Raw genomic sequence first — 55,690 nt, forward strand, 5'->3', positions numbered from 1 at the left:
TCACCTATAACTTCACCAAGCATTGGTTCGGCGGACTGTCGCTGTCGTACATCCCGGTTAGCGTGAAGGCGACGCTGACGACCCAACGCCCGACGCCGATCGGCACGCTCACGCAAACGTCGCAGGCAAAGATCAATCTGAATCCGATCGTCACCTATCTGCAGCTCGGCTACCGCTTCTAAGCGTAGTCGAATATTTGGGGAATGGTTAATTCCGCTGCAATTTGTAGCGGAATTTTTCCACCGTGATCGGGAGCTATCTTCTCTTGCTCCGGTAGTTCGCTCCCGGAGCGTTTTTGTTCGTCCGCGCGGGCAATCGCCTATTTCATCCGTCAGCCGCCGAATCTGGTCAGACCGGCAAGACCGGGACGGATCAGCTCGATTCGGTCCGTGCAGATGAGATCCACGTCCCATTCAGCCAGCTCGCGCGCCCGCTCAAGGTCATTGACCGTATACGCGAGCAGGCGCAGCCCCGCCGCTTTCACGTCGCGCACGATCTCCCGCGTCAATTGCAAGTGATGCGCGTGTAATGACACGCAAGCCAATCGGCGCGTCTCGTCACGCCAATCGGCAGGAATCGCGTCGTACAACATGCCGCGCGGCAGATCGGGAGCCGTGGCGCGCGCCGCATCGAGCGCATCGGCCGAAAACGACGACAGCAGCGGCGGCACCGTCGCACCGCGCCAGTACGCAGCCGCTTCGCGCGCGACAACGCGCCCCGTCTCGACGTCGCGCCCCGCGCAAGGCTTGATCTCGATGTTCACGGCCAGTCTCAGCTCGATGCAGCGGGCGGCCGCCTCGGCAAGCGTCGGCATTCGCTCGCCCGTGAAACGGGCATCGAACCACGCTCCCGCATCGAGCGCGGCCAGCGCGGCGTAGCGCAGATCCGCCGCCCGCCCCGTGCCGTTCGACGTGCGCTCGACCGTGTCATCGTGCAACAGGAATGCCACGCCGTCGGCGCACAGCTTCGCATCGAATTCGACCATCGTGTGGCCGTAGCGCGCGCCCGTGTCGAGCGCGGCCAACGTATTCTCCGGCGCGAGCGCGCCGCCGCCGCGATGCGCGAGCACGCGCGGATAAGGCCACGATTGCAGGACGGTCATCGGACATACCCCGTTGGAAGCGCTCAGCCGGCCCGCTTGCCGGTTGCCGGATCGAAGAAATGCAGATGCTGCGCGGGCAATGCGACGGGCAGCGTCTCGCCGCGCGCCACGCGCGCCGTATGCGGCAAGCGTACCGCAACATCGTGCGGGCCCCAGCGGCCGTGCGCCAAATTGTCCGCGCCGAGCAACTCGCACGAATCGACGCTCAGTGTGGCGTGCGCGACGCCTTCCGACACCGCCATATGCTCCGGCCGCACGCCGAGAATCCATTCACGCCCTGGCGCGATCGCCACACCGGCGCCTGCCGTGCCCGTGCCCGTGCCGGCTGCCGCCCGGCCGCTGCCGGTCGCGCCGAGCGCGTCGGCCACAATCGGCAGGCTCGGGCCGCCGCCCGCGACGTCGAATTTCGTGCCGTCCTCCGACAGCCGCCCGTTCAACAGATTCATCGCCGGCGAGCCGATGAAACTCGCGACGAATGTGGTCGCCGGCTTGTCGTAGACGTCGATGGGTGAGCCGATTTGCTCCGCATGGCCTCGATTCATCACGATCACGCGCTGCGCGAGCGTCATCGCCTCGATCTGGTCGTGCGTCACATAGACGCTCGTCGTCGCGAGCCGCGCGTGCAGCCGCTGGATTTCGAGGCGCATCTGCACGCGCAGCTTCGCGTCGAGATTCGACAGCGGCTCGTCGAACAGAAACACCGCCGGCTCGCGGACGATCGCCCGCCCCATCGCGACGCGCTGCCGCTGCCCGCCCGACAACTCGCGCGGGCGCCTCGCCAGCAGCGGCTCGAGTTCGAGAATCCGCGCGGCGGCCAACACGCGCGCGTCGATCTGCGCACGCGCGACGCCGCGGATCTTCAGCCCGTAGCCCATGTTTTGCGCAACCGTCATGTGCGGATACAGCGCGTAATTCTGAAACACCATCGCGATATCGCGATCCTTCGGCTCGAGCGCGTTCACCACGCGGCCCCCGATCGCGATTTCGCCGTCCGACACCGTCTCCAGACCCGCGATCATCCGCAGCAGCGTCGATTTCCCGCAGCCGGACGGCCCGACGAGCACGACGAATTCGCCGTCGCCGATCTCCACGTCGATGCCGTGCAGCACGTATTGCGCGCCGTCGTAAGTTTTCCTGACGCCCTTCAAGCTCAGCGCGGCCATGCGTTCACACCCTCCAGGTTGCGTGTCACTTTTCCGAATCGACGAGCCCGCGCACGAACCAGCGCTGCATCGCGAGCACGACGGCGAGCGGCGGCAGCATCGCCACGAGCGTCGCGGCCATCACGAGATGCCATTCGGTCGCGGCGTCGCCGCTCGCGATCATCGATTTGATGCCGACGACGGCCGTTGCGAGCGACGCGTCGGTCGTGATCAGGATCGGCCATAGATACTGGTTCCAGCCGTAGATGAACGTGATCACGAAAAGCGCCGCGATGCTCGTTCTCGACAACGGCAGCACGACGTCCCAGAAAAACCGCAGCGGCCCCGCGCCGTCGATCCGGGCGGCATCGACAAGCTCGTCGGGCAGCGTCAGAAAGAACTGGCGGAACAGGAACGTCGCGGTTGCCGACGCGATCAGCGGCAGCGCGAGCCCCGCGTAGCTGTTCGTCAAATGCAGCGTCGAGACGACCTGCACGGTCGGAAAGATGCGCACCTCGACGGGCAGCATCAGCGTGACGAAGATCAGCCAGAACGCCGCATTGCGCAACGGGAAGCGGAAATAGACGATCGCGTAAGCGGACAGGATCGACACCGCGATCTTGCCCGCCGCGATCGCGAGCGCCATCACCACGCTGTTGGCGAGCGCGACGCCGAACGGCGTCGTCATCGCGCCGCTGCCGTGGCGCCAAACGGCCGCGACGTTCTCGAAGAGATGCGTGCTCGGCACCAGCGACAGCGGCACAGTGAACACCTCGCGCGCGCTCATCGTCGCGGCGCAAAAGCCGACGTACACGGGAAACACGATCACCACGACGCCCGCGAGCAGCACCGCATGGCAGAACAGGTCGAAGCCCTTGCGATTCTCGATCATGCGTATTGCACCCTGCGCTCGACGAAACGGAACTGGATCACCGTCAGCACGACGACGATCGCCATCAGCACGACCGACTGCGCGCCGGAGCTGCCGATATCGAGCCCCTGAAACCCTTCCGCGTAGATCTTGTAGATCAGCGTCTTCGTGCTTTGCGCGGGACCGCCCGCGGTGGCGGCGTCGATCACCGGGAACGTATCGAAGAACGCGTAGACGAGATTGACGACGAGCAGAAAGAAGCTCGTCGGCGACAACAGCGGCAGCGCGATATCGAAGAAACGCCGTACCGGGCCCGCGCCGTCGATCGCCGCCGCCTCGATCAGCGAACGCGGCATCGCCTGCAGGCCCGCATAGAAAAACAGAAAGTTGTAGCTCAACTGCTTCCACACCGACGCGATCACGACGAGCAGCATCGCCTGTTCGCCGTTCAACGCATGATTCCAGACGATGCCGGCTCGCGCGAGCGCGTAGGTGAGCACGCCGATGCTCGGATTGAACAGGAACGCCCACAATACGGCGGCGATCGTCGGCGCGACGGCATACGGCCAGATCAGCAGCGTGCGATACGCGCGCGCGCCGCGCACCACCCGGTCGGCGCACGCGGCGAGCACAAGCGCCACGGCGAGTCCGGTCACGGTCACGCACGCGCTGAACACGAGCGTCGTCTTAAACGATTCAACATAGAGCGGATCGGCAAAGAGGCGCGTGAAATTGCCCAAGCCGACGAATTCGCTCGACGTGCCGAACGCATCCTGCATTTGCGTCGATTGCCAGAGCGCAACGCCTGCCGGCCAGACGAAAAAGACCGCGGTGATCGCGAGCTGCGGCGCGACCAGCAGATACGGCAGCACACTCGCGCCGAAATGGGAACGGGAAGTCATCGGATCGATATCGAACGCGCAGGGGAGGAAAGCGGCCGCGTGCCGGCGGTGCTGCCGTCGCTGCCGCTGGGCGGACACCGCGCGGCAGTGGCCATGAACGCGGGCGTAGTCATCGCGGTTTCAACGGGGGCGGGCTTAGCGGCCGTCATCATCGCAGCAGCCACAGCGGCGGCGAAGCGCACCGCGCACGCGCGCCGGCGACAGCACGTTTCGCGCGCGGCGCACCACGGCGGCCGATCACTCAGCTACCCGATTTCTCGAAGCGGCGCAGCAGTTCGTCGCCGCGCGCCACGGCCGAATCGAGCGCGGCTTTCGGCGTCTTTTTCTGTGCCCACACCTGCTCAAGCTCTTCGTCGACGATCGTGCGGATCTGCGGCATGTTGCCAAGCCGCAATCCCTTCGTATACGGCAGCGGCGGCTTGTTCATCATCTGCCTGATCGCGGTGTCCGAGCCCGGATGCTTCGCGTAGAAGCCCTGCTCGCGCGTGAGATCGTATGCGGCCGTCGTCACCGGCAGATAGCCCGTGTCCTGGTGCCACTTCGCCGCGACGGCCGGCGAGCGCAGGTATGACAGGAATTTCGCAACGCCCTTGTACGTGTTCGCATCCTTGCCCGCCAGCACCCACAGGCTCGCGCCGCCGATGATCGCATTCTGCGGCGCGCCCTTCACGTTCGCGTCATACGGCATCATTCCAGTGCCGAAATCGAACTTCGCGTATTTGCGGATCGTCGCGAGCGCGCCCGACGACGTGGTCATGATCGCGCAGTCGCCGCTGTAGAACTTCGCGCTTGCCTCGTCCTTGCGGCCAACGTACGTGAACGTGCCTTCCTTCGCCATGTCCTGCAGGAACTGGATGTGCGCGACCTGTTGCGGCTGGTTGAACGAAAGCGCGGCGTCCGCGCCGTCGAAGCCGTTATTGCGCGTCGCGAACGGCAGCCCGTGCCATGCGCTGTAATTTTCGAGCTGGATCCAGCCCTGCCAGCCCGTCGTATAGCCGCACACGTAGCCCGCTTTCTTCAGCTTTTGCGCGTCGGCTCTCACGTCGGCCCAGGTTTTCGGCGGCTGGTTCGGATCGAGTCCCGCTTTCTTGAACGCATCCTTGTTGTAATACAACACGGGGGTCGAACTGTTGAAAGGCATCGAGACGAGATGCCCCGTCTTCGCGTCGCTGTAATAGCTCGCGATCGTCGGCACGAAAGCCTGTTCGTCGAGCGGCACGCCCGCATGCGCGAACACGTCGGAGACCGGCAGCACGGCCTTTTTCGCCTGCATCATCGTCGCGGTGCCGACTTCGTACACTTGGAGAATCGCCGGCGCGTCGCCACTGCGGTACGCGGCGATGCCCGCCGCGAGCGCCTGATCGTAGGCCCCCTTGTAGACCGGCACGATCTTGTAATCGCCTTGCGACGCGTTGAACTGCGCCGCGATCTCGTTCACGCGCTCGCCGAGCGCCGCCTCCATCGCGTGCCAGAACTGAATCTCGGTTGCCGCGCACGCGGCGTGCTGCGCGCCGAACCATAGCGCGGCGGCGCACGCGAGCGAACGAACCAGCCTCTTGTTCTTGTATTTCATCGACTTCTCTCCTTGACTCCCCCACGAGGGCAAAATCGCGCCGCCCAGCCCGGCGTGCGTTGCACCGGCGCCGGACGCGGCGAATCCGGCAGTCTAGTTTTCGTCTATGACAAACAGGCGTTGATGCTCTTTGACCGCGAAGCGATCGGTCATGCCGGCGATGTAGTGCGCGACGAGACGCGGCTGCCGCGCAGTGTCGGGCGTCTGATAATCGGGCGGCAACAGGCGCGGATCGCCGATGAACGCGTTGAAAAGCGCGGTAATGATCCGCTGCGCCTTGCTCGCCATGCGCATCACGCGATAGTGGCGGTACAGGTTCTTGAACAGGAAGCGCTTGAGCGCCGCGGCCTGCGCAGCGATGCGCTCGCTATGCGCGACGATGGGCGGCGCCGCGCGCACGTCGTCAAGCGAGGTGGGCGCATGGCGCGCGAGATTGCGCATCGTCTCGTCGATCAGATCGACGATCAGCGTATTGATGATCCGGCGCACCGTCTCGTGAACGAGGCGCCGGCCTTCGAGATGCGGATACTCGGCAAGCGCCGCCGCGTAATGGCTCTGCCATAGCTCGAGTTCGGCGAGCTGCGCGATCGTGATGAGGCCGGAGCGCAGACCGTCGTCGACGTCGTGATTGTTGTATGCGATCTCGTCCGCGATGTTCGCGAGTTGCGCCTCGAGCGACGGCTGACGGCCTTGCAGGAACCGCTCGCCAAGTTCGCCGAGCTTGCGCGCGTTGTCGCGCGAACAATGCTTCAAAATGCCTTCGCGCGTCTCGAAGCATAAATTGAGTCCGTTGAACGCGCCGTAGTGCTCTTCGAGTTCGTCGACGACGGCAAGGCTCTGCAAATTGTGCTCGAAGCCGCCGTAGTCGCGCATGCACGCGTTGAGCGCGTCCTGCCCCGCATGGCCGAACGGCGTATGGCCGAGATCGTGCGCGAGCGAGATCGCTTCGACAAGATCCTCGTTCAGGCGCAGGTTGCGCGCGACCGAACGGGCAATCTGCGCGACTTCGAGGCTATGCGTGAGCCGCGTGCGGAACAGGTCGCCTTCGTGGTTCACAAACACTTGCGTCTTGTATTCGAGACGCCTGAACGCGGTGGAATGGACGATGCGGTCGCGATCGCGCTGGAATTCGGTGCGCGCGGCAGGCGGAGGCTCGGGATGGCGCCGGCCGCGCGACTGCGACGCGTGCGCCGCATAGGGCGCAAGATGCGCTTCGAGCGCGGCGGTCGTCGGCGCGGCGACGGGCACGCAGCCGGCCTCGCCTATGCGTGCGTGCCGCGCATCGTGGGAATCGCCGCGCGCTTGGCCCGGAATGCTGCCGGATGTTTCGCTCACCGTATCGTGTCCTCCACGTCAATGGCGCCGGCTCGGCCCGCGCCGCGTTACCGGATGCTGGCCGCAAGCGCCGCGGCAACGGCATCGTCCGGCGCCGCGGTGACGATCGCTTCGCCCAGGCGCTTGAGCAAGACGAACTTGATCGCGCCCGCTTCCGCCTTCTTGTCGACGCGCATCAGCTCGACATAGCGGTCGTCGCCGAGATCGGGGGCCCGCGTCGGCAGATGCGCGGCCTCGACGAGCCTCGCAAGCCGCGCCCGCGACGCGTCATCGAGATGGCCTGCGCGCACCGACAGATCGGCCGCCATCACCATCCCGCAGCCAACCGCCTCGCCGTGCAGCCATTCGCCATAGCCGAGGCCCGCCTCGATCGCATGCCCGAACGTATGGCCGAAATTGAGGATCGCGCGCAGGCCGCCCTCGCGCTCGTCCGCCGCGACCACGCTCGCCTTGATCTCGCACGAGCGTTTGACCGCGTGTGCGAGCGCCTGCGGATCGCGCCGGTTCAGCGCGGCGATGTTCGCCTCGATCCAGTCGAAAAATGCCGCGTCGGCGATCGCGCCCGTCTTGATGACCTCGGCAATGCCCGCCGCAAGCTCGCGAGCGGGCAGGCTGCCGAGCGCGCCGATGTCGGAGATGACCGCTTGCGGCTGATAAAACGCGCCGATCATGTTCTTGCCGAGCGGATGATTGATGCCCGTCTTGCCGCCGACCGATGAATCGACCTGCGCCAGCAGCGTCGTCGGCACCTGGATGAAAGGCACGCCGCGCATATAGCACGCGGCGGCAAAGCCCGTCATGTCGCCGATCACGCCACCGCCCAAGGCGATCAGCGTCGTCTTGCGATCCGCCCGCTCGCTGAGCAAGCCGTCGAAGATCAAATTCAGCGTTTCCCAGTTCTTGTACGCTTCGCCATCGGGCAATGCGACACTCGACACGCGCTTGCCGAGCGGCGCGAGCGCCGCGCGCAACGTATCGCCATATAGCGGATCGACGGTCGTGTTCGTGACGATCGTGACGGACGAACCCGCGAGGTGCGGTGCATAAAGCTCGGTGCGGCCGATGAGGCCGGTGCCGATATGAATCGGATAGGCGCGCTCGCCCAGATCGACGTTGACGGTAATCATATGAAGTCTGCTGACAAATGAAACGGGCACGGGTGAGCGCGACGCCGGCCGCTCGCCGCTCCCTGCAGGGAATTTCCGTTGGGCGACGCTCGGAAAACCGCTCCGCGAAAGAAGGCCCGCTTCGAAGACGCCCCGAGCGGTATTCGCTGCGCAGCACGCAACGCCGGGCATTCGCACACACGCTTCATCTGTCGACAGACCCGAGCATCGGCTTCGCGACGACGCCCGCCATTTCGAGCTGCATCAGCACCATGTTGACGAGCCCGTTGACGGACGGCCTGCCGGTTTCGATAACGAAATGCGCGCATTCGCGATAAAGCGGATCGCGCGCTTCGAAAAGCGCCTCGAGCTTGGCCCTGGGGTCGTCCGTTTGCAGTAGCGGGCGGTTTTTGTCTTTGCGCGTGCGCAGCCACAGATCGTGCGGATTTGCGCGCAAATAGACAACGAGACCGCGCGAATGCAGCAGCGCGCGGTTTTCGGCACGCAGGATCGCGCCGCCGCCCGTCGCGATCACGACGTTCTCGCGCTGCGTGAGCTCGGCGATCGTTTGCGCCTCTCGATCGCGAAAACCAGCCTCGCCCTCGAGTTCGAAGATAACCGGAATGCGTGCGCCGGTGCGCGCCTCGATTTCGTGATCCGAATCGAAGAAGGGCCTGTCGAGCCGGCGCGCGACCGCCCGGCCCACGGTGGTTTTACCTGCCCCCATGAGCCCGACGAAAAATACGTTGACGTTTGAGTCCCGCGCTTGCAACGGCTTCCTCTGCTTCAATGAATAGTCTGGCGCAGCTTACTGGCAAAGCGCCTGCGTTGTCGAGCCTGGCTGCGCGCGATGCGCGGGCGCATCAGGGCCCGATCACGACGGTCGGCGTAATGTAGACGACGAGTTCGCTGCGCTGCGCGCGCAACGCCCGATGCCGGAACAACGCCCCCAACACCGGTATTTTGCCCAAGAGCGGCACGCGAGTCACATCGTCACGGTCGTCGCTCGCGTAAATCCCGCCGATCGATACGGTTCCACCGTTTTCGACCTCGACTCGCGTCTGCACATGCTTCGTATTGATCGCAGGGCCTGACGCGGTGTCCTCGCCGACGCTGTCCTTCGCGATGTCGAGATCCAGGATCACGCGCCCGTCCGGCGTGATCTGCGGCTCGACCTCGAGCTTGAGCGTCGCGCGCCGGAACTGGACGCCGGATACGCCTTGCCCGACCTTCGCCTGATAGGGGAGTTCGGCGCCCTGCTCGACGACGGCCCGGGTCCGATCGGCCGTCACGACACGCGGGCTCGATACGATCTGGCCCCGCCCCTCGGATTCGAGCGCGCTCAACTCGACGTCGAGCAAACGGCTCGCCCGTGCGGCAAAGAGCGTGAGGCCGGCGCTCGCGGCGGCGAAACCGCCGACGGGCCGCGCCGTCAAGTCGGCCAACGTGCCGCCGTCGCGGTTACCGACGATGCCCGTCGCCCGATCGCCAGCGTCAGTCGCCCGTAATGCGAGACGCGCTCCCAGATTGCGCGAAAACCCCCGGTCGCCTTCGACGATCCGCGCTTCGATCAACACCTGCCTCGACGGCGCGTCGAGCTTGCCGATCAGCTCGGCAAGTTGCGCGACACGCATCGGCAAATCGGTGATGAACAGCAGATTCGTTCGCGGATCGGCCAGTAGCGAACCACGCCTGGACAACACGCGCTGTCCGCCCGAGCCCGTGAGCAAGCGCTGCAGGTCGGCCGCGCGCGCGTAGCGCAGCACGAAACTGCGGCTTTCGAGCGGCTCCAGTTCGGCGGCACGCGCGTGGGCGTCAAAACGCAAGCGCTCCCGTTCGGCAAGCTCGGCAATGGGCGCGACCCAGATCACCTGCCCGCGCCGGGCCATCGCGAGGCCGTGCGCATCCAGCAGCGCATCGAATGCGCTGCGCCAACGCACGTTCACAAGACGCAGCGATACGGTGCCCCGCACCCGTTCGCTGACGATGATATTCAGACCGGTAAAGCGCGCGAATGCATCGAAAACGGCAGCGAGACTCGCTTGTTGCAGGTTGAGCGAGATCGGGCGGTCATCGCCGGATGCGAGTGCAGTTGCGGCAGCGTCGCCCGGCGCCGACCGATCGAGCGGCGTGTCGCCCATGCGCAACACCGGTGCGAGCGGTATCGGCGGCCCTTCGAGCGTCGCGCCTGCGGCTTGGGCAGGGCTTGGTTGCGCCACGCTCGATGAAGCGCCGCTCGCCGGCTGGCTTTCGCTCGATAAGTACTCAGCCGATGCATCGGCTGCGTGCTCACTGCTGCCGGATGCTCCCGCCGCGCCGCCATACTGCTCGCCGGCACCTTCCCCGGGGCCGCTGGCCTCGCCCACGCCGCCAATGCTTCTGCCGTCGCCCCCGCCATGCGCCGCGCCGCCGTCGTCGCGCATGCTCTGAAGCGAAGCGCCTCGCGCCGCGCTTGCGGTCTGCCACGCGAATTTCCCGGGCAGCGGCACGAACCCCGGCACGCCAACCGGGGCAGTCCAATGCGTGCCCGTTGAAAGGTCAGCGGGCAACGGCGGCATCGAAGGCAAAGGCGACGCGGCGGCCGAGCCTGCCGTCGCGATCGTAACCGTGATCGCGATCGCACCGCCCAACCATAAGCGAACGTGTACGCACATCACTTCGCCCCTCCACCCACGCGCACCACCCGCTGCCCGCCATCGTGCGTCACGAACGTCACGCCGCCTGCGTCGATCCCGGCGAGACGATCGCCGCCAACCGCTTGCCCGGCCGCGACCGACCACGCTGCGCCGCCGCGCTCGAACAACGCAAGACCACTGCGCCGATCGCTCAGCACACCGACGAGCCGCGCACCGTCCTGCGCCTCGCCGGCTGCGAACATAGGCATCGCGGCAAACGGGTCGGCCCTCGGCATATCCGGCACGCTCGCCCATGGCCGCCCCACTCGGCCAGGCAACTCTGGCCACACGTCCAGCCGCGTTTCGAGCACGTTTGTCTCGCCGTCGCGCTTCACGCTGAACGTAACCGGCACAACAAGCTGTGACAGCAGCACAAGCCCGGCAAAAAAACGCAGGAACGCAGAGAAATCCCCTTCCGCGCTCAACGCAAGGGTGTACGCTCCGCCGTCGCGCCGCCCGTCAGCGGATTCGCCGCCAAGCCGGTCAAGCTGACGCACGCGTAAGCCGCTCGTCTGCGCATGGGCGGCGAGCCGCAGCGCGAAATCTGCTGCTGTTTCGCGCCGATCCGGCGCGTCAGCGTCGGCCGCCGCCGGTGACGCGGCCGCAGGTTGCCTGGAGGCGGCCGCGAGAAGCTGCCGGGCACGCGCATCACGCGACGCCGCCGCGTCCAGCGCGCTCTTGCTGCGCGCAACGCCGCCCCAGTCCGCGTCGCGCCCGACATGCACGCCGCACGCAAATACGCCGCATGCAAGCGCAGCGCCCGCCGCGATACGCCATCCGGCGCTGGAAAGGCCGCGTAACCGGCTGACCTGCGCCGTTGTCCGCGACAACATCCAGCCAACCGATCGTTCCGTTGCGAGGCTCATGCGCCCTCCCGCCTGTCATGCTGCACGCTCGCGACGGCGCCGCCGACGCGTGCGCCCGGCGGAAGCGGCCAGCGGATCCGCACCGAAAACGCCAGCGAGCGACCAGCGTGCAGCCCGCCGCCAGCCTGAGCGTCGCGCGCCGCCTGCAAACCCGCTACTTCGGTTGTCCAGCCGCGTTGCGCGCGCTCGAGTTCGTGCAGCCATCGCACGGCGGCCGCGTGCTCAAACGCGTTCGCCTCGAGCCGCGCGTCATGCCCGTCGCTGCGAATCGATGTCAGGCGCACGCTGTCGTAATTCAACCGCTGCAACGCCTCGAACAGATCCACAGTCCGCGTCCGGGAGACAGCACGCTCGGCTGCGCGTGCGATGCGATCGCGCTCGGCATCGCGCAAACCCGCGAGACGCTGCGCCTCCTTCAATTGAGGCGCCCATGCGGCCAACCGGCGTTCCATCGATACACGCTGCGCGTCGAAATGCGCCCGCTCGATCACGCGACCGGCACACCATAGCGCCACCCCCGCCATCCCAATGCACACGGCGGCGGCTATCTCACCGAACACGCGCCGCCGGAGTCGCCGGGCAGCGCGGGCCCGATACGGCAGGAGATTGAAGCCGCCAAGCCGGGCGCGCTGTTTCCGTGGATCGAGTGGCGACGCGAAGCCGCTCGCAACCCGCGGCGTCATTCGAATACCCCGCGCAGCGCCAGCCCGAACGCCACTGCAAAGCCCGGCGACCGGGCGAACACATCGTCGACCGAGCCGAGCGGCGCGCAAGCCGCGCATTCGAACGGCAAAGCAATGCAGCCAAGCAAATCGCCGACGTCCGCGAGCGAAACCCGCGCACTGCCGAACGATTCGAGATCGCCGGCGACGAATGCGCAACGCGGCGCACCGGCCTGCGCAAGCGCGCGCAACGCATCGGCGGGATGCTCATGCTCGGGAGCCGGATAGCGGGCCTGCGCGGCGATGGCGTCACCGCAAATGAGCCAGCCGTGCATGCCGCCGTCGCCGATCCAGACGGCAAGATACGGCTCGCCGCCGTCGATTTCACGTGCGGCGGCATGACGAACGGCCCGCAGTGCCGCAGGCGGCTCGCCGTCGATTGCAACGAGCTCGACGCCGGCCGATGCAGCCGCGTCGATGCGCACGTCGAGATGCGCGTGCGCCGCCGCCGCGAATGCGACTTCGCCCGGCGCCGCTGTATCGCCGATGTCCCAATCGACTGCCAGTGCGTCGCGCGCCAGCCCCGTGAGCTGCTCGGCCGCCGCACGCACGGCGGGCTCGATGCCCGCCCGCGACGCGCCGCGCGGCCACGAAAGCGTCGCCATCGAAAACGCGCCGTCCGGTATCGCCATCACGCCCGGGATGGGCCTTCGGCGCCAGCCGCCGGCCGGCCGCGTCAGCGCGGTACCGCCCAGCACGGCCGACAGCGCGGCCGACACCGCCTGCCAGCCGCCATCGTCGGGCGTGTCGAACGCGCCGGCGGGCAACGGTCGCGCATCAAGCGCCTCGATCCGCAATGCGCCGCCGTGCCCCCGCCGGCTCAGCACCGCAACGCGCACCGCGCGCCGGCTCACGTCGATCCCCGCCGCCATCCGGCGGCCGAGCGCCCACCACGAACGTCCCTGCATCGCTTGCCCTCCATGAACGCACTCCGGCCGGAGCACGGTATGGAGCCATTTTGCGAAGCCGCCGATGCGGCCGGGAGTCGGCCGAATGGCTAACGAGTGCCTTCCGGATGCGCAATCGCCCATCAAGCGCGCTACAGTGAATCGTCGGCGCCGCGCCCCGGCCGTGCGTCGGCTTCCGGTCAGCCAGCGTCCGGAGTGCGCCCAAACCGGGCGGCTATAATCGCGGGACCGTATTTTTGGTGTGCCTATGCAATCCACGAATCCTACGCCTCAGCCTTCGTCGCCCGAGTCCCGCCGACGCCCGTTGTGGCTGAAGCTGCTCGTCGGCGTCGCCGGCCTGGGCGTGGCGCTCGCCGTTTGCGCCGGGCTCGTGCTCCTCTACGCGCTCGTCGTCGTCTCGCCCAACATCCCGTCGCTCGATGCGTTGACCGACTACCGCCCGAAGGTGCCGCTGCGCATCTATACGGCCGATCACGTGCTGATAGGCGAGTTCGGCGAGGAGCGGCGCGACATCGTCCACCTGCAAGACGTGCCCGATTCGCTGAAAAAAGCCGTGCTGGCGATCGAGGATGCGCGCTTTTACGAGCACGGCGGCGTCGATCTGACCGGCATTATCCGCGCGAGCGTCGTGGCGCTGACCAACGGCCACGCGTCGCAAGGCGCGAGCACGATCACGATGCAGGTCGCGCGCAACTTCTTCCTGTCGAGCGAAAAAACGTACACGCGCAAGATCTACGAGATGCTGCTCGCGTACAAGATCGAGCACGCGCTCACGAAGGATCAGATTCTCGAGGTCTATATGAATCAGATCTATCTGGGCCAGCGCGCATACGGTTTCGCCGCCGCCGCGCACGCTTATTTCGACAAGGATCTGAAGGACATCACGCTCGCGCAGGCCGCCATGCTCGCGGGGCTGCCGAAGGCGCCGTCGGCGTACAACCCGGTTGCCAACCCCAAGCGCGCGAAAGTGCGTCAGCAATACATCCTTCAGCGGATGCTCGAACTCAATTTCATCACGCAGGCGCAATATGACGAGGCGACCGCCGAGCCGCTCGTCATCAAAAGCCCGAGCCGCGTCTACAGCGTGCATGCAGAATACGTCGCCGAAATGGTGCGGCAAATGATGTACGCGCAATACAAGGACGAAGCGTATACGCGCGGGCTGAGCGTGACGACGACGATTGATTCCGCCGATCAGACGCTCGCCTATCACGCGCTGCGCAACGGCATCCTCGCGTATGACCGGCGGCGAGGCTATCGCGGGCCGGAAGGCTTCACCGAGCTGCCCGCGAACGCCGACGATCGCGAACAGGCGATCGACGACGCGCTCGCCAACCATCCGGACAACGGCGAGCTGCTCGCGGCCGTCGTCACCGACGCGAGCCCGCGCCAGGTTCGCGTCGTGCTCGCCAACGGCAGCGACGCGACGCTCGACGGCGACAACCTGCGCTTCGCCGCCAGCGCTCTGTCGTCGAACACGCCACAGAACAAACGGATTCGTCCCGGCGCGATCGTGCGCGTCATCAAGAACGACGACGGCTCATGGGCAATCGCGCAGCTGCCGCAAGTGGAAGGCGCGTTCGTTTCGATCGTCCCGCAGAACGGCGCGATCCGCGCGCTGATCGGCGGCTTCGATTTCAACAAAAACAAGTTCAACCACGTGACGCAGGCGTGGCGGCAGCCCGGTTCGGCGTTCAAGCCGTTCATCTATTCGGCGTCGCTCGACAAGGGCCTTGGGCCGGCGACGATCATCAACGACGGCCCGCTGTACTTCAGTGCCGCAGAAACGGGCGGCCAGCCATGGGAGCCGAAAAACTACGGCGGCGGCTTCGACGGCCCGATGACGATGCGCACCGCGCTGCAACGTTCGCGCAATCTGGTGTCGATCCGGATCCTCCACCATATCGGCCCGAAATACGCGCAACAATACATCACCCGTTTCGGCTTCGATGCGGACCGCCACCCGGCCTATTTGCCGATGGCGCTCGGCGCAGGCCTCGTCACGCCGCTGCAGATGGCGGGGGCCTATTCCGTGTTCGCCAACGGCGGTTACCGGATCAATCCGTTCCTGATCGCCGAAATCACCGATCCGAACGGCAATGCCGTCGCACGTGCGCAGCCGCTCGTCGCTGAGCAGAACGCGCCGCTCGCGATCGATCAGCGCAACGCCTACGTGATGAACAGCCTGCTGCAAAGCGTCGCGCAGCGCGGCACCGGCGCACGCACGAACGTGTTGAAACGCACCGATCTCGGCGGTAAGACCGGTACGACGAACGATTCGCGCGACGCCTGGTTTTGCGGCTATCAGCACACCCTCGCGGCGGTCGCGTGGATCGGCTACGACAATCCGCGCAGCCTCGGCGACAAGGAAACCGGCGGCGGACTCGCGCTGCCTGTCTGGATCGACTACATGGGCCCCGCGCTCAAGAATGTGCCGCCATACAAAATGCCAATGCCCGATGGCATCAAAACGCTCGGCAACGAACTGTATTTCGATCAGTTCACGCCGGGCCACGGGTTCGTGTCGACCGTCGGCGTGAGCCTGCCGGCTGCGTCATCGTCCGACGATTCGGAAGACTCGGCCCCGTCGCACGTCAACGAACAGGAAAAGCAGGACATCATGAACCTGTTCCGCGGCGGCAACTGACGCCGCGGCTGCCAACGCGCCGCGCCATCGAGGCCCGGTGGCGGCAACAAACGACAAAGCGGCCCCAGGGCCGCTTTGTCGTTTGGAAAACGCGTGGCCGGCGCGCCGGCCACGCGCGCATCACATGTGAAACGTCACCGGCGTGCCGGCCTGCTGGGTCGCATAACCGGTCAATGCATCGAAGAACTCCTGCCCGGTGCGGGTATCGCGCCACCTGCCGTCGACGAACCGGTAGTGGAAACCGCCCGCCTTCGCGGCAATCCACACCTCCTGCATAGGCGGCTGCAGGTTGATGATGATCTTCGAACCGTTTTCGAACGTCAGCGTCAGCACGCTGCCGTTGCGTTCGAGATCGATGTCGGCGTCGCCTTCATTGACTTCGTCGACCGAGCGCTCAACGGCCGCCAGCACGGCCTCGGCGCGGGTCAGGTATTCAGTGTCGGGCATGCTAAACTCTATCGATTCAATTGTTTAGGGACGGTCATGCGAATTGCTTGGCAAATGCGCGCTTTGCCGATCAGCGCGATTGTAGCGGCTTTGATGCTAGCAGGCTGCGGTCAGCGTGGCCCGTTGTACTTACCGGAAGTGCCGCCGCTGCCACCCAAGCCGATCGAGCGCGCGCAGCCGCCCGCGGATGCCGCCGATGCGGCTTCGTCCGACGACGGCAGCGCAGCTGACTCGCCGCTCGCGCTGTCGCCCGAATTGTCGGCGCAGCGGGCGTCGAAAGCCATGCCCGCTTCCGGTGCGTCTTCCGCTCAATAACCGAACTCGCATGAATCAACCCGCATTCGATTATGTCGACGGCACGCTCCACGTGGAGCGCGTGCCTGCCGAAGCGCTCGCCGAGCGCTTCGGCACCCCGCTGTTCGTCTATTCGCGCGCCGCGCTCACCGCCGCCTATGACGCTTATGCTCAGGCCTGCGCGGGCCGCCGCGCGACGATTCACTTCGCGGTGAAATCGAACGGCAATCTCGGCGTGCTCAACGTGTTTGCGCGCCTGGGCGCGGGCTTCGACATCGTGTCGGGCGGCGAACTTGCCCGCGTGCTCGCGGCGGGCGGCCAGGCGCGGAACACGGTGTTCTCCGGCGTCGGCAAGAGCGCGGATGAGATGCGCGTCGCACTCGATGTGGGCGTGAAATGCTTCAACGTCGAATCGATCCCCGAACTCGACCGGTTGAACGCCGTCGCGGCGTCGCTCGGCAAGCGCGCGCCCGTGTCGCTGCGCGTGAATCCGGACGTCGATCCGAAAACGCACCCCTACATCTCGACCGGCCTGAAGGCGAACAAGTTCGGCATCGCGTTCGACGACGCGCGCGCCGCTTACCGGACGGCGGCCGCTCTGCCGAACCTCGACGTGATCGGCATCGACTGCCACATCGGCTCGCAAATCACCGAGCTGAGCCCGTATCTCGACGCGCTCGACAAACTGCTCGATCTCGTCGAGCAGGTCGAGGCGGACGGCGTGACGATCCGCCATGTCGATGTCGGCGGCGGGCTCGGCATCGTGTACGACGCGGAAACGCCGCCCGATATCGGCAGCTATGTGCGCGCGGTGCTCGATCGCATCGACGCGCGCGGACACGGCCATCGCGAAGTGTGGTTCGAGCCGGGCCGCTCGCTGACGGGCAACGCGGGTGTGCTGCTCACGCGGGTCGAATTTCTGAAGCAGGGCGAGGAAAAGAACTTCTCGATCGTCGATGCCGCGATGAACGATCTCGCGCGCCCGACGATGTACGACGCGTATCATGCGATCGATCCGGTGAAGCCGCGCACCGACGTCGCGCCTGCGGTCTACGATGTCGTGGGCCCCGTCTGCGAAAGCGGCGATTGGCTCGGCCGCGAGCGCACGCTGGCGATCGAGCCCGGCGATCTGCTCGCGATCCGCTCGACGGGCGCCTACGGATTCACGATGAGCTCCAACTACAACGCGCGGCCACGCGCGGCCGAGGTGATCGTCGACGGCGCTAACGCGCATCTCGTGCGGTCACGCGAAACGATCGAGAGCCTGTTCGAGCACGAGACGATCCTGCCAGAGGGTTGAGCGGCGAAGTACACGAAGGAAGCCTGCTGACGCGCGCATCCGGAATTCATCGTCCGCAGACCGAAGGCGATGTCCGTTCACCGGACATCGCCCTTTTATTTGGCCATCGGACAATCCGGCCCGCGCCCGCATCGCGCGCGGCGCAGCCGGCCTACGCGCGCCGCCAGCGCTCCCGCGCCCAGAGCAGCAGACGCCAGCCAAGCAGCGCGACGACGATCGCGCCATACAGCTTCGGCAGCGCGAGATCGTGCTTGCCCGCCTTCATCCACCAGAAATGCAGGATGCCGAACGATGCGATCAGATAGATCGCGCGGTGCAGCGTCTGCCAGTGCCTGCCGAGCCGCCGCGCGGCCGCGCGCGGCGACGTCGCGGCGAGCGGGATCAGCAGCACGAACGCGGCGAACCCCACGGTGATGAACGGGCGCTTTACGATATCCTTCGCAATCTCCATCAGGTCGAACCATTTGTCGAACCAGATGTATGTCGTGAAATGCAGCGCCGCGTAAAAAAACGCGTAAAGCCCGAGCATGCGCCGCAGCCGCAGCAGCGCGTTGACGCCCGTTAGCCGCCGCAGCGGCGTGACGGCGAGCGTGATGCACAGAAACACGAGTGTCCAGAGCCCTGTCGAGCGCGTGATGAATTCGATCGGATTCGCGCCGAGCTGACCTGTCGCGCCGAAAAACACGATCCGCGCGAGCGGGTACAACGAAGCGGCGAATACCGCCACCTTCACGGGCATGAGCCATTGCGGCACGCCGTTCGTGCGGCCTGCGCCGCGGCGCGTCGCGTTGCCGCTGGAGTCCGCGCTTGCGTTCGTCTTTGCGAATGCCGTCGGTTGCATGGGATTCTCCATTCGCCAAGACTCAAAAATAACGCTTCAGATCCATGCCGCGATACATCGACGCGACCCATTCGCCATAACCGTTGTACATCAGCGTCTTGCGCTTCGGCGTAAAGAAGCCGTCGTCGCCGATGCGCCGCTCGGTCGCCTGGCTCCAACGCGGATGATCGACATTCGGATTGACGTTCGAATAGAAGCCGTATTCGTTCGATGCGTATGTATTCCAGCTCGTCGGCGGCTGACGCTCGACGAAACGGATCTTCACGATCGACTTCGCGCTCTTGAAGCCGTACTTCCACGGCACGATCAACCGCACCGGCGCGCCGTTCTGGTTCGGCAACACCTGGCCGTAGACGCCCATCGTCAGCAATGTCAGCGGGTTCATCGCCTCGTCCATGCGCAGCCCTTCCGAATACGGCCAATCGAGGATCGGCGCGGATAGTCCGGGCATTTGCGAAGGATCGGCGAGCGTGATGAACTGCACGAATTTCGCGTTGCCGGTCGGCTCGACGCGCTTGATGAGTTCGGCAAGCGGAAAGCCGATCCACGGCATCACCATCGACCAGCCCTCGACACAGCGATGCCGGTACACACGCTCCTCGAGCGGCGCGAGCTTCAGCAACTCGTCGATGTCGTACACCTTCGGCCGCTTGATCTCGCCTTCGACCGACACGCGCCACGGATGCGGCCGGAGTGTGCCGGCATTGCGCGCCGGATCGCTCTTATCGGTGCCGAATTCGTAGAAATTGTTGTAGGTCGTGATGTCCTTGAACGGCGTGACCTTGTCCGGCACGACGAACTTCGGATTGGTCTGCGCGGCAAGCTTGCGCGCCTTCGCGTCGGGCGACGCGTATTCGGCGAACGCCAGTCCGGGCGCGCTGCCGGCAAGCCCGCCCGCGGCGACGGCGCCCGCCGCCCGTAAGATCCGGCGTCGATTCTCGAAAACCGCTTGCGGCGTGATTTCGCTGCGTGGAATGTCGTCGCCGGCGAGCGCCGCACGCAGCGTGTTTCTGATCATCATAGTGATGCTCCGTTCTGTCCGGCGACGCGCGCTTCGCTCGCCAAAACGTTAGACCCGATTTCGCACCGCCTGTTCGCCGGCATCGCGCCAAACCGCCGGTGCAAGAAAAAACCGCCGAGCATTGAATGCGTCGGCGGTTATTAGTCGTGCGAGCGGCGCGGATCTTACAGCTTGCCGTAACTATGCAAGCCGGACAGAAACATATTGACGCCGAGGAACGCGAACGTCGTGACGAGCAGGCCCGTCAACGCCCACCAAGCGGCAACCGCGCCGCGCAGCCCTTTCATCAGACGCATGTGCAGCCACGCCGCATAGTTCAGCCAGACGATCAGCGCCCAGGTTTCCTTCGGGTCCCAGCTCCAGTAACCGCCCCATGCCTCGGCTGCCCACAACGCGCCGAGAATCGTGGCGATCGTGAAGAACGCGAAGCCGACCGCGATCGACTTGTACATCACGTCGTCGAGCACGTCGAGCGCGGGCAGCCGATCGGCCAGCATGCCGCGCTCCTTGAGCAGATACGCAACGGCGACCATCGCAGACAACGCAAAGCTGCCATAGCCGATGAAATTCGCGGGCACGTGGATTTTCATCCACCAGCTTTGCAACGCGGGCACGAGCGGCTGGATCTGCTGCGCGTCGCGCGCGATCGAGTACCACATCAGGAAGCCGACCGCCGCGCTGATCACGAGCAGCACGAACGCGCCCATCGCGCGCGTGCCATAGTGCCCTTCGTAGTACAGATAGAGCAGCGCGGTGATCAAGCTGAACAGCACGAACACTTCATACAAGTTCGATACCGGAATATGGCCGATATCGGCGCCGATCAGATACGACTCGTACCAGCGCACCATCAGTCCGGTAAACCCCATCAGCACGGCCGCCCATGTGAGCTTCTGACCAATCGCGCCACCCGAGCCCGAGCGTGACAACATGCCGATCCAGTAGAACACGGTCGCGAGCACGAACAGCGCGCTCATCCACAGAATCGCGGACTGGCTGGACAGGAAATATTTGAGCAGGAACGCCGAATCGGCGCGCGATAAGTCGCCCTGGTAAATCTGCAACGACAGCAGCGACAGCGCGGCGATCGCCGCCATCAAGAGCCGCGCGGGCTTCCAGCGCCAGCCCAGCGCGATGAGCGCGGGCACGGTGCCGATCAGCACGGCCTTGTCGTAATAATTCATCTGCGCGCGGTAATGCGTAAGCGCGAAGCCCGCGCCGACGACGAGCGCCAGCGCGAACAGCCAGTCGATAGCCGACAAGCGCCGCAGGAACGGCCGCTCGTCAAAGGCCGGCGAGTCGGCCGGCGTTTCGGCGAGAGCGCGCGGCGCGCGCGATGACGATACTTGGGTCAGATCCATGATGTCAGCGAGTCGAATTGTTGGTCCCGGCGCGATCGGGCGCGGCGGCCGGTTTGGCGCGCAGCGCGGCGGCGGCCGCGTCGCGTGTTTGCACGAATTCTTTTTCGAAGTCGAAAGTCTTGCGCGCGGTGGACATTGCCATCAGCACGCTCGCGCCTCCATCCGCATCCTTGATCCAGAACCAGAGACGCCGCTCGCGCACGTAGAACATCGCGAAAATACCGGCGACGAGCAACAGGCTGCCAACGTATACCAGATTCTTGCCGGGTGCGCGCGTGAGCTGGAACACCGATGCCTGCACCTGTTTGAACGAATCGAGTTGCAAGTAGACCGGCGCGCCGTACAGAAAACTGTCCGACAACGCGTTGATCGCATTCTGCACGAAGCGCACCGTGGGCTGCGCCTGCTGCGCGGCCGGCTCGTTCGCGCGCTCGCGGGCAATTTGCCAAACCTCCCACATCGAGCCTTCAAGCATCCGCAGCAGCAAGCCGGCGGCCTTTTCCTTCTCGTCTTTCGGCACCGAGCGGTCGATGAACGTCGCGACCGCCTGAAAGCCGCCGAGCGGATTGCCGTCCGCGCCGCGGCCGATGCTGCCGTCCGCTCCCGCGAATAGGGTCAAAACGCGCAACGCGCTGTCCTCGAGGCGTCCGCGCAGCGACGCATCTCCATTGCCGAGCGAATGCTGCGCGAAGCGGCGTGCCGCGTCGATGCGCACCGCCGGGTCCTGGAGCGCCGCCCGCAGCCGCATCCATTCGCCGACCGAATCACGGCTGTCGGCCGGAATCCGCAGATAGCGGAACGGATCGTTCGGGCTCGCCCGCACGCCTGCGAGGAACACGCGATCGCCGCCGATTTCGACCGGCAACATGTAGTTGTTGAATTCGCGCGCCTGGCCGTCCTTGCCGCGCACCTTGTACTGAACCGACGGCCCGACGTTGTGCAGCTCGAGCGGCTTCGACGACTTCGCGCCCGAGCCGAGCCGCTCATCGAGGAGTTCCTTGACGGATTGGCGCGTCGCGACGCCGCGCGCATCGGTCTTGCCGCTCGCGTCCGACACGTTCTCGACGTTGATCGCGCGAAAATCCGAAAATTCGACCGTATCGCCGCCGGAGCCGGGCAACGGCGTCGCATTACCGATCGTGCCCTTGAACGGAAACGTCGAGGCGCTCGCGCCTTCCATCGGATAGGCAGTCATCTCCATCAGCGAGCCGCCGTCCTGGAAGCTCGACTGGTAAATCGACACGCCCTTGTACTCGAACGGCTTGTTCACCTCGACGCGCGCGGGAATCCGCTTGCCCGTCTCGCGATCGACGACGACGATGTCGCTCGCGAAAAGCTTCGGCATCCCGGTCGAGTAATAGTCGACGATGAACTTCTCGAGTTGGATCGAAAACGGCAAATCCTGAATCAGCGAGCCGGTCGGCTGATTGAGGATCGCGGTCGACACGTACTGCCCCTCGGGCACCCATGCATAGCCGCGAAACGTCGGATTCGACTCGGACAGCCGATGCTCGGCGCCGATCTCGCTGATCGTCGCGCTTGTATTGACGGGACTCTTGCCGAGCAGCCACATTTGAAATTTGATCGGCAGATTGCTGTCGACGAGGCCGCCCACGCAGATCACGACGATCGCAAGATGTGCGGCAATGTAACCGAACTTCGTCAGCGCGCCGCGCTTTGCGCTGATCAGCGTCGCGTCGCCGGTCTCGCGAACGACATGCTTGTAGCCCGCCTTCGCGACGAGCGCCGCGAGCGCGGCGGCGGCGGCCGCGCGCGTGCCGCCCGAGGCGAATTCCGCTTTGTGGTGGAACGCGCGCAGGCTGCCCTCGCGAACCTTGTCTTTCCAGCTCTTCGCGTCGGCGAGCATCTTCGGCGCATTGCGGATCACGCACAGAGAAACCGATGCGACGAGAAAAATCAGGATCAGCATGAACCACCACGCGCTGTAGACCGTGTAGAGGCTCAGCCCGCGGAAGATGTCGGCCCAGAACGGGCCGAACTGATTGACGTAGTTCGGATACGGATCGTCCTGCGTGAGGACCGTGCCAATGATGCTCGCAATTGCGAGAATCACGAGCAATGCGATCGCAAAGCGCATCGAGCTGAGCAGCTCGATCGCGCGCTTCGCGGCGGACGGTCCCGCCGCCGATTGCATCCCCGATGTGGTAACGCTCATTCAAACTCCAACTCACAACAAAAAAGGGCAAGGCGGCCGTTCGACGGCGCCCCACCCTTTTCTTGTTCTTGCGGCCACCCCACGGGCAACCGCCTCGTTCATCCGGCTTGCCAGCCGAACCCGGCTCAGTGCAAGCCGGCGATGTAATCGGCCACAGCCTTGAGTTCGCCATCTGTCAGCTTCAGCGCGATCTGATGCATCGGCTCGTTGTTGCGCGTGCCCTGTTGGAACGCGCTCAACTGCGCAACCGTGTATTCTGCCCACTGTCCCGACAACCGCGGATACTGGATCGGCATGCCCTGACCGGCCGGACCATGACAGCTCGCACATGCGGGCACGCCCTTCTCCGCGATGCCGCCGCGATAGATCTTCTGCCCCAGCGCGACCGTCGCCGCATTGCGCGCCGCGCCCGGCTTCGGCTGCTGCGCGCCGTAATACGCGGCAACATTGCGTGCGTCCTGGTCGTTCAGCGCGGCCGCGAAACCGGCCATCACGGAGTTGACGCGCGCCGGCCCCTTCGCGCCCGGCTGCGTCTTGAAATCGCCCAATTGCTTGACCAGATACTCGGGATGCTGGCCGGCCAGCTTCGGAAACGAACCCGTTGCGCTGTTGCCGTCCGCACCGTGGCACGCGGCGCACACCTGTGCCGCGATCGCCTTGCCGCGGTCGAGATCCGGCTTTGCCGCATCCGCCGCTTTTGCCTCCGCCATGAAACCAACGAGCGCTGCTACTGAAAACTGAAGCACTGCCGAAAACTTGCTCAGTCGATTCATTCGCACACCTTGTCTCTTGTGGGAATTGTGATGTTCTGCAGAAAACGACGGCGCCCAGTCTACCGTAGAAAGCGCGCGATGCGGCTTCTCGCTGGCTGCGGCAAAGGCACCGTATTGTACAATACCCCGATGAAAGTCCCGACGCCCATCCGGGCTAACCTCGGGGCTCCCGCCTTCACCGCGCCGCCTGGCGCCGCCCGTCGCCGTCCTTCTCATGGCCTTCTTGCTCCATCAAGCCCGCTTCTTCACGACCGTCAACCATCTGCGCGATCTGCCGCCGACCGCGCAGCCGGAAGTCGCCTTCGCGGGCCGCTCCAATGCCGGCAAATCGACGGCGATCAATGTACTTTGCAATCAGAAGCGGCTCGCTTTCGCGTCGAAGACGCCCGGACGCACGCAGCACATCAACTATTTCTCGGTCGGCCCGCAAGCCGCGCCCGTCGCCAACCTCGTCGATCTGCCAGGCTACGGCTACGCCGAAGTGCCGGGAGCTGCGAAGGCGCACTGGGAACAGCTCCTGTCGACGTATCTGCAAACCCGCTCGCAGCTTTGCGGAATGATTCTGATGATGGATTCGCGCCGGCCGCTCACCGAACTCGATCAACGGATGATCGAATGGTTCGCGCCGACCGGTAAGCCGATTCACACGCTGCTGACGAAATGCGACAAATTGACGCGGCAGGAGAGCATCAATGCGCTGCGTGCAACGCAAAAGAGCCTCGACGCTTATCGCGACGCCGGGTACGCGGGCAAGCTGAGCGTGCAGCTCTTCTCGGCGCTCAAACGCACCGGCCTCGACGACGCGCACGCACTGATCGAAAGCTGGGTGCGACCTGCAGACGCGGACGCAAATCGCGCCAATGAAGCAAAATAACCGCTACGCGATGCATTCCGCTCACGTCCCGAACTCGGCGGACAGCCTGCACAATTCGTGCGGCGCATAAAAAAACCCGCCGTTCAACGGCGGGTTAAACAGCCTAATCGAATAACGACAGGCACCCGCTCAGGGAGGAGAAGCGGGGAGCATTGCGCGATATGCACTTTGCCCGATCGCTATCATATACCAATGCCTCAAAAATTGACCAAAGGAAACCGAAAGCTTCCTCGGTCCCACATCGCCCCATTTCGTCTGATCCAGCCATGAGCATCCATCCTTTACACCGCCCGCGCCGCATGCGCCGTGACGAATTCTCGCGCCGCCTGATGCGCGAAAACCTCGTCACCACGAACGATCTGATCTATCCCGTGTTCGTCGTCGAAGGCACGAACGTGCGCCAGCCGGTGCCGTCGATGCCGGGCGTCGAGCGCGTGTCAGTGGATTTGCTGATGGGCGTCGCCGAGCAGTGCGTCGAGCTTGGCGTGCCCGTGCTGTCGTTATTTCCGGCCATCGAGCCGTCGCTGAAGACGCCCGATGGCCGCGAAGCGACCAATCCGGAAGGCTTGATTCCACGCGCCGTGCGCGAGCTGAAACGCCGCTTTCCCGAACTTGGCGTGCTGACCGACGTCGCACTCGATCCGTACACGAGCCACGGCCAGGACGGCGTGCTCGACGAGTCCGGCTACGTGCTCAACGATGAAACGCTCGAGATCCTCATCGAACAGGCGCGTGCGCAAGCACAGGCCGGCGTTGACATCGTCGCGCCGTCGGACATGATGGATGGCCGCATCGGCGCGATTCGCGAGATGCTCGAAAGCGATGGCCATATCCATACGCGAATCATGGCGTATTCGGCCAAGTATGCGTCCGCGTTCTACGGCCCGTTCCGCGACGCGGTCGGCTCTGCATCGAATCTCGGCAAAAGCAACAAGATGACCTACCAGATGGACCCGGCCAATAGCGACGAGGCGCTGCGCGAAGTGCGGCTCGACATCGAAGAAGGCGCGGACATGGTAATGGTAAAGCCCGGCATGCCTTATCTCGATATCGTGCGTCGCGTGAAGGACGAGTTCCGGTTCCCGACTTACGTCTATCAAGTCAGCGGCGAATACGCGATGCTGAAAGCCGCGGCGCAGAACGGCTGGCTCGATCATGACAAGGTCGTGCTCGAATCGCTGCTCGCGTTCAAGCGCGCCGGCGCGGACGGCATCCTCACGTATTTCGCGCTCGACGCCGCGCGGCTGCTGCGCGCGCAGCGGTAACAGGCTCGAGCGTCTGCGCGCTGCGCACCTAGCGGCGCGCTGGAATGCGAAAACGGCGACGCGTCGGCTCAACGAGCGTCGCCGTTTTTTATATTCGGCTCACCATCGATCGCGCGACAAACGCGCGCACCTGCAACGGACGCAGCATCAGCCATGCTTGCGCCGCGCGACAGCTCATGGCGGCAATCGCAACGCCCGGCGCGCGCCGCGCTCGCACATCAAGCAGCCGGCGACGTCGGCGGCAACGACATGCGCTCCAGACTGCGCAAAAATCGCTCGGCAGACTGATAGCCGACCACCCGCCCGCGCTCCTGCCCGCCATCGAATACGATGATGCCCGGCGGCCCGAACAGCTCGAAGCGCTTGAGTAACGCCTGGTCATCCGCGCTGTTCGCCGTGACGTCCGCGCGCACGAGGCGCATTTGCGCGAGCCGCGCCTGAACGCGCGGATCGGTGAACGTCAGATGCTCCATCTCCTTGCAGCTCACGCACCAGTCCGCGTAAAAATCGAGCATCACGGGCTGCGCCGATGTTTTCAGAACCTCGTCGAGTTCGGCGACCGAACGTACCGGCGCGAACGCCGGCCCTTCATGCCCGGTCGCGGCAGCCGCCGAGCCGATCGGCGCACCGCGCGACGCGAGCACCGCGAGCGGGCGCAGCGGGTCGGTCGAACCGGCCGCGAGGCCGACGATGAGCGTCGCGGCCCAAATCGCGAGCGCGGCCCCCAGTCCGCGCCCCAAACGCCGCCACACCGAAGATCCGCCCGCATGCGGCGTAAACAGGCCCAGCGCGGCCGCGGCAATCAGCAGCCACAACGCGGCAAGACCGAGACGCGCCGCGCCATTGAGCACCGGCCAGACGATCCACAACGCCGCGGCAAGCAGCACGACGCCGAAGAACACTTTGACACCGTCCATCCACGCACCCGCGCGGGGCAGCAGCGTACCGGCGCCGACGCCGATCACGAGCAACGGCACGCCGAGGCCAAGCCCCATCGAGAAGAGTGCCGCGCCGCCAAGAAACGCGTTGCCGGTATGCGCGATGAACGCGAGCACCGCGAACAGCGGCGCGGTCATGCATGCGCCGACGACGAGCGCCGACAGCGCGCCCATCGTCGCGACCGCCATGAAGCGCCCGCCCGAGCGGCGGCCGGACGCTTGTGCGGCGCCGTCCTGCCAACGCTGAGGCAACGCGATATCGATACCGCCGATCAGCAACAGCGCGAAAACGCTCAGCAGCAGCGCGAATGCGCCGAGCACCCACGGATTCTGCAGCCACGCGCCGAGACTTTGCCCGACGAGCGCCGCCGCGACACCGAGCGCGGTATAGACTAGCGCCATGCCGATCACATAAGTCAGCGACAGCGAAAACGCGCGCGCGCGCGTCACCCGCACGCCTTCGCCGACGATGATCGCCGACAGGATCGGAATCATCGGGTACGAGCACGGCAGCAGACTCAACACCATCCCGGCAACGAAATAAAGCGCGACGATCGTCAGGAATCCATGCCCCTCGAGCAGCGAGCGCGTATAGTCGGCGCTCGTCACGCGCTCATACCAACTCCCGCCATCCGCGCTTGCGCCGGCAGCAAGCGATGCGGCCGCAGTCGGGCCGGCAGCCGCGCCCCCAAGCGCCGCGCCTTCGATCCGCGCGACATGCACGGCGGGCGGATAGCAGATGCCTTCGTCCGCGCATCCTTGCGACGTCACCGCAAGCTCGAACGGCCCCGACGCCTGCTTGACCGGCACGTGAATCGTCAGATCGCCGCGATAGGTTTCGACCTCCTTCTGGAACGTCTGGTCGAACTTCACGTGACCAGCCGGCATCTGCGCTTCGCCGAGCGTAGCCGTGCCGCCTTTTACCTCGAACCCGAAACGCTCGCGATACAGGTAATAGCCGTCGGCGATCTTGAAATGCACGTCCACTTGCCCCGGCGCCTCGCTCGTGCTGAATTTGAAGGCGACCGCGGGATCGAGAAAATCATCGGCGGCGCGCGTCGCAAGCGGCGCGCCGAACAGCATGCCGAACCACGCCACGACGGCAAGCCATCCATGAATACGGGAGCGCAGGGTGTTAAGCGAAGAACGATTAAACATGAAATAGCCGCTGAGTTTCGTTGGCAACCCACTCGCCATAAGACGCGGACGCCGTTGCCTGCCAAGATACGATCTCGGGAACATCGTAAGGATGACGGGACTGAATGAAGCGCTCGAGTTCCAGCGCGCGCACGGCGCTCGTCTTGAACAGCAACTGGATTTCGTCGGCCGTCTCAACCTTGCCTTGCCAATGGTAGCGCGATCGAATCGCGCCCAGTTCGGACACGCACGCGGCAAGCCGCGCCGCCAGCGCGCCGTCCGCAAGCGCGCGGGCGACTTGCGCATCGGGCACCGTCGTCAACATCAGGACGATCACCATTGGCGCCTCCGTGACTGTGTTGAAAACCTCATATCGTATCGCACGCAGCGAAAGCGCGTGAATGCCGTCTCGCGTGAATCGGTGCGCAAAACCGGCGGCCCAAACAAAAAGGGCCAAGCCTTCGCTTGACCCTTGATGCGATGTTGCCGAAACGGCTTATTCAGCTTCCTGAACGTTTTCCGTTTCCTCGACTTCCGGACGATCGAGCAGTTCGACGAGCGCCATCGGTGCATTGTCGCCGACGCGGAAACCGAACTTCAGGATGCGCAGATAGCCGCCCGGACGGTTCGCGTAGCGCGGGCCCAGCACGTCGAACAGCTTCGTGACGGAATCGCGGTCGCGCAGGCGATTGAACGCGAGGCGGCGGTTCGCGAGCGACGGCTTCTTGCCGAGCGTGATCAGCGGCTCGACGACCTTACGAAGTTCCTTTGCCTTCGGCAACGTGGTCTTGATGACTTCGTGCTCGATCAGCGAGTTGGACATGTTACGGAGCATAGCCAGGCGATGGCTGCTCGTGCGGTTCAGTTTCCGCAAACCATGACGGTGACGCATTTCAGTTTCCTTGATTCAAAGTTTTGATCCAGCTCTTCTATCGCTTGGCGGCATTGCGCGCTGCACGGGCCGGTATGAAAAAAGCAAGATGCGGATTTTAAAGGAAAATCCGCATCTTTGCCAGTTGCGGCAAGCGCCGCGCCTACTTACTTGTCGAGACCGGCCGGCGGCCAGTTCTCAAGCTTCATGCCCAGCGTGAGACCGCGCGAAGCCAGCACTTCCTTGATCTCGTTGAGCGACTTGCGGCCGAGATTCGGCGTCTTCAGCAACTCGTTTTCGGTGCGCTGGATCAGATCGCCGATGTAATAAATATTCTCGGCCTTCAGGCAGTTCGCCGAACGCACGGTCAGCTCGAGATCGTCGACCGGACGCAGCAGGATCGGATCGATCTGCGGCGCGCGCGACGGCGCCTCGGCAGCCGTTTCCGTGCCTTCCAGCGCAGCGAACACCGACAACTGATCGACGAGAATGCGCGCCGATTGACGGATCGCCTCTTCCGGCGTGATCACGCCGGACGTCTCGATGTTCATCACGAGCTTGTCGAGATCGGTACGCTGCTCGACCCGCGCGCTTTCGACGGCGTAGCTCACGCGACGAACCGGGGAGAACGACGCATCAAGCACGATACGGCCGATGATCTTCGCGGTTTCGTCGCCATAGCGGCGCACGTTGCCCGGCACATAACCGCGGCCCTTCTCGACCTTGATCTGCACGTCGAGCTTGCCGCCCTTCGACAGATGCGCGATCACATGATTCGGGTTGATCACTTCGCAATCGTGCGCCAACTCGATGTCGCCGGCCGTCACGACGCCTTCGCCTTCCTTGCGCAGCGTCACCGTGACTTCGTCGCGGTTGTGCAGCTTGAACACCACGCCCTTCAGGTTCAGCAGCAGGTTGACGACGTCCTCTTGCACACCATCGAGCGTCGAGTACTCGTGCACGACACCAGCGATCGTCACTTCGGTCGGCGCATAGCCGATCATCGACGACAGCAGCACACGGCGGAGCGCATTGCCCAAGGTATGGCCGTAACCGCGCTCGAACGGCTCCATGACCACTTTCGCATGGTTCTCGCCCAGCGATTCCACGGCGATGATCTTGGGTTTCAACAAACTGGTTTGCATAGGTTTTCCTTTTCAATACCCTCGGCTCGTTACACCGATAAGGCTGACCGGTAACAACCTGAAAATGAACAGCCGAGGCCCTGCCTTGCTAAACGCAATCGGCAGGAAGCCTCGGCTCTCAAACGGATTAACGCGAATACAATTCGACGATCAGGCTTTCGTTGATGTCGCCGGCGATATCGGCGCGCTCCGGCACTTGCTTGAACGTGCCTTCAAATTTCTTCGCATCGACTGCGACCCAGCTCGGCAGACCGCCTTGCTCGGCGAGCGACAGCGCTTCGACGATACGCGCCTGCTTCTTCGCTTTTTCACGGATCGCGATCACGTCGCCGACCTTCACTTGCTGCGACGGAACATTCGCGACGATGCCGTTGACCGTGATCGCCTTGTGGCTCACGAGCTGACGCGCTTCAGCGCGGGTCGAGCCGAAGCCCATCCGGTACACGACGTTGTCGAGACGCGATTCGAGCAATTGCAGCAGGGTTTCACCCGTGTTGCCCTTGCGGCGGTCGGCTTCAGCGAAGTAACGGCGGAACTGGCGCTCCAGCACGCCATAGATACGCTTGACCTTCTGCTTTTCACGCAGCTGCGTGCCATAGTCCGACGTGCGCGCGCCGGACGTGCGGCCATGCTGGCCCGGCTTGCTGTCGAGCTTGCACTTGTCGGCGAGCGAGCGGCGAGCGCTCTTCAGGAACAGGTCGGTGCCTTCACGGCGAGACAGCTTGGCTTTGGGGCCGATATAACGTGCCACTTTGCATTCCTCTATCTATCAGTCACGCGGATTTCCATCCGCGCTAGTTCGCTCCCTTTGGGGCGAACGGTGGGCTTAGTCAATCAAATGCGCAAACTGCGCATTAAAACAGCACCGCCCGTCGGCGCAATGCGGCGACAGGCAATGCGCGGACGCATCGGTTAGATGCGACGACGCTTCGGCGGACGGCAGCCGTTGTGCGGAATCGGGGTGACATCCGAAATCGCGGTGATCTTGATGCCGAGGCCATGCAGCGCACGCACTGCCGACTCACGGCCCGGGCCGGGGCCCTTGATCCGGACTTCGAGATTCTTCACGCCGTATTCCATCGCGACACGGCCAGCCGATTCGGCTGCAACCTGTGCTGCGAAAGGCGTCGACTTGCGCGAGCCCTTGAAGCCCTGGCCGCCCGACGTCGCCCATGCCAGCGCGTTGCCCTGGCGATCGGTGATCGTGATGATCGTGTTGTTGAACGACGCGTGAACGTGCACCACGCCTTCAGCAACGTTCTTCTTGACCTTCTTGCGAACGCGTTGCGCCGCGGAGTTGGAAGCCTTAGCCATTACGTTTTCCTGTCTCTATCAGTGCCGCTTACTTCTTCAGCGCTTGCGCTGCGCGACGCGGACCCTTGCGAGTACGAGCGTTCGTGCGCGTGCGCTGGCCGCGCATCGGCAGGCCCTTGCGGTGACGAACGCCGCGGTAGCAGCCAAGATCCATCAGGCGCTTGATGTTCATCGTCACTTCACGGCGCAGATCGCCTTCGACGACAAACTTGCCCACTTCTTCACGCAGCTTTTCGAGATCTGCGTCGGTCAGGTCCTTGACCTTCTTCGAGAATTCGACGCCAGCTGCCACGCAGATGCTGCGCGAGCGCGTGCGGCCGATACCAAAGATCGCCGTCAAGCCGATCTCGGTATGCTGGTGATTCGGGATGTTAACCCCTGCGATACGAGCCATTGTTTTTCCTCAAACAAAAAGCGCAAACAAACGCGCAGTCAGCCTTGGCGCTGCTTGTGACGCGGATCCGAGCTGCAGATCACGCGAACCACGCCTTTGCGCTTGATGATCTTGCAATTGCGGCAAATGCGCTTAACCGATGCCATCACTTTCATGATATTACCCTTTTTACAAATCACTTCGCCCGGAACACGATCCGCGCACGCGACAGATCGTAAGGCGTCAATTCAACCGTCACCTTGTCGCCAGGAAGGATGCGGATGTAGTGCATCCGCATCTTTCCGGAGATATGCCCCAATACGACATGGCCGTTTTCCAGCTTCACCCGGAAGGTCGCATTCGGAAGGTTTTCGATCACCTCACCCTGCATCTGGATTACATCGTCTTTGGCCATAAGTCCTTTTTAACGCATTGGGATATTGCCGCCCTTGAAATTGGCTTTCTTGAGCAGCGATTCATACTGTTGCGACATAACGTACGACTGCACCTGCGCCATGAAGTCCATCGTGACGACGACAATGATCAGCAGCGACGTTCCACCAAAATAAAACGGCACGTTCCAGCGCAGCACCAGAAATTCCGGCAGCAGGCACACGAAGACGATGTAGATCGCACCGGCCAGCGTCAGACGCGTGAGAATCCGATCGATGTACCGCGCGGTCTGATCGCCCGGACGGATGCCCGGCACGAACGCCCCGCTCTTCTTCAGGTTGTCCGCGGTTTCCCTGCTGTTGAACACCAGCGCGGTGTAGAAGAAGCAGAAAAACACGATTGCCAGCGTGTACAACAGCACATACACCGGTTGCCCGGGCTTCAGCGCCTCTGCCACGTTGTGCAGCGTATCCGACAGCCAGCTCTTGCGCTCGCCCGAGCTGAACCAGCTCAGGATCGTCGCCGGGAACAGGATGATCGACGACGCGAAGATCGGCGGAATCACACCCGACATGTTCAACTTCAACGGCAGATGCGACGACTGTCCACCGTAGATCTTGTTGCCGACCTGGCGTTTCGCGTAGTTCACGAGAATCTTGCGCTGACCGCGTTCGATGAACACGACCAGGTAAGTCACCGCGGCAATCAGAACGACGATGATGATCGCCGAAATGATGCTCATCGAACCCGTGCGCACCAGTTCGAACAACCCACCGACGGCATTCGGGAACCCTGCTGCGATCCCGCCGAAGATGATGATCGAAATGCCGTTGCCCAGGCCGCGCTCAGTGATCTGCTCGCCGAGCCACATCAGGAACATCGTGCCCGTCACCAACGTAACGACCGTCGTCAGTCGGAACACCATGCCCGGCTCGGTCACGAGCCCCGGCTGGTTCTCCAGCGCGGCGGCGATGCCGAATGCCTGGAACGTCGCGAGCACCACGGTGAAATACCGTGTGTACTGCGTGATTTTCCGCTGCCCGGCCTGCCCTTCCTTCTTCAACGCTTCGAGCTGCGGCGATACGATCGCCATCAGCTGCATGATGATCGACGCCGAGATATACGGCATGATCCCCAGTGCGAAGATCGTGAAACGCGACAGCGCGCCACCCGAGAACATGTTGAACATGCCCAGGATGCCGCCCGCCTGGCTCTGGAACAGCTTGGCCAGTTGATCCGGATCGATGCCCGGCACCGGAATATGCGCGCCGATGCGATAGACGATCAGCGCCAGCAGCAAAAACATTGCTCGCCGGCGCAGATCGCCGAACTTCGCCGTGCTTCGACCGGGTTTTGCGAGACTCGGGCTGTTAGCCAAGTATCTTCTCCGATGCAAATGCTAGTGACGGCACGCGTTGCGCGTCACTCGGCAAACGAACCGCCAGCTGCTTCGATCGCAGCGCGCGCACCCTTCGTCGCACCGAGACCCTTGACGACGATCTTGCGCTTGATTTCGCCCGTCGCAATGATCTTCGCGCTCTTCGTCAGTTCGCCGACCAGGCCAGCTTGCTTCAGCGCCAGCAGATCGACTTCGTCGACCGGCAGCTTTTCCAGGTCCACGAGGCGTACTTCACCAACGAATTCCTTCGTCAGCGACGTGAAGCCGCGCTTGGGCAGACGACGCTGCAGCGGCATCTGACCGCCTTCGAAGCCAACCTTGTGGAAGCCGCCCGAACGCGATTTCTGACCCTTATGACCACGGCCGGCCGTCTTACCGAGGCCCGAACCGATGCCGCGGCCAACGCGACGCTTAGCGTGCTTCGCGCCTTCTGCCGGCTTCAGGTTATTCAATTCCATATCAACTCCTTGATCCGTAGTCGGCCGCTTAACCGATGACCTTCACGAGGTACGAGACCTTGTTGATCATCCCGCGCACCGCCGGCGTATCCTGCAGCTCGCTGACCGAGTTGAGACGGCGCAGACCGAGACCGCGCACAGTCGCACGGTGCGATTCGCGAGTCCCGATCAGGCTCTTGACGAGCTGAACCTTGACAGTTTTTTCAGACATGGTGACCACCTGGGCTTAGCCCAAAATTTCTTCGACGGACTTGCCGCGCTTCGCCGCGATGTCGGCCGGGGTCGACTGCTTGCGCAGGCCGTCCAGCGTCGCACGGACGAGGTTGTACGGATTCGTCGAGCCGTGGCTCTTCGCGACGACGTTTTGCACGCCCATCACGTCAAATACCGCGCGCATCGGACCGCCGGCGATCACGCCGGTACCGTCCTTCGCCGGAGCGAGGAGGACCGTCGATGCGCCATGCTTGCCGTGCACTTCATGTTGCAGCGTGCCGTTCTTCAACGGCACCTTGAACATGTTGCGGCGAGCCTGCTCCATCGCCTTCTGGACAGCGACCGGCACTTCCTTCGCCTTGCCCTTGCCCATGCCGACGCGGCCGTCACCATCGCCAACCACGGTCAGCGCAGCGAAGCCGAGAATCCGGCCACCCTTCACGACCTTGGTCACGCGATTGACCGAAATCATTTTTTCGCGAAGGCCGTCGTCGCGCTCGTCAGCCTGAACTTTCGCTTGCATCTTTGCCATGACGAATTCCTTCCTTAGAACTTGAGCCCGGCTTCGCGAGCTGCCTCAGCCAGCGCCTTCACGCGGCCGTGGTAGCGGAAGCCCGAGCGGTCGAAGGCGACGGATTCGATGCCGGCGGCCTTGGCCTTTTCGGCGATACGCTTGCCGATGAGCGTCGCGGCGGCGACGTTGCCACCCTTGCCCGACTTGTCCGCAAGCTCTGCGCGCACTTCAGCTTCCAGCGTCGACGCGCTTGCGAGCACCTTGGTGCCGCACGGCGAGAACACTTGAGCGTAGATGTGCGTATTCGTGCGATGCACGGCGAGACGCGCGACCTGCAACTCGGCGATCTTGATACGCGTCTGGCGAGCGCGGCGCAGGCGAGATTGAGTCTTATCCATGATTGCGCACCCTTACTTCTTCTTCGTTTCTTTGAGGATCACAACCTCGTCGGCATAGCGCACGCCCTTGCCCTTGTACGGCTCGGGCGGACGGTAGCCGCGAACTTCCGCAGCCACTTGGCCGACTTTCTGCTTGTCGATCCCCTTGATCACGATTTCGGTTTGCGTCGGAGTTTCAGCCTTCACGCCTTCCGGCATCTGGTGCACCACCGGATGCGAGAAACCCAGCGACAGATTCAGCTTGTCGCCCTGCGCTTGCGCACGATAACCGACGCCGACGAGCGCCAGCTTGCGCTCGAAACCCTTCGTTACGCCGTGCACCATGTTCGCGATGATCGCGCGCATCGTGCCCGACATTGCATTCGCCTCACGGCTTTCGTCGACCGGTTCGATCTTCAGAAAACCGCCGTCGACGACGACCTTAACCAGCTTGCTCAGGCGCTGCGAAATCGTGCCGAGCGCGCCCTTCACGGTGATGAGGTCGTCGCTAATTTTCACTTCCGCGCCGTTGAGCGCGATCGGGCTTTTACCTACTCGAGACATATTCCTCTCTCCTTTCGGTTAAGCGACGTAGCAGATGACTTCGCCGCCGACGCCCGTAGCACGTGCCTTGCGGTCGGTCATCACGCCCTTCGGCGTCGACACGATAGCCACGCCGAGGCCGTTCATGACCTGCGGAATCTCGTTGCGGCCGCGGTACACGCGCAGACCCGGCTTCGACACGCGCTCGAGGCGCTCGATCACCGGACGGCCCGCGTAATACTTCAGCGCGATGTTCAGTTCTGCCTTCGCGCCATCCGCCTTCACGGCGAAGTCGTCGATATAACCTTCGTCCTTCAGGACCTGCGCGATCGCAACCTTGACCTTCGACGAGGGCATCGACACCGAAACCTTCTCGACCATCTGCGCGTTGCGGATGCGAGTCAGCATATCGGCGATAGGATCACTCATGCTCATTTACGTTTCTCCTATTACCAGCTCGCCTTGGTCAGGCCAGGAATCTCGCCACGGAACGCGATTTCACGAATCTTGTTGCGCGCGAGGCCGAATTTGCGGAACGTGCCACGCGGACGGCCCGTAATCGCGCAGCGATTGCGCTTGCGGGTCGGGTTTGCATTGCGCGGCAGTTGCTGCAGTTCCAGACGAGCGGCATAGCGCTCTTCCTCGGACTTGCTCGCGTCGTCGATGATCGCTTTCAGTGCCGCGCGCTTCGGCGCGTACTTTTGCGCCAGACGAGCGCGCTTCTTTTCACGTTCGATCAGTGCCAGTTTAGCCACGGTAACCTCAGTTTCTGAACGGGAACTTGAAGCTGGCGAGCAGAGCCTTCGCTTCTTCGTCGGTCTTCGCGGTCGTCGTGATGCTGATGTTCAGCCCACGCAGCGCGTCGATCTTGTCGTAATCGATTTCGGGGAAAATGATCTGCTCTTTCACACCGATGTTGTAGTTGCCGCGACCATCGAAAGCACGGCCCGACACGCCACGGAAATCGCGCACGCGGGGCAGTGCGACCGTCACGAAACGGTCCAGGAATTCGTACATCGCGCGGCCGCGCAGCGTCACCATTGCGCCGATCGGATAGCCCTGGCGAATCTTGAAGCCGGCGATTGCCTTACGAGCCTTCGTCACGACCGGCTTCTGGCCCGCGATCTTCGTCAGATCGCCAACGGCATTCTCGATGACCTTCTTGTCGGCAACCGCTTCGCCAAGACCCATGTTCAGGGTGATCTTGGTGATGCGCGGCACTTCCATGACCGACTTGTAGCCGAACTTCTCGATCAGGCCGGGAACAACCTTCTCTTTGTAAAACTCTTGAAAACGTGCCATTTTTCTACTCCGCAGCGTCAGGCGCTCAGCACGGCACCGGTCGTCTTCAGGAAACGGACCTTCTTGCCGTCCTCGACCTTGATGCCAACACGCGAAGCCTTGCCGTTCGCGTCGACCAATGCGACGTTCGAGATATGCAGCGGCATCGTCTTCGCTTCCACGCCGCCCGTCGTACCCTTCATCGGGTTCGGCTTCACATGCTTCTTGACGAGGTTGACACCCTCGACCGTCACATGCTCGGCGCCGACTGCCAGCACGACGCCGCGCTTGCCCTTATCCTTGCCGGTGATGACGACAACTTCGTCACCCTTGCGAATCTTGTTCATCGCGACTCCTTACAGCACTTCCGGCGCCAGCGACACGATCTTCATGAATCGTTCGCTACGCAGCTCACGCGTGACGGGCCCGAAGATACGGGTGCCGATCGGCTCGAGCTTGTTATTCAAAAGCACAGCGGCGTTGCCGTCGAACTTGATCAGCGAGCCGTCTTGACGACGCACGCCCTTGGCGGTGCGGACCACCACGGCGTTGTAGATTTCGCCTTTCTTCACACGCCCGCGCGGCGTTGCCTCTTTGACGCTCACCTTGATGATGTCGCCAATGCTGGCATAACGACGCTTCGAGCCGCCGAGCACCTTGATGCACATGACTTCACGCGCACCCGTGTTGTCGGCCACTTCAAGCCGAGTTTCGGTCTGGATCATGGTTTGTCTTTCCCAACTTAATCCGGATGCACCACCATGGCGCATACGGTCAGTCTTGGTCCCGTCAGCCAATCGGCTGCTTGGGTTGGAACAGCAGCGACGGCAAACGAAACCCGCCATCGCAAATTCGGTGATTCTTTCGGAGCAGGCAGGACGCCAGTCCGCTTCCCCCACCAGTACCTCGCCCGCGACGGGGCTCCCACAAGAGGGAAGACCGGGATTATAACAAATAATCCCGGCCACGCAAGCAAAAACTTTGCGATTTCAAGCACTTCTCGTCGAAGTGCCTGTTACGGCCTGCCCGCTTAGATCACGCGGGCTGCCTCGACAAGGCGCGCCACCGTCCAAGCTTTCGTCTTCGAAACAGGACGGGTTTCCTGGATTTCGACGAGATCGCCTTCGTTGTAGGTGTTCGCTTCGTCATGCGCATGGTACTTCTTCGAGCGCACGACATACTTGCCGTAGATCGGGTGCTTCACGCGGTGCTCGACCAGCACGGTGACGGTCTTGTCCATCTTGTTGCTGACGACCTTACCGACGAGCGTCCGCTTCAGCGAGGTTTTCACGCTATCGTTCATTTCTGGTTCGCCTTCTGAGTCAGGACGGTCCGCACACGTGCGATGTCGCGACGAACCTTCTTCAGTTGGCTCGTGTTCGTGAGCTGCTGGGTCGCGAGTTGCATGCGCAGGCCGAATTGCGCCTTCAGCAGGTCCGCCAGCTCCTTGTTGAGCGCGGCCTGGTCTTTCTGGAGAAGTTCGGAAGCCTTCATGTTTTCTCCTTAGGCGCCGAGCTGACGCACGATGAACGTCGTCTTCAGCGGCAGCTTCGCTGCAGCCAGACGGAACGCTTCGCGTGCCAGTTCTTCGGATACGCCGTCCATTTCATACAGCATCTTGCCCGGCTGAATCTCGGCGACGTAGTACTCCGGGTTACCCTTACCGTTACCCATCCGTACTTCGGCCGGCTTCTGCGAAATCGGCTTGTCCGGGAAAATGCGAATCCAGATGCGGCCGCCACGCTTGATGTGACGCGTCATGGCACGACGCGCCGCTTCAATTTGACGCGCGGTCAAACGGCCGCGACCGATCGCCTTCAGGCCGAACTCACCGAACGACACCGCGTTGCCGCGCGTCGCCTTGCCGGTGTTACGACCCTTCTGCTCTTTGCGATACTTCCTGCGTTTCGGTTGCAGCATCGTTATTCTCCAGTCTTGCCGTCTTCCGGCTTGCCGGCGCCACGGCGCGGGCCGCCACGGCGGGCGCCCGGAGCGCCGCCTTCGCCGTCACGGCGCGGACGACGATCGCCCGGGCGCGCGTTGCGACGCGGACGCTTGTCTTCGGTCACTTCCTCGACCACCGGTGCATCGTTGCGGCCGAGCGTGTCACCCTTGTACACCCACACCTTGACGCCGATGATCCCGTAAGTCGTCTTCGCTTCCGATGTCGCGTAATCGATATCGGCGCGCAGCGTATGCAGCGGCACGCGGCCTTCGCGATACCACTCGGTACGTGCGATTTCGATACCGTTCAGACGGCCGGCGCTCATGATCTTGATGCCCTGCGCACCCAGACGCATCGCGTTCTGCATCGCGCGCTTCATCGCGCGACGGAACATGATCCGGCGCTCGAGCTGCTGCGTGATCGAATCGGCGATGAGCTGCGCATCGGTTTCCGGCTTGCGGATCTCTTCGATGTTGACGTGAACCGGCACGCCCATGCGGCGCTGCAGTTCCGTCTTCAACAGTTCGATATCCTCGCCCTTCTTACCGATGACGACGCCCGGACGCGAGCTGAAAATCGTGATGCGCGCGTTCTTCGCCGGACGCTCGATGACGACGCGGCCGACCGAAGCGTTCTTCAGCTTCTTCTTCAGGTATTCACGAACACCGATGTCTTCCTGCAACATCGCCGCGAAATTGTTGTTGTTCGCGTACCAACGCGACGCCCAATTGCGGCTGACGGCCAAACGGAAGCCAGTCGGATGAATTTTCTGTCCCATCGTATGACCCCTTAATTCCCGACCGTCACAGTGATGTGACAGGATTGCTTCTCAATGCGGTTGCCGCGGCCTTTCGCGCGCGCGGTGAATCGCTTGAGCGACGCAGCCTTGTCGACGTAGATGCTCTTGATCTTGAGCTCGTCGATATCGGCGCCTTCGTTGTGCTCCGCATTCGCGATCGCCGACAGCACGACCTTCTTCACGATGCCTGCCGCCTTCTTCGGCGAGAACGTCAGAACGTTCAGCGCCTTGTCGACCGGCAAACCGCGGATCTGGTCAGCCACAAGGCGCGTTTTCTGCGCCGAGATGCGGGCACCGCGATGAATTGCTTTCACTTCCATCTTGATTGCCCCTTATTTCTTGGCCTTCTTGTCGGCCGCGTGACCCTTGAACGTACGGGTCAGTGCGAACTCGCCAAGCTTGTGGCCGACCATGTTTTCCGAGATGTACACCGGAACGTGTTGACGGCCGTTATGAACGGCGATCGTCAGGCCGATGAAATCCGGGAGGATCGTCGAGCGACGCGACCAGGTCTTGATCGGCTTCTTGTCGCGCGAAGCTGCAGCCGCCTCAACTTTCTTCAGCAAATGGGCGTCGCAGAACGGACCTTTTTTAACAGAACGTGCCATTGCCTACTCCTTAACGCTTGTGACGGCGCTGGACGATCATCGTCGTCGTGCGCTTGTTGCGACGCGTACGGAAGCCCTTCGTCGGCGTGCCCCACGGGCTCACCGGGTCGCGGCCCGCAGCAGTACGGCCTTCACCACCACCGTGCGGGTGGTCGATCGGGTTCATGGCCACGCCACGCACCGTCGGACGGATACCGCGCCAGCGGTTCGCACCGGCCTTGCCGATCTGGCGCAGGCTGTGCTCTTCGTTACCGACTTCACCGATCGTTGCACGGCACTCGATGTGCACGCGGCGGATTTCGCCCGAACGCAGACGAACCTGCGCGTACACGCCTTCGCGCGCCAGCAGCATCGCCGACGTACCGGCCGAACGCGCCATTTGCGCGCCCTTGCCCGGCAGCATTTCGATGCAATGGATCGTCGTACCGACCGGAATGTTGCGGATCGGCAGCGTGTTACCCACACGGATCGGCGCTTCCGAGCCCGACAGCAGCTGCTGGCCTACCGTCACGCCCTTCGGCGCGATGATGTAGCGGCGCTCGCCGTCTGCGTACAGCACCAGCGCGATGTTCGCGCTGCGGTTCGGGTCGTACTCGAGACGTTCGACCTTCGCCGGAATGCCGTCCTTCGTGCGACGGAAATCGATCACCCGGTAGTGGTGCTTATGGCCACCACCCTGATGACGCGTCGTGATGCGGCCATTGTTGTTGCGGCCAGCCTTGGAACTCTGCGTATCGAGCAGCGCCGCGTGCGGCTTGCCCTTGTGCAGATCCTTGTTGACCACCTTGACCATCGCGCGGCGACCCGGCGATGTCGGCTTGACTTTGACGATTGCCATGATTACTTGGCCTCCGCTTCAAAGTTGATTTCCTGGCCGGGCTTCAGGCACACGTATGCCTTCTTCACGTCCTTGCGGCGGCCCATCGAACGGCCGAAGCGCTTTTGCTTGCCCTTCTGAACCAGCACGTTGACGGAATCAACTTCAACCTTGAACAGCAGCTCGACGGCCGCCTTCACTTCCTGCTTCGTGGCATCCGGCGCGACTTCGAACACGACTTGCTCGTTCTTGTCGGCAACCAGCGTCGCCTTTTCGGAAATCACCGGTGCGAGCAGGACCTGCATCAAACGATGATCGTTCTTGCGAATCTCGCTCATGACAGCAACTCCTCGATCTGGGCGACCGCAGCCTTCGTGACCAACACTTTCTTGAAGTAGATCAGCGACAGCGGGTCAGCGTAGCGCGGCTCGACAACCGCCACGTTCGGCAGGTTGCGCGACGCGAGGTACAGGTTTTCGTCGACCGTGTCGGTAATGATCAACACGGAATCGAGGCCCATGGCCTTGAATTTGTCGGCCAGCAGCTTGGTCTTCGGCGCCTCGAGGACGATATCCTCGACGACCGACAGACGGCCTTCGCGGGCCAACTGCGAGAAGATCGAGCAGAGGCCTGCGCGATGCATCTTCTTGTTGACCTTGTGCGAGAAGTTTTCTTCCGGCGAGTTCGGGAAGATACGGCCACCGCCACGCCACAGCGGGCTCGACGACATACCGGCACGAGCGCGGCCCGTACCCTTCTGGCGCCACGGCTTCTTGGTCGTGTGCTTGACCTGCTCGCGGTCCTTCTGCGCGCGGTTGCCCTGGCGAGCGTTCGCCTGGTAAGCGACGACGATCTGGTGGATCAGCGCTTCGTTGTAGTCGCGGCCAAACACGACGTCCGACGCATTGACTGCCGCACCTTCCTGACCATTCGCATTCAGGAGCTTGAGTTCCATTATTTCGCCCCCTTCGTCTTGACGGCCGGCGTCACGAACACCTTGCCGCCCTTCGCGCCCGGCACCGCACCCTTGACGAGCAGCAGTTTGCGCTCTGCATCGATACGGGCGATTTCGAGGTTCTGCACCGTCACCGTCTCGTCACCCATGTGACCCGTCATGCGCTTGCCCGGAAACACGCGACCCGGATCCTGCGCCATACCGATCGAGCCCGGAACGTTGTGCGAACGCGAGTTACCGTGCGATGCACGGCCGGAACCGAAGTTGTAGCGCTTGATCGTGCCCGCGTAGCCCTTACCGATCGACACGCCTTGCACGTCGACCTTCTGGCCCACTTCAAAGAGATCGGGACCAATCACGGCGCCGTTCGACAACTCGGCAGCCTTGTCGGCTTCGATGCGGAATTCCTTGAGGATTTCACCGGCTTCAACGCCGGCTTTGGCGAGATGACCTGCCAACGGCTTCGTCACACGCGACGCACGGCGCGTGCCGAATGCAACCTGCACGGCCGTGTAGCCGTCGGTTTCAACAGTCTTGATCTGCGTCACGCGGTTGTCCGACACGTCGAGCACGGTGACGGGAATCGAATCCCCTTCAGCCGTGAAGATACGGGTCATGCCAACCTTGCGACCTACGAGTCCAAGGCTCATCGTTTTCTCCATTCCCGACTGCGATTGGTCGGGGCTAATTTACAAAACGCCGGGCTTGCGACGAAATCGCCCGCACCGGCTTTTTACGCAAATACGCGAAAAGCCTTGCATTATAGCGAGGCCTTTCGTTTTCCGCAAGCAATCAAAGACTTAGCGCGACCTACGGGGGCAGATCACGCCGGCAGCCTTGTAGCGAGCTGTTACGCGCGCCTTATTGCAGCTTGATTTCCACGTCGACGCCTGCCGGCAGGTCGAGCTTCATCAGCGCGTCGACCGTCTTGTCGGTCGGATCGACGATGTCCATCAAGCGCTGGTGGGTGCGAATTTCGAGCTGATCGCGCGACGTCTTGTTCACGTGCGGCGAGCGGAGGATATCGAAGCGCTGAATACGCGTCGGCAGGGGCACGGGGCCACGAACGATCGCGCCGGTCCGCTTCGCCGTATCGACGATCTCGGCTGCCGATTGATCGATCAGGCGATAGTCGAAAGCCTTCAGACGGATGCGGATTTTTTGCTGCTGCATGGCGATTCCTTCAAAAGAGCGAGGCGATATTGCATCGCCGGATCAAAAAAGAACGTGGGGCCGGGCATCCGCGGAGAGCGGGCGCCCGGCCCCGGGCGCTGAATATTACTACAAACTACGCAAGACCGCCGAGCTTACTCGATGATTTTGGCGACGACGCCTGCGCCGACGGTACGGCCGCCTTCACGGATCGCGAAGCGCAGACCTTCTTCCATCGCGATCGGCGCGATCAGCTTCACCGTGATCGACACGTTGTCGCCCGGCATCACCATTTCCTTGCCCTTCGGCAGCTCGATCGAGCCCGTCACGTCCGTCGTACGGAAGTAGAACTGCGGACGGTAGTTGTTGAAGAACGGCGTGTGACGGCCGCCTTCGTCCTTGCTCAGCACGTACACTTCCGCCGTGAAGTGCGTGTGCGGCGTGATCGAACCCGGCTTGGCCAGAACCTGGCCGCGCTCCACGTCCTCACGCTTCGTGCCGCGCAGCAGGATACCGACGTTGTCGCCTGCCTGACCCTGGTCCAGCAGCTTGCGGAACATTTCCACGCCCGTGCAGGTCGTCTTCGCCGTCGGCTTGATACCGACGATTTCGATTTCCTCGCCAACCTTGATCACGCCACGCTCGACACGACCCGTCACCACCGTACCCCGACCCGAGATCGAGAACACGTCTTCCACCGGCATCAGGAACGTACCGTCCACCGCGCGCTCCGGCGTCGGGATGTACGTGTCCAGCGCGTCGGCCAGGTTCATGATCGCCGTTTCGCCCAGCTCGCCCTTGTCGCCTTCCAGCGCCAGCTTCGCCGAACCCTTGATGATCGGCGTGTCGTCGCCCGGGAAGTCGTACTTCGACAGCAGCTCGCGCACTTCCATTTCGACCAGCTCGAGCAGCTCGGCGTCGTCGACCATGTCGCACTTGTTCAGGAACACGATGATGTACGGCACGCCAACCTGACGCGCCAGCAGGATGTGCTCACGCGTTTGCGGCATCGGGCCGTCCGCGGCCGAGCACACCAGGATCGCGCCGTCCATCTGCGCCGCACCCGTGATCATGTTCTTCACGTAGTCGGCGTGGCCCGGGCAGTCAACGTGCGCGTAGTGGCGGTTTGCCGTTTCGTACTCGATGTGCGCCGTGTTGATCGTGATACCGCGCGCCTTTTCTTCCGGCGCCGCGTCGATTTCGTCGTACTTCTTCGCTTCGCCGCCGAACTTCGACGACAGAACCGTCGCGATCGCCGCCGTCAGCGTCGTCTTGCCGTGGTCAACGTGACCAATCGTTCCTACGTTCACGTGCGGCTTGGTCCGCTCGAATTTCTCTTTTGCCATGACTCTCTTCTTTCAAAAATAAGCGGTTGGGAGATGCAGCTTTACTTCGACTTCGCGCTGATGATCGCGTCGGCGACGTTCTTAGGAGCTTCAGCGTAGTGCTTGAACTCCATCGTGTACGTCGCACGGCCTTGCGTCAGCGAGCGCAGCGACGTCGAATAACCGAACATTTCCGACAGCGGCACTTCGGCGCGCACGATCTTGCCACCGCCGACCATGTCTTCCATGCCCTGCACGATGCCGCGACGGCCCGACAAGTCACCCATCACGTTGCCCATGTACTCTTCCGGAGTTTCTACTTCGACCGCCATCATCGGCTCGAGCAACACCGGATTCGCACGACGCATGGCTTCCTTGAACGCCATCGAACCGGCCATGCGGAACGCGTTTTCGTTCGAGTCAACGTCGTGGTACGAACCGAACGTCAGGTGGACCTTCACGTCGACGACCGGGAAGCCCGCCAGAATGCCGCTCTTCAGCGTGTCCTGGATGCCCTTGTCGACCGCCGGAATGTATTCACGCGGAATCACGCCGCCCTTGATCTCGTCGAGGAACTCGTAACCCTTGCCCTGCTCGTGCGGCTCGAGCGTAATGACCGCATGGCCATACTGACCGCGGCCGCCCGACTGCTTGACGAACTTGCCTTCGACGTCCTTCGCCGTCGAACGGATCGTTTCGCGATACGCGACCTGCGGCTTGCCGACGGTTGCTTCGACGCCGAATTCGCGCTTCATCCGGTCGACCAGAATTTCGAGGTGGAGCTCGCCCATGCCCGAAATGATCGTCTGGCCCGATTCTTCATCGGTCTGCACGCGGAACGACGGGTCTTCCTGCGCGAGACGGTTCAGCGCGAGGCCCATCTTTTCCTGGTCGGCCTTCGTCTTCGGCTCGACGGCCTGCGAGATCACCGGCTCCGGGAACACCATGCGCTCGAGCACGATCGGATGCGCGGGATCGCACAGCGTGTCGCCCGTGGTCGCTTCCTTCAGGCCGACCGCGGCAGCGATATCGCCGGCGCGGACTTCCTTGATTTCCTCACGGTTGTTCGCGTGCATCTGCAGAATACGGCCGAGGCGCTCCTTCTTGCCCTTGGTCGAGTTCAGCACCGTGTCGCCCGAATTGACGACGCCGGAGTACACGCGGAAGAAGATCAGCTGGCCGACGAACGGGTCGGTCATGATCTTGAACGCGAGCGACGAGAACTTCTCGTCGTCCGACGCCTGGCGCTCGGCGGTTTCGCCGTTGTCCAGTTCGCCCTTGACCGGCGGAATGTCGACCGGCGACGGCAGGAAGTCGATCACGGCGTCGAGCATGCGCTGCACGCCCTTGTTCTTGAACGCGGTACCGCACAGCATCGGCTGGATTTCGCACGCGATCGTCCGGTCGCGCAGCGCCTTGACGATGTCGGCTTCCGGCAGATCGCCTTCTTCCAGGTACTTGTTCATCAGGTCTTCGTTGGCTTCCGCAGCCGCCTCGACCATCTTTTCACGCCATTCCTGGCAGGTTTCGGCGAGTTCGGCCGGGATGTCGACGTAGTCGAACTTCGTACCTTGCGACGCTTCGTCCCAAATGATCGCCTTCATCTTCAGCAGATCGACGACGCCCTTGAAATTCTCTTCCGCGCCGATCGGCACCACGACCGGAACCGGGTTTGCCTTCAGGCGCAGCTTGAGCTGGTCGTAGACCTTGAAGAAGTTCGCGCCGGTACGGTCCATCTTGTTGACGAACGCGAGACGCGGCACGCCGTACTTGTTGGCTTGGCGCCACACCGTTTCCGATTGCGGCTGCACGCCGCCCACCGCGCAGTACACCATGCACGCGCCGTCGAGCACGCGCATCGAGCGCTCCACTTCGATCGTGAAGTCGACGTGCCCCGGCGTATCGATGATGTTGATGCGGTGTTCCGGATAATTGCCGCCCATGCCCTTCCAGAACGCCGTGGTAGCAGCGGACGTGATCGTGATGCCACGCTCCTGTTCCTGCTCCATCCAGTCCATCGTCGCCGCACCGTCGTGAACTTCACCAATCTTGTGGTTCACGCCGGTGTAAAACAGAATGCGCTCGGTCGTCGTCGTTTTGCCGGCGTCGATGTGAGCGCTAATACCGATGTTGCGGTAGCGCTCGATGGGAGTCTTACGAGCCACTTTGATCCTCTATTGGGTTGGCGCGATGCGACCCTTGCATACACGTCGCAGCACGCCTCAACACAAACGGGCGAGGCGCCAAATCAGCGCACCCGCCCGGAATTTTTCCGCTAAAAACCCAGCTTGGCGCTTAGAAGCGGAAGTGCGAGAACGCACGGTTGGCTTCCGCCATCCGGTGCACTTCGTCGCGCTTCTTCATCGCACCGCCGCGGCCTTCCGCGGCCTCGCTGAGTTCACCGGCCAGGCGCAGAGCCATCGACTTCTCGCTGCGCTTCTTCGCAGCCTCGCGCAACCAGCGCATCGCCAATGCCATACGACGCGACGGACGCACTTCGACCGGAACCTGATAGTTCGCACCACCAACGCGACGGCTCTTCACTTCGACCACCGGCTTCACGTTGTTGAGCGCGACCGTGAACACTTCCAGCGGGTCCTTGCCACCCTTGGTCTGGATTTGCTCGAATGCGCCATAAACAATGCGCTCAGCAACCGACTTCTTGCCGGACAGCATCAGCATGTTCATGAACTTGGCTACATCTACGTTGCCGTACTTCGGATCCGGCAACACTTCCCGCTTGGGAACTTCGCGACGACGCGGCATGTTTCTTCCTTTACCTGTTCAGTTGGAGCTTTTTTGAAGCCCCGCGGCCACCAACTAACCCGATCACATCTTCACGACTAACCAGCTTGGCCGGGTGACCACTTACTCGACAGCACCGGCAATCCGGCACCACCGCCTTGACCGCCCTACGAGGCGATCTCCATTCTGCGCTGCTTACTTCGCAGCCTTCGCGCGCTTCGCGCCGTACTTCGAGCGAGCCTGCTTACGGTCCTTGACGCCCTGCGTATCCAGCGAGCCGCGAACCATGTGGTAACGCACACCCGGCAAGTCCTTCACACGGCCGCCGCGGATCAGCACGACAGAGTGTTCCTGCAGGTTGTGGCCTTCACCACCGATGTACGAAATCACTTCGAAACCGTTCGTCAGACGCACCTTGGCGACCTTACGGAGCGCCGAGTTCGGCTTCTTCGGCGTCGTCGTGTACACACGGGTGCACACGCCGCGACGCTGCGGGCAGTCCTGCAAGGCCGGGCTCTTGCTCTTCGCCGTTTCCGACGAGCGGCCTTTGCGAACCAGTTGATTGATGGTTGGCATTGTGTATTCCTGAAATTGACCAAAATCGGCACGCCGGCCCTCGGGCAAAGCGAAAACCAGCGTGCGTAACGTCCCGGCTCACGTGCGCGCGACCCCGGACTTGCGCCCGCGAATCAACCTACCGAGAACCGGAACCCGGCATAATATTCCGAAAATTGCAAACGAGTCAATAGCTTGCGTGATTTTCGCGCCGAAGCCAGTGTGAATTATTGGTGACATATCTGCGACATATCACGCCGATTCAACGACCTCGAGCAACTCGTCACCGAAGCGGTCAAGCTTGCGCGCGCCGATACCTGGGATATGGCGCAGATCGTCGATCGATTCCGGTGCGTTGCGGGCAATTTCGGCAAGCGTCGCATCGTGAAAGATCACATATGCCGGCACGCCGTCGCTTTTCGCGGTCTCGGCTCGCCAAGCGCGCAGTCGCTCCCAGCGAGCGCGCTCGTGCGGGCTCATGCCAGCCGTCGGATCGACACGCGCGCCGCTGCGCCCGCGCGCGTCACGGGTACGCGCTGGCTTGACGTAGCGGCGCAACGTGACTTTTTCGGCACCCTTGAGCACCGGCTTGCTCGCCTCGGTCAGCACGAGCGCGCCAAAACCGCCGTGATCCACGGCCAGATAACCGAATGCGACCAGTTGCCGGAAGATCGCGCGCCATTCGGGTTCGGACAGCTCGGCGCCAATGCCGAACGTGCTCAGATTTTCGTGGCCGCGCTGCAGTACCTTTTCGGTGCGCGCGCCGCGCAATATCTCGATCAGGTGGCTCGCGCCGAAATTAAAACCGCTCGCGCGCTGCGCGCGGAACACGCACGACAGCGCCATTTGCGCCTCGCGCGTCGCGTCCCAGGTTGCAGGCGGCTCGAGACAGGTATCGCAATTGCCGCAGGGCGCGCTCGTTTCGCCGAAATAGGCAAGCAGCCTCACGCGCCGGCACGACGGCGTCTCGCACAGCCCGAGCAACGCGTCGAGCTTTGACGTCTGGATCCGCTTGTGCGCGTCGTCCGCATCCGATTCGTCGATCATCTTGCGCTGCTGAACGACGTCGCCCAGCCCATACGCCATCCACGCATTCGCCGGCATGCCGTCGCGGCCCGCGCGCCCCGTCTCCTGGTAATAGCCTTCGACGCTCTTCGGCAAATCGAGATGCGCGACGAAACGGACGTCCGGCTTGTCGATGCCCATTCCGAACGCGATCGTCGCGCACATCACGATCCCTTCCTCGCGCTGGAACATCTCCTGATGCTTCTGCCTGACTTCGAACTCCATGCCGGCGTGATACGGCAGCGCACGCACACCTTGCGCCTTCAGCCATTCGGCCGTCTCCTCGACCTTGCGGCGCGACAAGCAATAGACGACGCCCGCATCGGTCGTGCCATCCGCATTCGTGTGCTCTGCACGAATGAAATCGAGCAGCTGCGAGCGGGCGTTATCCTTCTCGACGATCCGATAGCGGATGTTCGGCCGGTCGAAGCTCGACACGAAAATGCGCGCGTCGTCGAGCGCGAGACGCTGAACGATCTCGTCTCGCGTCAGCGCGTCGGCCGTCGCGGTCAACGCGATCCGCGGAACGCTCGGGAAACGCTCGTGCAGCACCGAAAGCTGGATGTACTCGGGACGGAAATCGTGCCCCCATTGCGATACGCAATGCGCTTCGTCAATCGCGAAAAGACCGATCTTCGCGCGCTCGAGCAGATCGAGAAAACGCGGCGTCATCAGCCGCTCGGGCGCAACGTAAAGCAGATCGACGTCGCCGTCCCGCAACGCCCGCTCGGTCGCGGCCGCCTCGGCTCCGGAGAGCGTCGAATTCAGATACGCGGCCCGCACGCCGACCTCGGACAAAGCCGCGACTTGATCTTGCATCAGCGCGATCAGCGGCGACACCACGATGCCCGCGCCGCGACCGGCTTCGGAACGCACGAGCGCCGGAATCTGATAGCAGAGCGACTTGCCGCCGCCCGTGGGCATCAGCACGAGACAATCGCCGCCCGCCGCCACGTGCTCGACGATCTCGCCCTGTTGGCCACGGAAGGCGGGATAGCCGAAGACTTCGTTGAGAATTTCTAGCGCGCGGGACATGAGATCGGATGGAGAACTGCGAGAAAGGGCTGGTGAGCGGGATTTTACCAACGCCGCCGCAACCGAAGGGGATCGCGGCCAAACGTTAGCCGTTCGGATAGGCGATCAACGCAGCACGCATCTGCAACAATCGGCCCGAACGAGCATGAGAGACGCCCCAACGCGCCCGAGCCCAATCCGTCAAGACGGTGACGGGCTGGCCAGGTCGAGCCCAATGCCGCACGAGCGCCGCCACGCTGGTGCGGCAGCCGGCAACGATCGACAGAAAACGATTACAGACGAACCGATCCCCGAGACCGATGCCGTCAACACACCCGCATGCTCTGCTCGAATATAGTGGCGTGAAAAAGCATGATTAATATCATGCCTTCAATTATTTCCAGATCTGAGTTCGTGCGTAAATGAAATCGTTATCGTGCCGCCTTTTTGCCACGCAATGCCACTCATATTAAATGCCGGCGGCCTATCGACTGCCGGCGCACAACATCAACGGTTATATCAGCGCTTATTGCACGGTGAATTGCGGCGACGTCACCATCGTACCGTTGATCTGGCAATCCGGCGTCAGTTGGGCGTTATTGAGCGTCAGAGACGAAGCCTTATTGTCCCAACCGGCGACGACTTTGCTTGGTCCGCACGTGCCGAGAAACAGCACCTGCACCTGCGCATTGTTGATCGTCAACTGAGTGGTACTGTCGGCTTGGCCCGTCCACGGCGACGAGCTGGTTGCGTTACTCGAGATCCACGAGCAGGTGCCGCCGCCCGCAAACTGCGTGGAGGTAATCGTCACGATCCCGCTCGACGTGATCGTGCCGTTGAAGGTCGTATTGCAGGTTGCGCTGATACCGCTCTTGGAAAGCGCCATGGGACCCGATACCGAGAACGGCTCGCCATTTGGGTTCATCGGCTGCCCGTCCGCGCGCGATACCGTGACGGCATAAGCAGACGAGATCGAAGCGCAAACCACAGCAAGCGCAGCAACGGCCTTGGAAAAATGAAGCGCACCCATTGCACTACCTCCTCGGAAAAGTGACGACGCGTCGTCAGGCGTGCGGCATCGGAATCGACACCACACAGGTTGGTAACAATTAAACGGGAATACGAATTTAAGCGACCGACACGCAACCGTCATCCGGATCGACGCTCTTATTATCTAATTCGCGTGCATGCATACCATTTTGTCTCTCAGGTTCAGGTTGTATGGTAGATTTGCCACTACGTTTTTTTCTTACTCATCATAATGATATGAATCATCGCACATGTAAAGCAGTGCTTAATTTAATTTAGCGCACGCAATATCCATCATTTCCAGAAAATCGCCAATTAATAAAGTATTGGAGAAGATGTTTTTCAATGAGAATGAATTGACGCATCATAGTGTTTCGATGGTCAGTTTCATCGTTTTCGCTACCCAGGTTTTCCCGAGTCCCCACATAAAAAAAGCCGCCCGGTCGAAACCGGGCGGCTTTTACCAGCCGTGGTGCAGGCAAAGCGGCTCGCGCCGCCCTGCTCACTCCGCCGCCGGATGCTGCTGCTCTTCGGCGGCCGGCGTTTCCGGCGTACCGAACTCGAACGCTTCTTCCGCTGCGATCTGGTCGAAACGCTCGCGATCCGACAACTCCTTCGCCTTGCGCGCCTTGTGGAACGCGAGACCCGTACCGGCAGGAATCAGACGGCCGACGATCACGTTTTCCTTCAGGCCACGCAGATCGTCACGCTTGCCCATGATCGCCGCTTCGGTCAGCACGCGGGTCGTTTCCTGGAACGATGCCGCGGAGATGAACGAATCGGTCGACAGCGATGCCTTCGTGATACCCAGCAGGATATTGTCGTAAGTCGCCGGACGCTTGCCCTCGGCGATCATGCGATCGTTTTCGTCCAACATGTCCGAACGCTCGACCTGTTCGCCGGGGATGAAGCGCGTATCGCCGTTGTCGGTGATCTGCACGCGACGCAGCATCTGGCGAACGATCACCTCGATGTGCTTGTCGTTGATCTTCACGCCCTGCAGACGATACACGTCCTGCACTTCGTCCACGATGTAACGCGACAGCGCCTCGATACCCTGCAGACGCAGGATGTCGTGTGGATCGGCCGGGCCATCCACGATCATTTCGCCCTTGTTGACGACCTGACCGTCGTGGACCAGCACCTGCTTTTCCTTCGCAATCAGGAACTCGTGCTGGTTGCCCTCGAGATCCGTGATGACGAGACGCTGCTTGCCCTTCGTGTCCTTGCCGAACGACACCGTCCCGGTGACTTCCGCGAGAATGCCCGCATCCTTCGGCGAACGCGCTTCGAACAGCTCGGCCACTCGCGGCAGACCACCGGTAATGTCGCGGGTCTTCTGCGATTCGGTCGGGATACGTGCGAGCACTTCACCGACTTGCACCTGCTGACCGTCCTTCACGGTGATCAGCGCGCCGACCTGGAAGCCGATCTGCACCGAATGCTCCGTGCCCGGGATCTTCACTTCGTCGCCGTTTGCGTCGAGCAGCTTCACCTGCGGACGCACGCTCTTCGACGCCTGCGAGCCGCGACGCTTCGCGTCGATCACGATGAGCGTCGACAAACCGGTCACGTCGTCGATCTGCTTGGCGACCGTCACGCCTTCCTCGACGTTCTCGAACTTCACCGTACCGCCGTACTCGGTGATGATCGGACGCGTCAGCGGATCCCACGTGGCAAGCTGCGTGCCGGCCTTGACGGTTACGCCGTCGAGTTGCAGCAGCGTTGCGCCATACGGCACTTTGTGACGCTCGCGCTCACGGCCGAAGTCGTCGGTGATCATCGCCTCACCCGAACGGGAAATGACGATCTGCTCGCCCTTCGCGTTGGTGACGTAGCGCATCGTCGACGTGAAGCGCACGATACCGTTGCTCTTCGCTTCGATCGACGAAGCCACTGCCGCACGCGATGCCGCACCGCCGATGTGGAACGTCCGCATCGTCAGCTGCGTACCCGGTTCACCGATCGACTGCGCCGCGATCACGCCGACCGCCTCGCCGACGTTCACGAGCGAGCCGCGGCCGAGATCGCGGCCGTAGCACGCGGCGCAGAGGCCGTAACGCGTTTCGCAGGTCAGCGCCGTGCGCACGCGCACTTCGTCGATGCCGAGACGCTCGATGTCTTCGACCGCCGTTTCGTCGAGCAGCGTGCCCGCTTCGTACAGCGTTTCCTGCGTTTCCGGATTCACGACATCCGCGACCGCGACGCGGCCGAGGATACGGTCGCGCAGCGCTTCGACGACTTCACCGCCTTCGACGAGCGCCTTCATCGCGACGCCGTTCGACGTGCCGCAATCGTCCTCGACCACGACCAGATCCTGCGTAACGTCGACCAGACGCCGCGTCAGGTAGCCCGAGTTCGCGGTCTTCAGTGCCGTATCAGCCAGACCCTTACGTGCACCGTGGGTCGAGATGAAGTACTGCAACACGTTCAGGCCTTCGCGGAAGTTCGCGGTAATCGGCGTCTCGATAATCGAGCCGTCCGGCTTCGCCATCAGGCCGCGCATACCGGCCAGCTGACGAATCTGCACCGCCGAACCCCGGGCGCCCGAGTCGGCCATCATGTAAATCGAGTTGAACGATTCCTGGCGCGTCTCGTTGCCGTCGCGGTCGATCACCGGCTCCGTCGACAGCTGCTCCATCATCGCCTTGCCGACCGCCTCCGACGTCGCCGACCAAATGTCGACCACGTTGTTGTAGCGTTCCTGCGCGGTGACGAGACCCGACATGTACTGGCGGTCGTACTCCTTCACCTTCTTCGCGGCGTCGCCGACGATCGTTTCCTTCTGCGGCGGCACGAGCATGTCGTCGACGCAGATCGAGATGCCGGCGCGCGTCGCGAGACGGAAGCCCGATTGCATCAGCTGGTCGGCGAACACGACCGTCGCGCGCAGACCGCACTTGCGGAATGCGGTGTTGATCAGACGCGAGATTTCCTTCTTCTTCAGCGGCTTGTTCAGCACCGAGAACGGCAGGCCGTGCGGCAGGATTTCCGACAGGATCGCGCGGCCGACAGTGGTCGCGTACAGCGTGATCTTGGGCACGAATTCCGGCGCGCCTTCCGACTTGTCCTCGTTGCGGACCATTTCGGTAATCCGCACGTTCACGCGCGACGCAAGCTCGACTTCCTTGTTCTCGTATGCACGGATCACTTCCGACACGCCGGTGAACGACAGGCCTTCGCCCTTCGCGTTGATCGCTTCGCGGGTCGCGTAGTACAGACCCAGCACGATATCCTGCGACGGCACGATCGACGGATCGCCGTTGGCCGGGAACAGCACGTTGTTCGACGCCAGCATCAGCGTGCGCGCTTCCATCTGCGCTTCGAGCGACAGCGGCACGTGAACGGCCATCTGGTCACCGTCGAAGTCGGCGTTGAACGCCGCGCAGACGAGCGGATGCAACTGAATCGCCTTACCTTCGATCAGCACCGGCTCGAACGCCTGGATACCGAGACGGTGCAGCGTCGGCGCACGGTTGAGCATCACCGGGTGCTCGCGGATCACCTCTTCGAGGATATCCCACACCACCGGCGTCTGGTTCTCGACTTCCTTCTTCGCAGCCTTGATGGTCGTAGCTACCCCCATCACTTCCAGCTTGTTGAAGATGAACGGCTTGAACAGTTCGAGCGCCATCAGCTTCGGCAGACCGCACTGGTGCAGCTTCAGCGTCGGGCCGACCACGATGACCGAACGGCCCGAGTAGTCGACGCGCTTGCCCAGCAGGTTCTGACGGAAGCGGCCGCCCTTGCCCTTGATCATGTCCGCGAGCGACTTCAGCGGACGCTTGTTCGCGCCCGTCATCGCCTTGCCGCGGCGGCCGTTGTCGAGCAGCGAGTCGACGGCTTCCTGCAGCATCCGCTTTTCGTTGCGGACGATGATTTCCGGCGCCTTCAGCTCGAGCAGGCGCTTCAACCGGTTGTTACGGTTGATCACGCGGCGATACAGGTCGTTCAGATCCGACGTCGCGAAACGGCCGCCGTCCAGCGGCACGAGCGGACGCAGTTCCGGCGGCAGCACCGGCAGCACTTCGAGGATCATCCACTCGGGCTTGATGCCCGAGCGCTGGAATGCCTCAAGGACCTTCAGGCGCTTCGCGTACTTCTTGATCTTCGCTTCCGAGCCAGTGTTCTTCAGCTCGGTGCGCAGCGTCTCGACCTGCTCGTCGATGTTGATCGCGCGCAGCAGTTCACGCACGCCTTCCGCGCCCATCTCGGCACGGAATTCGTCGCCGTATTCCTCGACCTTGTTGTAGTAATCCTCTTCGGTCATGATCTGCCGCGCCTTCAGCGGCGTCATGCCCGGCTCGATCACCACGTATGCTTCGAAGTACAGCACGCGCTCGATGTCGCGCAGCGTCATGTCGAGCACCATGCCCAGACGCGACGGCAGCGACTTCAAGAACCAGATGTGCGCGACCGGCGAGGCCAGCTCGATGTGGCCCATGCGCTCACGGCGCACCTTCGCCAGCGTCACTTCCACGCCGCACTTCTCGCAGATCACGCCGCGGTGCTTCAAGCGCTTGT

General features: G+C 63.0%; 62 protein-coding genes (2 of these 62 cut by a window edge). 6 read left to right on the forward strand and 56 right to left on the reverse strand.

The features are described 5' to 3' along the window. A protein-coding gene (locus tag BSIN_RS03470) for an OmpW/AlkL family protein (protein ID WP_059512410.1) crosses the window boundary here: on the forward strand, positions 1–182 show its 3' portion. Its footprint begins 550 nt before the window's first position; only the last 182 of its 732 coding nucleotides appear in the window; the start codon falls outside the window, past its left edge; the stop codon is at positions 180–182. 149 nt (positions 183–331) lie between these two features. Here the strand turns inward: BSIN_RS03470 and ugpQ are convergent, their stop codons facing one another. The 12 genes from ugpQ to BSIN_RS03530 form a co-directional block, all read right to left on the reverse strand. Next, positions 332–1,102, reverse strand: coding sequence for a glycerophosphodiester phosphodiesterase (gene ugpQ / locus BSIN_RS03475; RefSeq protein WP_059512411.1), 771 nt, complete (start codon positions 1,100–1,102; stop codon positions 332–334). Between the two features lie 23 nt (positions 1,103–1,125). Continuing rightward, positions 1,126–2,265 (reverse strand): sn-glycerol-3-phosphate import ATP-binding protein UgpC, encoded by a 1,140-nt coding sequence (locus BSIN_RS03480; protein ID WP_089339520.1) that lies wholly within the window; start codon positions 2,263–2,265, stop codon positions 1,126–1,128. A 25-nt stretch (positions 2,266–2,290) separates the two neighbouring features. Beyond that, positions 2,291–3,136 carry a sn-glycerol-3-phosphate ABC transporter permease UgpE gene (gene ugpE / locus BSIN_RS03485; RefSeq protein ID WP_089339521.1) on the reverse strand — a complete coding sequence of 282 codons (846 nt, stop codon included), beginning with the start codon at positions 3,134–3,136 and terminating at the stop codon, positions 2,291–2,293. Further along, complete coding sequence (gene ugpA, locus BSIN_RS03490; protein WP_059512414.1) at positions 3,133–4,017, reverse strand: sn-glycerol-3-phosphate ABC transporter permease UgpA; 885 nt, start codon at positions 4,015–4,017, stop codon at positions 3,133–3,135. The genes ugpE and ugpA overlap by 4 nt, the downstream gene beginning before the upstream one ends. Before the next feature lie 241 nt (positions 4,018–4,258). Beyond that, positions 4,259–5,590 carry a sn-glycerol-3-phosphate ABC transporter substrate-binding protein UgpB gene (ugpB, locus tag BSIN_RS03495; RefSeq protein WP_089339522.1) on the reverse strand — a complete coding sequence of 444 codons (1,332 nt, stop codon included), beginning with the start codon at positions 5,588–5,590 and terminating at the stop codon, positions 4,259–4,261. A 93-nt stretch (positions 5,591–5,683) separates the two neighbouring features. Beyond that, positions 5,684–6,904, reverse strand: coding sequence for a deoxyguanosinetriphosphate triphosphohydrolase (locus BSIN_RS03500; RefSeq protein ID WP_369828123.1), 1,221 nt, complete (start codon positions 6,902–6,904; stop codon positions 5,684–5,686). Positions 6,905–6,972: 68 nt separating this feature from the next. Further along, entirely contained in the window at positions 6,973–8,052 is a 1,080-nt protein-coding gene (gene aroB, locus BSIN_RS03505; RefSeq protein WP_089339523.1) for a 3-dehydroquinate synthase, read from the reverse strand. Positions 8,053–8,236: 184 nt separating this feature from the next. Next, positions 8,237–8,803 (reverse strand): shikimate kinase, encoded by a 567-nt coding sequence (locus BSIN_RS03510; RefSeq protein WP_059512456.1) that lies wholly within the window; start codon positions 8,801–8,803, stop codon positions 8,237–8,239. A gap of 91 nt (positions 8,804–8,894) precedes the next feature. Beyond that, positions 8,895–10,589 (reverse strand): type IV pilus secretin PilQ, encoded by a 1,695-nt coding sequence (locus BSIN_RS03515; RefSeq protein ID WP_256583604.1) that lies wholly within the window; start codon positions 10,587–10,589, stop codon positions 8,895–8,897. 95 nt (positions 10,590–10,684) lie between these two features. Then, on the reverse strand, positions 10,685–11,539 hold the full coding sequence (locus BSIN_RS03520; RefSeq protein WP_089339524.1) for a hypothetical protein: 855 nt from the start codon (positions 11,537–11,539) through the stop codon (positions 10,685–10,687). 29 nt (positions 11,540–11,568) lie between these two features. Next, positions 11,569–12,255 (reverse strand): PilN family protein, encoded by a 687-nt coding sequence (locus tag BSIN_RS03525; protein ID WP_369828111.1) that lies wholly within the window; start codon positions 12,253–12,255, stop codon positions 11,569–11,571. Then, the gene (locus BSIN_RS03530) at positions 12,252–13,202 is read right to left on the reverse strand and encodes a type IV pilus biogenesis protein PilM (RefSeq protein ID WP_069233667.1); all 951 of its coding nucleotides are present in this window, start codon (positions 13,200–13,202) and stop codon (positions 12,252–12,254) included. Before BSIN_RS03530 ends, BSIN_RS03525 begins: the two co-directional genes overlap by 4 nt. A gap of 247 nt (positions 13,203–13,449) precedes the next feature. Here BSIN_RS03530 and BSIN_RS03535 point away from each other — a divergent pair, with 247 nt between their 5' ends. Continuing rightward, positions 13,450–15,849, forward strand: coding sequence for a penicillin-binding protein 1A (locus BSIN_RS03535; protein ID WP_089339525.1), 2,400 nt, complete (start codon positions 13,450–13,452; stop codon positions 15,847–15,849). A gap of 120 nt (positions 15,850–15,969) precedes the next feature. Here BSIN_RS03535 and cyaY read toward each other — a convergent pair whose 3' ends face one another. Beyond that, on the reverse strand, positions 15,970–16,296 hold the full coding sequence (gene cyaY / locus BSIN_RS03540; RefSeq protein WP_059512421.1) for an iron donor protein CyaY: 327 nt from the start codon (positions 16,294–16,296) through the stop codon (positions 15,970–15,972). Positions 16,297–16,332: 36 nt separating this feature from the next. On the opposite strand from cyaY, the gene lptM reads away from it, so the two are divergent. Further along, entirely contained in the window at positions 16,333–16,611 is a 279-nt protein-coding gene (lptM, locus tag BSIN_RS03545; RefSeq protein WP_059512422.1) for an LPS translocon maturation chaperone LptM, read from the forward strand. A 10-nt stretch (positions 16,612–16,621) separates the two neighbouring features. Further along, positions 16,622–17,890 carry a diaminopimelate decarboxylase gene (lysA, locus tag BSIN_RS03550; protein WP_089339526.1) on the forward strand — a complete coding sequence of 423 codons (1,269 nt, stop codon included), beginning with the start codon at positions 16,622–16,624 and terminating at the stop codon, positions 17,888–17,890. Positions 17,891–18,041: 151 nt separating this feature from the next. On the opposite strand, the gene msrQ is transcribed toward lysA, so the two are convergent. From msrQ to BSIN_RS03575, 5 genes are all read right to left on the reverse strand, one after another. Continuing rightward, positions 18,042–18,743 carry a protein-methionine-sulfoxide reductase heme-binding subunit MsrQ gene (gene msrQ / locus BSIN_RS03555; RefSeq protein WP_173678619.1) on the reverse strand — a complete coding sequence of 234 codons (702 nt, stop codon included), beginning with the start codon at positions 18,741–18,743 and terminating at the stop codon, positions 18,042–18,044. Positions 18,744–18,753: 10 nt separating this feature from the next. Next, positions 18,754–19,752, reverse strand: coding sequence for a protein-methionine-sulfoxide reductase catalytic subunit MsrP (gene msrP, locus BSIN_RS03560; protein WP_089339527.1), 999 nt, complete (start codon positions 19,750–19,752; stop codon positions 18,754–18,756). A gap of 164 nt (positions 19,753–19,916) precedes the next feature. Continuing rightward, positions 19,917–21,113 (reverse strand): c-type cytochrome biogenesis protein CcsB, encoded by a 1,197-nt coding sequence (gene ccsB, locus BSIN_RS03565; RefSeq protein ID WP_059512426.1) that lies wholly within the window; start codon positions 21,111–21,113, stop codon positions 19,917–19,919. 4 nt (positions 21,114–21,117) lie between these two features. Then, positions 21,118–23,289, reverse strand: a complete 2,172-nt coding sequence (locus tag BSIN_RS03570) for a cytochrome c biogenesis protein ResB (protein WP_173678620.1) — start codon at positions 23,287–23,289, stop codon at positions 21,118–21,120. A 125-nt stretch (positions 23,290–23,414) separates the two neighbouring features. Next, positions 23,415–24,062 (reverse strand): c-type cytochrome, encoded by a 648-nt coding sequence (locus tag BSIN_RS03575; RefSeq protein WP_089339528.1) that lies wholly within the window; start codon positions 24,060–24,062, stop codon positions 23,415–23,417. A 214-nt stretch (positions 24,063–24,276) separates the two neighbouring features. Here BSIN_RS03575 and yihA point away from each other — a divergent pair, with 214 nt between their 5' ends. Further along, complete coding sequence (yihA, locus tag BSIN_RS03580) at positions 24,277–24,936, forward strand: ribosome biogenesis GTP-binding protein YihA/YsxC (protein WP_089339529.1); 660 nt, start codon at positions 24,277–24,279, stop codon at positions 24,934–24,936. A 266-nt stretch (positions 24,937–25,202) separates the two neighbouring features. Next, entirely contained in the window at positions 25,203–26,201 is a 999-nt protein-coding gene (hemB, locus tag BSIN_RS03585; RefSeq protein WP_069233660.1) for a porphobilinogen synthase, read from the forward strand. A 218-nt stretch (positions 26,202–26,419) separates the two neighbouring features. Here hemB and dsbD read toward each other — a convergent pair whose 3' ends face one another. The 38 genes from dsbD to rpoC all read right to left on the reverse strand — a co-directional run. After that, a complete protein-coding gene (gene dsbD, locus BSIN_RS03590; RefSeq protein WP_089339530.1) occupies positions 26,420–28,297 on the reverse strand; it encodes a protein-disulfide reductase DsbD in 1,878 nt (625 codons plus the stop codon). Further along, positions 28,290–28,616, reverse strand: a complete 327-nt coding sequence (gene cutA, locus BSIN_RS03595; protein WP_089339531.1) for a divalent-cation tolerance protein CutA — start codon at positions 28,614–28,616, stop codon at positions 28,290–28,292. Before cutA ends, dsbD begins: the two co-directional genes overlap by 8 nt. Before the next feature lie 156 nt (positions 28,617–28,772). Continuing rightward, a complete protein-coding gene (rplQ, locus tag BSIN_RS03600) occupies positions 28,773–29,168 on the reverse strand; it encodes a 50S ribosomal protein L17 (protein WP_059512433.1) in 396 nt (131 codons plus the stop codon). Between the two features lie 146 nt (positions 29,169–29,314). Then, entirely contained in the window at positions 29,315–30,292 is a 978-nt protein-coding gene (locus BSIN_RS03605) for a DNA-directed RNA polymerase subunit alpha (RefSeq protein ID WP_059512434.1), read from the reverse strand. A gap of 127 nt (positions 30,293–30,419) precedes the next feature. Beyond that, positions 30,420–31,043 carry a 30S ribosomal protein S4 gene (gene rpsD / locus BSIN_RS03610; RefSeq protein ID WP_059512435.1) on the reverse strand — a complete coding sequence of 208 codons (624 nt, stop codon included), beginning with the start codon at positions 31,041–31,043 and terminating at the stop codon, positions 30,420–30,422. Positions 31,044–31,204: 161 nt separating this feature from the next. Then, the gene (rpsK, locus tag BSIN_RS03615; protein WP_010106947.1) at positions 31,205–31,606 is read right to left on the reverse strand and encodes a 30S ribosomal protein S11; all 402 of its coding nucleotides are present in this window, start codon (positions 31,604–31,606) and stop codon (positions 31,205–31,207) included. Positions 31,607–31,634: 28 nt separating this feature from the next. After that, positions 31,635–32,000 carry a 30S ribosomal protein S13 gene (gene rpsM, locus BSIN_RS03620; RefSeq protein ID WP_059512436.1) on the reverse strand — a complete coding sequence of 122 codons (366 nt, stop codon included), beginning with the start codon at positions 31,998–32,000 and terminating at the stop codon, positions 31,635–31,637. Positions 32,001–32,038: 38 nt separating this feature from the next. Next, on the reverse strand, positions 32,039–32,155 hold the full coding sequence (gene rpmJ / locus BSIN_RS03625) for a 50S ribosomal protein L36 (RefSeq protein ID WP_004199844.1): 117 nt from the start codon (positions 32,153–32,155) through the stop codon (positions 32,039–32,041). 20 nt (positions 32,156–32,175) lie between these two features. Continuing rightward, the gene (gene infA, locus BSIN_RS03630; RefSeq protein ID WP_004521905.1) at positions 32,176–32,394 is read right to left on the reverse strand and encodes a translation initiation factor IF-1; all 219 of its coding nucleotides are present in this window, start codon (positions 32,392–32,394) and stop codon (positions 32,176–32,178) included. A gap of 9 nt (positions 32,395–32,403) precedes the next feature. Beyond that, positions 32,404–33,750, reverse strand: a complete 1,347-nt coding sequence (secY, locus tag BSIN_RS03635; protein ID WP_059570935.1) for a preprotein translocase subunit SecY — start codon at positions 33,748–33,750, stop codon at positions 32,404–32,406. A 44-nt stretch (positions 33,751–33,794) separates the two neighbouring features. Continuing rightward, positions 33,795–34,229, reverse strand: coding sequence for a 50S ribosomal protein L15 (gene rplO, locus BSIN_RS03640; RefSeq protein WP_059512438.1), 435 nt, complete (start codon positions 34,227–34,229; stop codon positions 33,795–33,797). A 28-nt stretch (positions 34,230–34,257) separates the two neighbouring features. Then, positions 34,258–34,440, reverse strand: a complete 183-nt coding sequence (rpmD, locus tag BSIN_RS03645) for a 50S ribosomal protein L30 (RefSeq protein ID WP_004202755.1) — start codon at positions 34,438–34,440, stop codon at positions 34,258–34,260. A gap of 15 nt (positions 34,441–34,455) precedes the next feature. Next, positions 34,456–34,974, reverse strand: coding sequence for a 30S ribosomal protein S5 (rpsE, locus tag BSIN_RS03650; RefSeq protein WP_004197945.1), 519 nt, complete (start codon positions 34,972–34,974; stop codon positions 34,456–34,458). Between the two features lie 14 nt (positions 34,975–34,988). After that, positions 34,989–35,354, reverse strand: coding sequence for a 50S ribosomal protein L18 (rplR, locus tag BSIN_RS03655; protein ID WP_006400645.1), 366 nt, complete (start codon positions 35,352–35,354; stop codon positions 34,989–34,991). A 12-nt stretch (positions 35,355–35,366) separates the two neighbouring features. Then, entirely contained in the window at positions 35,367–35,897 is a 531-nt protein-coding gene (gene rplF / locus BSIN_RS03660; RefSeq protein WP_009974367.1) for a 50S ribosomal protein L6, read from the reverse strand. Between the two features lie 18 nt (positions 35,898–35,915). Next, positions 35,916–36,311: a 30S ribosomal protein S8 gene (gene rpsH, locus BSIN_RS03665; RefSeq protein ID WP_004185153.1), complete on the reverse strand. Its 396-nt coding sequence runs from the start codon at positions 36,309–36,311 to the stop codon at positions 35,916–35,918. 14 nt (positions 36,312–36,325) lie between these two features. Then, on the reverse strand, positions 36,326–36,631 hold the full coding sequence (rpsN, locus tag BSIN_RS03670; protein WP_059512439.1) for a 30S ribosomal protein S14: 306 nt from the start codon (positions 36,629–36,631) through the stop codon (positions 36,326–36,328). A 7-nt stretch (positions 36,632–36,638) separates the two neighbouring features. Then, positions 36,639–37,178 (reverse strand): 50S ribosomal protein L5, encoded by a 540-nt coding sequence (gene rplE, locus BSIN_RS03675; RefSeq protein WP_059512440.1) that lies wholly within the window; start codon positions 37,176–37,178, stop codon positions 36,639–36,641. Positions 37,179–37,195: 17 nt separating this feature from the next. Then, positions 37,196–37,504 (reverse strand): 50S ribosomal protein L24, encoded by a 309-nt coding sequence (gene rplX, locus BSIN_RS03680; protein WP_069233657.1) that lies wholly within the window; start codon positions 37,502–37,504, stop codon positions 37,196–37,198. Positions 37,505–37,513: 9 nt separating this feature from the next. Continuing rightward, on the reverse strand, positions 37,514–37,882 hold the full coding sequence (gene rplN / locus BSIN_RS03685; RefSeq protein ID WP_038714987.1) for a 50S ribosomal protein L14: 369 nt from the start codon (positions 37,880–37,882) through the stop codon (positions 37,514–37,516). A 305-nt stretch (positions 37,883–38,187) separates the two neighbouring features. Then, positions 38,188–38,460: a 30S ribosomal protein S17 gene (rpsQ, locus tag BSIN_RS03690; protein WP_059512442.1), complete on the reverse strand. Its 273-nt coding sequence runs from the start codon at positions 38,458–38,460 to the stop codon at positions 38,188–38,190. Beyond that, the gene (gene rpmC / locus BSIN_RS03695) at positions 38,457–38,651 is read right to left on the reverse strand and encodes a 50S ribosomal protein L29 (RefSeq protein ID WP_059512443.1); all 195 of its coding nucleotides are present in this window, start codon (positions 38,649–38,651) and stop codon (positions 38,457–38,459) included. The genes rpsQ and rpmC overlap by 4 nt, the downstream gene beginning before the upstream one ends. A 9-nt stretch (positions 38,652–38,660) precedes the next feature. Further along, positions 38,661–39,077 (reverse strand): 50S ribosomal protein L16, encoded by a 417-nt coding sequence (rplP, locus tag BSIN_RS03700; RefSeq protein WP_040143049.1) that lies wholly within the window; start codon positions 39,075–39,077, stop codon positions 38,661–38,663. Positions 39,078–39,079: 2 nt separating this feature from the next. Next, complete coding sequence (gene rpsC, locus BSIN_RS03705) at positions 39,080–39,880, reverse strand: 30S ribosomal protein S3 (protein WP_004185240.1); 801 nt, start codon at positions 39,878–39,880, stop codon at positions 39,080–39,082. Positions 39,881–39,891: 11 nt separating this feature from the next. Further along, positions 39,892–40,221 carry a 50S ribosomal protein L22 gene (gene rplV / locus BSIN_RS03710; RefSeq protein ID WP_004199272.1) on the reverse strand — a complete coding sequence of 110 codons (330 nt, stop codon included), beginning with the start codon at positions 40,219–40,221 and terminating at the stop codon, positions 39,892–39,894. Positions 40,222–40,233: 12 nt separating this feature from the next. Then, positions 40,234–40,509 (reverse strand): 30S ribosomal protein S19, encoded by a 276-nt coding sequence (gene rpsS / locus BSIN_RS03715; protein ID WP_004199273.1) that lies wholly within the window; start codon positions 40,507–40,509, stop codon positions 40,234–40,236. 10 nt (positions 40,510–40,519) lie between these two features. After that, positions 40,520–41,347, reverse strand: a complete 828-nt coding sequence (rplB, locus tag BSIN_RS03720) for a 50S ribosomal protein L2 (protein ID WP_059512444.1) — start codon at positions 41,345–41,347, stop codon at positions 40,520–40,522. A 2-nt stretch (positions 41,348–41,349) separates the two neighbouring features. After that, positions 41,350–41,664, reverse strand: a complete 315-nt coding sequence (gene rplW / locus BSIN_RS03725; RefSeq protein WP_004199275.1) for a 50S ribosomal protein L23 — start codon at positions 41,662–41,664, stop codon at positions 41,350–41,352. Then, positions 41,661–42,281, reverse strand: a complete 621-nt coding sequence (gene rplD / locus BSIN_RS03730) for a 50S ribosomal protein L4 (RefSeq protein WP_059512445.1) — start codon at positions 42,279–42,281, stop codon at positions 41,661–41,663. The genes rplW and rplD overlap by 4 nt, the downstream gene beginning before the upstream one ends. Beyond that, positions 42,281–42,931 carry a 50S ribosomal protein L3 gene (rplC, locus tag BSIN_RS03735; RefSeq protein ID WP_059512460.1) on the reverse strand — a complete coding sequence of 217 codons (651 nt, stop codon included), beginning with the start codon at positions 42,929–42,931 and terminating at the stop codon, positions 42,281–42,283. Before rplC ends, rplD begins: the two co-directional genes overlap by 1 nt. A 211-nt stretch (positions 42,932–43,142) precedes the next feature. After that, complete coding sequence (gene rpsJ, locus BSIN_RS03740; RefSeq protein ID WP_004199280.1) at positions 43,143–43,454, reverse strand: 30S ribosomal protein S10; 312 nt, start codon at positions 43,452–43,454, stop codon at positions 43,143–43,145. Between the two features lie 134 nt (positions 43,455–43,588). Beyond that, positions 43,589–44,779 carry an elongation factor Tu gene (gene tuf / locus BSIN_RS03745; protein WP_089339532.1) on the reverse strand — a complete coding sequence of 397 codons (1,191 nt, stop codon included), beginning with the start codon at positions 44,777–44,779 and terminating at the stop codon, positions 43,589–43,591. Positions 44,780–44,820: 41 nt separating this feature from the next. Next, on the reverse strand, positions 44,821–46,923 hold the full coding sequence (gene fusA / locus BSIN_RS03750) for an elongation factor G (protein ID WP_059519682.1): 2,103 nt from the start codon (positions 46,921–46,923) through the stop codon (positions 44,821–44,823). A 130-nt stretch (positions 46,924–47,053) separates the two neighbouring features. After that, positions 47,054–47,524 (reverse strand): 30S ribosomal protein S7, encoded by a 471-nt coding sequence (gene rpsG, locus BSIN_RS03755; protein ID WP_004198359.1) that lies wholly within the window; start codon positions 47,522–47,524, stop codon positions 47,054–47,056. Positions 47,525–47,698: 174 nt separating this feature from the next. Then, the gene (rpsL, locus tag BSIN_RS03760) at positions 47,699–48,079 is read right to left on the reverse strand and encodes a 30S ribosomal protein S12 (protein WP_059519681.1); all 381 of its coding nucleotides are present in this window, start codon (positions 48,077–48,079) and stop codon (positions 47,699–47,701) included. Positions 48,080–48,310: 231 nt separating this feature from the next. Continuing rightward, complete coding sequence (gene recQ / locus BSIN_RS03770) at positions 48,311–50,158, reverse strand: DNA helicase RecQ (protein WP_089339533.1); 1,848 nt, start codon at positions 50,156–50,158, stop codon at positions 48,311–48,313. A 505-nt stretch (positions 50,159–50,663) separates the two neighbouring features. Next, entirely contained in the window at positions 50,664–51,167 is a 504-nt protein-coding gene (locus BSIN_RS03775) for a PraA/PraB family alkane oxidation protein activator (RefSeq protein WP_059519679.1), read from the reverse strand. 501 nt (positions 51,168–51,668) lie between these two features. Then, positions 51,669–55,690: the 3' portion of a DNA-directed RNA polymerase subunit beta' gene (gene rpoC / locus BSIN_RS03780; protein ID WP_089339534.1), read on the reverse strand. Its footprint extends 223 nt past the window's final position; the window shows 4,022 of its 4,245 coding nt (coding positions 224–4,245); the start codon falls outside the window, past its right edge; its stop codon occupies positions 51,669–51,671.

Origin of the sequence: Burkholderia singularis (genome assembly GCF_900176645.1) — a bacterium.
GTDB classification, from domain to species: domain Bacteria; phylum Pseudomonadota; class Gammaproteobacteria; order Burkholderiales; family Burkholderiaceae; genus Burkholderia; species Burkholderia singularis.

What these genes read in the sequence shown, in the direction of transcription:
- ugpQ (WP_059512411.1), bottom strand. Translation starts at nt 1,102, where the DNA reads ATGACCGTCCTGCAATCGTGGCCTTATCCGCGCGTGCTCGCGCATCGC.
- BSIN_RS03480 (WP_089339520.1), bottom strand. Translation starts at nt 2,265, where the DNA reads ATGGCCGCGCTGAGCTTGAAGGGCGTCAGGAAAACTTACGACGGCGCG.
- ugpE (WP_089339521.1), bottom strand. Translation starts at nt 3,136, where the DNA reads ATGATCGAGAATCGCAAGGGCTTCGACCTGTTCTGCCATGCGGTGCTG.
- ugpA (WP_059512414.1), bottom strand. Translation starts at nt 4,017, where the DNA reads ATGACTTCCCGTTCCCATTTCGGCGCGAGTGTGCTGCCGTATCTGCTG.
- ugpB (WP_089339522.1), bottom strand. Translation starts at nt 5,590, where the DNA reads ATGAAATACAAGAACAAGAGGCTGGTTCGTTCGCTCGCGTGCGCCGCC.
- aroB (WP_089339523.1), bottom strand. Translation starts at nt 8,052, where the DNA reads ATGATTACCGTCAACGTCGATCTGGGCGAGCGCGCCTATCCGATTCAT.
- BSIN_RS03515 (WP_256583604.1), bottom strand. Translation starts at nt 10,589, where the DNA reads ATGCCGCCGTTGCCCGCTGACCTTTCAACGGGCACGCATTGGACTGCC.
- BSIN_RS03520 (WP_089339524.1), bottom strand. Translation starts at nt 11,539, where the DNA reads ATGTTGTCGCGGACAACGGCGCAGGTCAGCCGGTTACGCGGCCTTTCC.
- BSIN_RS03525 (WP_369828111.1), bottom strand. Translation starts at nt 12,255, where the DNA reads ATGACGCCGCGGGTTGCGAGCGGCTTCGCGTCGCCACTCGATCCACGG.
- BSIN_RS03530 (WP_069233667.1), bottom strand. Translation starts at nt 13,202, where the DNA reads ATGCAGGGACGTTCGTGGTGGGCGCTCGGCCGCCGGATGGCGGCGGGG.
- BSIN_RS03535 (WP_089339525.1), top strand. Translation starts at nt 13,450, where the DNA reads ATGCAATCCACGAATCCTACGCCTCAGCCTTCGTCGCCCGAGTCCCGC.
- cyaY (WP_059512421.1), bottom strand. Translation starts at nt 16,296, where the DNA reads ATGCCCGACACTGAATACCTGACCCGCGCCGAGGCCGTGCTGGCGGCC.
- lptM (WP_059512422.1), top strand. Translation starts at nt 16,333, where the DNA reads ATGCGAATTGCTTGGCAAATGCGCGCTTTGCCGATCAGCGCGATTGTA.
- lysA (WP_089339526.1), top strand. Translation starts at nt 16,622, where the DNA reads ATGAATCAACCCGCATTCGATTATGTCGACGGCACGCTCCACGTGGAG.
- msrQ (WP_173678619.1), bottom strand. Translation starts at nt 18,743, where the DNA reads ATGGAGAATCCCATGCAACCGACGGCATTCGCAAAGACGAACGCAAGC.
- msrP (WP_089339527.1), bottom strand. Translation starts at nt 19,752, where the DNA reads ATGATGATCAGAAACACGCTGCGTGCGGCGCTCGCCGGCGACGACATT.
- ccsB (WP_059512426.1), bottom strand. Translation starts at nt 21,113, where the DNA reads ATGGATCTGACCCAAGTATCGTCATCGCGCGCGCCGCGCGCTCTCGCC.
- BSIN_RS03570 (WP_173678620.1), bottom strand. Translation starts at nt 23,289, where the DNA reads ATGAGCGTTACCACATCGGGGATGCAATCGGCGGCGGGACCGTCCGCC.
- BSIN_RS03575 (WP_089339528.1), bottom strand. Translation starts at nt 24,062, where the DNA reads ATGAATCGACTGAGCAAGTTTTCGGCAGTGCTTCAGTTTTCAGTAGCA.
- yihA (WP_089339529.1), top strand. Translation starts at nt 24,277, where the DNA reads ATGGCCTTCTTGCTCCATCAAGCCCGCTTCTTCACGACCGTCAACCAT.
- hemB (WP_069233660.1), top strand. Translation starts at nt 25,203, where the DNA reads ATGAGCATCCATCCTTTACACCGCCCGCGCCGCATGCGCCGTGACGAA.
- dsbD (WP_089339530.1), bottom strand. Translation starts at nt 28,297, where the DNA reads ATGTTTAATCGTTCTTCGCTTAACACCCTGCGCTCCCGTATTCATGGA.
- cutA (WP_089339531.1), bottom strand. Translation starts at nt 28,616, where the DNA reads ATGGTGATCGTCCTGATGTTGACGACGGTGCCCGATGCGCAAGTCGCC.
- rplQ (WP_059512433.1), bottom strand. Translation starts at nt 29,168, where the DNA reads ATGCGTCACCGTCATGGTTTGCGGAAACTGAACCGCACGAGCAGCCAT.
- BSIN_RS03605 (WP_059512434.1), bottom strand. Translation starts at nt 30,292, where the DNA reads ATGCAAACCAGTTTGTTGAAACCCAAGATCATCGCCGTGGAATCGCTG.
- rpsK (WP_010106947.1), bottom strand. Translation starts at nt 31,606, where the DNA reads ATGGCTAAGGCTTCCAACTCCGCGGCGCAACGCGTTCGCAAGAAGGTC.
- rpsM (WP_059512436.1), bottom strand. Translation starts at nt 32,000, where the DNA reads ATGGCTCGTATCGCAGGGGTTAACATCCCGAATCACCAGCATACCGAG.
- rpmJ (WP_004199844.1), bottom strand. Translation starts at nt 32,155, where the DNA reads ATGAAAGTGATGGCATCGGTTAAGCGCATTTGCCGCAATTGCAAGATC.
- infA (WP_004521905.1), bottom strand. Translation starts at nt 32,394, where the DNA reads ATGGCCAAAGACGATGTAATCCAGATGCAGGGTGAGGTGATCGAAAAC.
- rplO (WP_059512438.1), bottom strand. Translation starts at nt 34,229, where the DNA reads ATGGAATTGAATAACCTGAAGCCGGCAGAAGGCGCGAAGCACGCTAAG.
- rpmD (WP_004202755.1), bottom strand. Translation starts at nt 34,440, where the DNA reads ATGTCTGAAAAAACTGTCAAGGTTCAGCTCGTCAAGAGCCTGATCGGG.
- rpsE (WP_004197945.1), bottom strand. Translation starts at nt 34,974, where the DNA reads ATGGCAAAGATGCAAGCGAAAGTTCAGGCTGACGAGCGCGACGACGGC.
- rplR (WP_006400645.1), bottom strand. Translation starts at nt 35,354, where the DNA reads ATGGATAAGACTCAATCTCGCCTGCGCCGCGCTCGCCAGACGCGTATC.
- rplF (WP_009974367.1), bottom strand. Translation starts at nt 35,897, where the DNA reads ATGTCTCGAGTAGGTAAAAGCCCGATCGCGCTCAACGGCGCGGAAGTG.
- rpsH (WP_004185153.1), bottom strand. Translation starts at nt 36,311, where the DNA reads ATGAGCATGAGTGATCCTATCGCCGATATGCTGACTCGCATCCGCAAC.
- rplE (WP_059512440.1), bottom strand. Translation starts at nt 37,178, where the DNA reads ATGGCACGTTTTCAAGAGTTTTACAAAGAGAAGGTTGTTCCCGGCCTG.
- rplX (WP_069233657.1), bottom strand. Translation starts at nt 37,504, where the DNA reads ATGAACAAGATTCGCAAGGGTGACGAAGTTGTCGTCATCACCGGCAAG.
- rplN (WP_038714987.1), bottom strand. Translation starts at nt 37,882, where the DNA reads ATGATCCAGACCGAAACTCGGCTTGAAGTGGCCGACAACACGGGTGCG.
- rpsQ (WP_059512442.1), bottom strand. Translation starts at nt 38,460, where the DNA reads ATGAACGATAGCGTGAAAACCTCGCTGAAGCGGACGCTCGTCGGTAAG.
- rpmC (WP_059512443.1), bottom strand. Translation starts at nt 38,651, where the DNA reads ATGAAGGCTTCCGAACTTCTCCAGAAAGACCAGGCCGCGCTCAACAAG.
- rplP (WP_040143049.1), bottom strand. Translation starts at nt 39,077, where the DNA reads ATGCTGCAACCGAAACGCAGGAAGTATCGCAAAGAGCAGAAGGGTCGT.
- rpsC (WP_004185240.1), bottom strand. Translation starts at nt 39,880, where the DNA reads ATGGGACAGAAAATTCATCCGACTGGCTTCCGTTTGGCCGTCAGCCGC.
- rplV (WP_004199272.1), bottom strand. Translation starts at nt 40,221, where the DNA reads ATGGAAGTGAAAGCAATTCATCGCGGTGCCCGCATCTCGGCGCAGAAA.
- rpsS (WP_004199273.1), bottom strand. Translation starts at nt 40,509, where the DNA reads ATGGCACGTTCTGTTAAAAAAGGTCCGTTCTGCGACGCCCATTTGCTG.
- rplB (WP_059512444.1), bottom strand. Translation starts at nt 41,347, where the DNA reads ATGGCAATCGTCAAAGTCAAGCCGACATCGCCGGGTCGCCGCGCGATG.
- rplW (WP_004199275.1), bottom strand. Translation starts at nt 41,664, where the DNA reads ATGAGCGAGATTCGCAAGAACGATCATCGTTTGATGCAGGTCCTGCTC.
- rplD (WP_059512445.1), bottom strand. Translation starts at nt 42,281, where the DNA reads ATGGAACTCAAGCTCCTGAATGCGAATGGTCAGGAAGGTGCGGCAGTC.
- rplC (WP_059512460.1), bottom strand. Translation starts at nt 42,931, where the DNA reads ATGAGCCTTGGACTCGTAGGTCGCAAGGTTGGCATGACCCGTATCTTC.
- rpsJ (WP_004199280.1), bottom strand. Translation starts at nt 43,454, where the DNA reads ATGCAGCAGCAAAAAATCCGCATCCGTCTGAAGGCTTTCGACTATCGC.
- tuf (WP_089339532.1), bottom strand. Translation starts at nt 44,779, where the DNA reads ATGGCAAAAGAGAAATTCGAGCGGACCAAGCCGCACGTGAACGTAGGA.
- rpsG (WP_004198359.1), bottom strand. Translation starts at nt 47,524, where the DNA reads ATGCCGCGTCGTCGCGAAGTTCCCAAGCGGGAAGTGTTGCCGGATCCG.
- rpsL (WP_059519681.1), bottom strand. Translation starts at nt 48,079, where the DNA reads ATGCCAACCATCAATCAACTGGTTCGCAAAGGCCGCTCGTCGGAAACG.
- recQ (WP_089339533.1), bottom strand. Translation starts at nt 50,158, where the DNA reads ATGTCCCGCGCGCTAGAAATTCTCAACGAAGTCTTCGGCTATCCCGCC.
- BSIN_RS03775 (WP_059519679.1), bottom strand. Translation starts at nt 51,167, where the DNA reads ATGGGTGCGCTTCATTTTTCCAAGGCCGTTGCTGCGCTTGCTGTGGTT.